The 55,611-nt window shown below is 60.4% G+C and carries 62 protein-coding genes (1 of these 62 only partly in view); 21 read left to right on the top strand and 41 right to left on the bottom strand.

Going from position 1 to position 55,611, the window contains the following annotated elements; translation table 11 throughout:
* Positions 1-473 carry the final stretch of a DUF1700 domain-containing protein gene (locus ACTHXA_RS04420; protein ID WP_441669757.1) on the top strand. 541 nt of this gene lie to the left of the window's left edge, so only the last 473 of its 1,014 coding nucleotides appear in the window; its start codon lies off the left edge, out of view; its stop codon occupies positions 471-473.
* Between the two features lie 59 nt (positions 474-532).
* Here the strand turns inward: ACTHXA_RS04420 and ACTHXA_RS04415 are convergent, their stop codons facing one another.
* From ACTHXA_RS04415 to ACTHXA_RS04385, 7 genes are all read right to left on the bottom strand, one after another.
* On the bottom strand, positions 533-1,360 hold the full coding sequence (locus tag ACTHXA_RS04415; protein WP_441669755.1) for an alpha/beta fold hydrolase: 828 nt from the start codon (positions 1,358-1,360) through the stop codon (positions 533-535).
* 86 nt (positions 1,361-1,446) lie between these two features.
* Positions 1,447-1,686 (bottom strand): hypothetical protein, encoded by a 240-nt coding sequence (locus tag ACTHXA_RS04410; RefSeq protein WP_441669753.1) that lies wholly within the window; start codon positions 1,684-1,686, stop codon positions 1,447-1,449.
* A gap of 42 nt (positions 1,687-1,728) precedes the next feature.
* Positions 1,729-2,190: a PIG-L deacetylase family protein gene (locus tag ACTHXA_RS04405; RefSeq protein ID WP_441669751.1), complete on the bottom strand. Its 462-nt coding sequence runs from the start codon at positions 2,188-2,190 to the stop codon at positions 1,729-1,731.
* 165 nt (positions 2,191-2,355) lie between these two features.
* A complete protein-coding gene (gene iolD / locus ACTHXA_RS04400) occupies positions 2,356-4,236 on the bottom strand; it encodes a 3D-(3,5/4)-trihydroxycyclohexane-1,2-dione acylhydrolase (decyclizing) (RefSeq protein ID WP_441669749.1) in 1,881 nt (626 codons plus the stop codon).
* A 34-nt stretch (positions 4,237-4,270) separates the two neighbouring features.
* On the bottom strand, positions 4,271-5,116 hold the full coding sequence (iolB, locus tag ACTHXA_RS04395) for a 5-deoxy-glucuronate isomerase (protein ID WP_441669747.1): 846 nt from the start codon (positions 5,114-5,116) through the stop codon (positions 4,271-4,273).
* Between the two features lie 70 nt (positions 5,117-5,186).
* On the bottom strand, positions 5,187-5,936 hold the full coding sequence (locus ACTHXA_RS04390; RefSeq protein WP_441669745.1) for an IclR family transcriptional regulator: 750 nt from the start codon (positions 5,934-5,936) through the stop codon (positions 5,187-5,189).
* Positions 5,933-6,742, bottom strand: coding sequence for an IclR family transcriptional regulator (locus ACTHXA_RS04385; RefSeq protein ID WP_441669743.1), 810 nt, complete (start codon positions 6,740-6,742; stop codon positions 5,933-5,935). The genes ACTHXA_RS04390 and ACTHXA_RS04385 overlap by 4 nt, the downstream gene beginning before the upstream one ends.
* A gap of 123 nt (positions 6,743-6,865) precedes the next feature.
* Here ACTHXA_RS04385 and ACTHXA_RS04380 point away from each other — a divergent pair, with 123 nt between their 5' ends.
* Complete coding sequence (locus tag ACTHXA_RS04380) at positions 6,866-7,885, top strand: 1-phosphofructokinase family hexose kinase (RefSeq protein WP_441669741.1); 1,020 nt, start codon at positions 6,866-6,868, stop codon at positions 7,883-7,885.
* Between the two features lie 92 nt (positions 7,886-7,977).
* A complete protein-coding gene (locus tag ACTHXA_RS04375) occupies positions 7,978-8,730 on the top strand; it encodes a sulfite exporter TauE/SafE family protein (protein ID WP_441669739.1) in 753 nt (250 codons plus the stop codon).
* A gap of 33 nt (positions 8,731-8,763) precedes the next feature.
* On the opposite strand, the gene ACTHXA_RS04370 is transcribed toward ACTHXA_RS04375, so the two are convergent.
* Entirely contained in the window at positions 8,764-9,507 is a 744-nt protein-coding gene (locus ACTHXA_RS04370) for an IclR family transcriptional regulator (protein WP_441669737.1), read from the bottom strand.
* Entirely contained in the window at positions 9,504-10,364 is an 861-nt protein-coding gene (locus tag ACTHXA_RS04365) for an IclR family transcriptional regulator (RefSeq protein WP_441669735.1), read from the bottom strand. Before ACTHXA_RS04365 ends, ACTHXA_RS04370 begins: the two co-directional genes overlap by 4 nt.
* A 126-nt stretch (positions 10,365-10,490) precedes the next feature.
* Between ACTHXA_RS04365 and ACTHXA_RS04360 the strand changes: the two genes are divergently transcribed.
* The 3 genes from ACTHXA_RS04360 to ACTHXA_RS04350 all read left to right on the top strand — a co-directional run bounded on the left by ACTHXA_RS04360 (position 10,491) and on the right by ACTHXA_RS04350 (position 13,880).
* Positions 10,491-11,363 (top strand): transketolase, encoded by an 873-nt coding sequence (locus ACTHXA_RS04360; RefSeq protein WP_441669733.1) that lies wholly within the window; start codon positions 10,491-10,493, stop codon positions 11,361-11,363.
* Complete coding sequence (locus ACTHXA_RS04355; RefSeq protein WP_441669731.1) at positions 11,363-12,289, top strand: transketolase family protein; 927 nt, start codon at positions 11,363-11,365, stop codon at positions 12,287-12,289. Before ACTHXA_RS04360 ends, ACTHXA_RS04355 begins: the two co-directional genes overlap by 1 nt.
* Positions 12,290-12,449: 160 nt before the next feature.
* On the top strand, positions 12,450-13,880 hold the full coding sequence (locus tag ACTHXA_RS04350) for a DHA2 family efflux MFS transporter permease subunit (RefSeq protein WP_441669729.1): 1,431 nt from the start codon (positions 12,450-12,452) through the stop codon (positions 13,878-13,880).
* A 7-nt stretch (positions 13,881-13,887) separates the two neighbouring features.
* On the opposite strand, the gene pcm is transcribed toward ACTHXA_RS04350, so the two are convergent.
* The gene (gene pcm, locus ACTHXA_RS04345) at positions 13,888-14,523 is read right to left on the bottom strand and encodes a protein-L-isoaspartate O-methyltransferase (protein WP_441669727.1); all 636 of its coding nucleotides are present in this window, start codon (positions 14,521-14,523) and stop codon (positions 13,888-13,890) included.
* 38 nt (positions 14,524-14,561) lie between these two features.
* Here pcm and ACTHXA_RS04340 point away from each other — a divergent pair, with 38 nt between their 5' ends.
* Positions 14,562-15,644 carry a hypothetical protein gene (locus tag ACTHXA_RS04340; protein ID WP_441669725.1) on the top strand — a complete coding sequence of 361 codons (1,083 nt, stop codon included), beginning with the start codon at positions 14,562-14,564 and terminating at the stop codon, positions 15,642-15,644.
* A 53-nt stretch (positions 15,645-15,697) separates the two neighbouring features.
* Here ACTHXA_RS04340 and ACTHXA_RS04335 read toward each other — a convergent pair whose 3' ends face one another.
* Positions 15,698-16,384 carry an SDR family oxidoreductase gene (locus ACTHXA_RS04335; RefSeq protein WP_441669723.1) on the bottom strand — a complete coding sequence of 229 codons (687 nt, stop codon included), beginning with the start codon at positions 16,382-16,384 and terminating at the stop codon, positions 15,698-15,700.
* 223 nt (positions 16,385-16,607) lie between these two features.
* Between ACTHXA_RS04335 and ACTHXA_RS04330 the strand changes: the two genes are divergently transcribed.
* A complete protein-coding gene (locus ACTHXA_RS04330; protein WP_441669721.1) occupies positions 16,608-17,693 on the top strand; it encodes a hypothetical protein in 1,086 nt (361 codons plus the stop codon).
* A gap of 144 nt (positions 17,694-17,837) precedes the next feature.
* Positions 17,838-18,788, top strand: a complete 951-nt coding sequence (locus tag ACTHXA_RS04325; RefSeq protein ID WP_441669719.1) for a hypothetical protein — start codon at positions 17,838-17,840, stop codon at positions 18,786-18,788.
* A gap of 53 nt (positions 18,789-18,841) precedes the next feature.
* On the opposite strand, the gene ACTHXA_RS04320 is transcribed toward ACTHXA_RS04325, so the two are convergent.
* Together ACTHXA_RS04320 and ACTHXA_RS04315 are read right to left on the bottom strand one after the other, a co-directional pair.
* On the bottom strand, positions 18,842-19,294 hold the full coding sequence (locus ACTHXA_RS04320; RefSeq protein ID WP_441669717.1) for a DUF6892 domain-containing protein: 453 nt from the start codon (positions 19,292-19,294) through the stop codon (positions 18,842-18,844).
* A gap of 89 nt (positions 19,295-19,383) precedes the next feature.
* Positions 19,384-20,262 (bottom strand): hypothetical protein, encoded by an 879-nt coding sequence (locus ACTHXA_RS04315; protein WP_441669715.1) that lies wholly within the window; start codon positions 20,260-20,262, stop codon positions 19,384-19,386.
* A gap of 155 nt (positions 20,263-20,417) precedes the next feature.
* On the opposite strand from ACTHXA_RS04315, the gene ACTHXA_RS04310 reads away from it, so the two are divergent.
* Positions 20,418-21,296 carry a hypothetical protein gene (locus tag ACTHXA_RS04310; protein WP_441669713.1) on the top strand — a complete coding sequence of 293 codons (879 nt, stop codon included), beginning with the start codon at positions 20,418-20,420 and terminating at the stop codon, positions 21,294-21,296.
* A 70-nt stretch (positions 21,297-21,366) separates the two neighbouring features.
* Here the strand turns inward: ACTHXA_RS04310 and ACTHXA_RS04305 are convergent, their stop codons facing one another.
* Entirely contained in the window at positions 21,367-22,761 is a 1,395-nt protein-coding gene (locus ACTHXA_RS04305) for a dihydrolipoyl dehydrogenase family protein (RefSeq protein ID WP_441669711.1), read from the bottom strand.
* Between the two features lie 79 nt (positions 22,762-22,840).
* Between ACTHXA_RS04305 and ACTHXA_RS04300 the strand changes: the two genes are divergently transcribed.
* On the top strand, positions 22,841-24,379 hold the full coding sequence (locus ACTHXA_RS04300; RefSeq protein WP_441669709.1) for an MFS transporter: 1,539 nt from the start codon (positions 22,841-22,843) through the stop codon (positions 24,377-24,379).
* The gene (locus ACTHXA_RS04295; protein WP_441669707.1) at positions 24,379-24,939 is read left to right on the top strand and encodes a TetR/AcrR family transcriptional regulator; all 561 of its coding nucleotides are present in this window, start codon (positions 24,379-24,381) and stop codon (positions 24,937-24,939) included. The genes ACTHXA_RS04300 and ACTHXA_RS04295 overlap by 1 nt, the downstream gene beginning before the upstream one ends.
* A gap of 9 nt (positions 24,940-24,948) precedes the next feature.
* Here ACTHXA_RS04295 and ACTHXA_RS04290 read toward each other — a convergent pair whose 3' ends face one another.
* The 4 genes from ACTHXA_RS04290 to ACTHXA_RS04275 all read right to left on the bottom strand — a co-directional run bounded on the left by ACTHXA_RS04290 (position 24,949) and on the right by ACTHXA_RS04275 (position 27,055).
* Positions 24,949-25,278 (bottom strand): DMT family transporter, encoded by a 330-nt coding sequence (locus tag ACTHXA_RS04290; protein WP_441669705.1) that lies wholly within the window; start codon positions 25,276-25,278, stop codon positions 24,949-24,951.
* On the bottom strand, positions 25,275-25,616 hold the full coding sequence (locus tag ACTHXA_RS04285; RefSeq protein ID WP_441669703.1) for a DMT family transporter: 342 nt from the start codon (positions 25,614-25,616) through the stop codon (positions 25,275-25,277). Before ACTHXA_RS04285 ends, ACTHXA_RS04290 begins: the two co-directional genes overlap by 4 nt.
* Positions 25,617-25,646: 30 nt before the next feature.
* Entirely contained in the window at positions 25,647-26,228 is a 582-nt protein-coding gene (locus ACTHXA_RS04280; protein ID WP_441669701.1) for a TetR/AcrR family transcriptional regulator, read from the bottom strand.
* Positions 26,229-26,386: 158 nt separating this feature from the next.
* Positions 26,387-27,055, bottom strand: coding sequence for a DUF1801 domain-containing protein (locus tag ACTHXA_RS04275; protein ID WP_441669699.1), 669 nt, complete (start codon positions 27,053-27,055; stop codon positions 26,387-26,389).
* Positions 27,056-27,094: 39 nt separating this feature from the next.
* Here ACTHXA_RS04275 and ACTHXA_RS04270 point away from each other — a divergent pair, with 39 nt between their 5' ends.
* Together ACTHXA_RS04270 and ACTHXA_RS04265 are read left to right on the top strand one after the other, a co-directional pair.
* Positions 27,095-27,271, top strand: coding sequence for a hypothetical protein (locus ACTHXA_RS04270; RefSeq protein WP_441669697.1), 177 nt, complete (start codon positions 27,095-27,097; stop codon positions 27,269-27,271).
* A 206-nt stretch (positions 27,272-27,477) separates the two neighbouring features.
* Positions 27,478-29,361 (top strand): HNH endonuclease signature motif containing protein, encoded by a 1,884-nt coding sequence (locus ACTHXA_RS04265; RefSeq protein ID WP_441669695.1) that lies wholly within the window; start codon positions 27,478-27,480, stop codon positions 29,359-29,361.
* Between the two features lie 89 nt (positions 29,362-29,450).
* Here the strand turns inward: ACTHXA_RS04265 and ACTHXA_RS04260 are convergent, their stop codons facing one another.
* The 4 genes from ACTHXA_RS04260 to ACTHXA_RS04245 all read right to left on the bottom strand — a co-directional run bounded on the left by ACTHXA_RS04260 (position 29,451) and on the right by ACTHXA_RS04245 (position 33,208).
* Complete coding sequence (locus ACTHXA_RS04260) at positions 29,451-30,326, bottom strand: DUF6578 domain-containing protein (protein ID WP_441669693.1); 876 nt, start codon at positions 30,324-30,326, stop codon at positions 29,451-29,453.
* A gap of 157 nt (positions 30,327-30,483) precedes the next feature.
* Positions 30,484-31,638 (bottom strand): hypothetical protein, encoded by a 1,155-nt coding sequence (locus ACTHXA_RS04255; protein ID WP_441669691.1) that lies wholly within the window; start codon positions 31,636-31,638, stop codon positions 30,484-30,486.
* A 116-nt stretch (positions 31,639-31,754) separates the two neighbouring features.
* Positions 31,755-32,741 carry an aldo/keto reductase gene (locus ACTHXA_RS04250; protein ID WP_441669689.1) on the bottom strand — a complete coding sequence of 329 codons (987 nt, stop codon included), beginning with the start codon at positions 32,739-32,741 and terminating at the stop codon, positions 31,755-31,757.
* 35 nt (positions 32,742-32,776) lie between these two features.
* On the bottom strand, positions 32,777-33,208 hold the full coding sequence (locus ACTHXA_RS04245) for a hypothetical protein (RefSeq protein ID WP_441669687.1): 432 nt from the start codon (positions 33,206-33,208) through the stop codon (positions 32,777-32,779).
* 314 nt (positions 33,209-33,522) lie between these two features.
* Between ACTHXA_RS04245 and ACTHXA_RS04240 the strand changes: the two genes are divergently transcribed.
* From ACTHXA_RS04240 to ACTHXA_RS04230, 3 genes are all read left to right on the top strand, one after another.
* The gene (locus ACTHXA_RS04240) at positions 33,523-34,737 is read left to right on the top strand and encodes an MFS transporter (RefSeq protein WP_441669686.1); all 1,215 of its coding nucleotides are present in this window, start codon (positions 33,523-33,525) and stop codon (positions 34,735-34,737) included.
* Between the two features lie 72 nt (positions 34,738-34,809).
* Complete coding sequence (locus tag ACTHXA_RS04235; protein WP_441669684.1) at positions 34,810-36,450, top strand: amidohydrolase; 1,641 nt, start codon at positions 34,810-34,812, stop codon at positions 36,448-36,450.
* Between the two features lie 182 nt (positions 36,451-36,632).
* Positions 36,633-38,633 carry a primary-amine oxidase gene (locus ACTHXA_RS04230; RefSeq protein ID WP_441669682.1) on the top strand — a complete coding sequence of 667 codons (2,001 nt, stop codon included), beginning with the start codon at positions 36,633-36,635 and terminating at the stop codon, positions 38,631-38,633.
* A gap of 48 nt (positions 38,634-38,681) precedes the next feature.
* Here ACTHXA_RS04230 and ACTHXA_RS04225 read toward each other — a convergent pair whose 3' ends face one another.
* The 5 genes from ACTHXA_RS04225 to ACTHXA_RS04205 all read right to left on the bottom strand — a co-directional run bounded on the left by ACTHXA_RS04225 (position 38,682) and on the right by ACTHXA_RS04205 (position 43,114).
* Positions 38,682-40,082, bottom strand: a complete 1,401-nt coding sequence (locus ACTHXA_RS04225; protein ID WP_441669680.1) for an MFS transporter — start codon at positions 40,080-40,082, stop codon at positions 38,682-38,684.
* A 161-nt stretch (positions 40,083-40,243) separates the two neighbouring features.
* Positions 40,244-40,645, bottom strand: coding sequence for a hypothetical protein (locus tag ACTHXA_RS04220; protein ID WP_441669678.1), 402 nt, complete (start codon positions 40,643-40,645; stop codon positions 40,244-40,246).
* Between the two features lie 22 nt (positions 40,646-40,667).
* On the bottom strand, positions 40,668-41,729 hold the full coding sequence (gene zapE, locus ACTHXA_RS04215) for a cell division protein ZapE (RefSeq protein ID WP_441669676.1): 1,062 nt from the start codon (positions 41,727-41,729) through the stop codon (positions 40,668-40,670).
* A 60-nt stretch (positions 41,730-41,789) separates the two neighbouring features.
* Positions 41,790-42,131 carry a hypothetical protein gene (locus tag ACTHXA_RS04210; protein ID WP_441669674.1) on the bottom strand — a complete coding sequence of 114 codons (342 nt, stop codon included), beginning with the start codon at positions 42,129-42,131 and terminating at the stop codon, positions 41,790-41,792.
* A 41-nt stretch (positions 42,132-42,172) separates the two neighbouring features.
* Positions 42,173-43,114 (bottom strand): LysR family transcriptional regulator, encoded by a 942-nt coding sequence (locus ACTHXA_RS04205; protein WP_441669672.1) that lies wholly within the window; start codon positions 43,112-43,114, stop codon positions 42,173-42,175.
* Positions 43,115-43,237: 123 nt separating this feature from the next.
* On the opposite strand from ACTHXA_RS04205, the gene ACTHXA_RS04200 reads away from it, so the two are divergent.
* Complete coding sequence (locus ACTHXA_RS04200) at positions 43,238-44,227, top strand: putative oxygenase MesX (RefSeq protein WP_441669670.1); 990 nt, start codon at positions 43,238-43,240, stop codon at positions 44,225-44,227.
* A 23-nt stretch (positions 44,228-44,250) separates the two neighbouring features.
* Positions 44,251-45,288, top strand: coding sequence for a methionine synthase (locus tag ACTHXA_RS04195; protein WP_441669668.1), 1,038 nt, complete (start codon positions 44,251-44,253; stop codon positions 45,286-45,288).
* A 19-nt stretch (positions 45,289-45,307) separates the two neighbouring features.
* On the opposite strand, the gene ACTHXA_RS04190 is transcribed toward ACTHXA_RS04195, so the two are convergent.
* The 4 genes from ACTHXA_RS04190 to ACTHXA_RS04175 form a co-directional block, all read right to left on the bottom strand.
* A complete protein-coding gene (locus ACTHXA_RS04190; protein ID WP_441669666.1) occupies positions 45,308-46,129 on the bottom strand; it encodes a MerR family transcriptional regulator in 822 nt (273 codons plus the stop codon).
* A gap of 74 nt (positions 46,130-46,203) precedes the next feature.
* Positions 46,204-46,947, bottom strand: a complete 744-nt coding sequence (locus tag ACTHXA_RS04185; RefSeq protein WP_441669664.1) for a dihydrofolate reductase family protein — start codon at positions 46,945-46,947, stop codon at positions 46,204-46,206.
* Between the two features lie 204 nt (positions 46,948-47,151).
* Complete coding sequence (locus ACTHXA_RS04180) at positions 47,152-47,514, bottom strand: cyclophilin-like fold protein (protein ID WP_441669662.1); 363 nt, start codon at positions 47,512-47,514, stop codon at positions 47,152-47,154.
* A gap of 64 nt (positions 47,515-47,578) precedes the next feature.
* Complete coding sequence (locus ACTHXA_RS04175; protein ID WP_441669660.1) at positions 47,579-48,484, bottom strand: helix-turn-helix domain-containing protein; 906 nt, start codon at positions 48,482-48,484, stop codon at positions 47,579-47,581.
* A 182-nt stretch (positions 48,485-48,666) separates the two neighbouring features.
* On the opposite strand from ACTHXA_RS04175, the gene ACTHXA_RS04170 reads away from it, so the two are divergent.
* The gene (locus ACTHXA_RS04170; protein WP_441669658.1) at positions 48,667-49,686 is read left to right on the top strand and encodes a zinc-dependent alcohol dehydrogenase family protein; all 1,020 of its coding nucleotides are present in this window, start codon (positions 48,667-48,669) and stop codon (positions 49,684-49,686) included.
* An 80-nt stretch (positions 49,687-49,766) separates the two neighbouring features.
* Here the strand turns inward: ACTHXA_RS04170 and ACTHXA_RS04165 are convergent, their stop codons facing one another.
* The 6 genes from ACTHXA_RS04165 to ACTHXA_RS04140 all read right to left on the bottom strand — a co-directional run bounded on the left by ACTHXA_RS04165 (position 49,767) and on the right by ACTHXA_RS04140 (position 52,360).
* Complete coding sequence (locus tag ACTHXA_RS04165; protein ID WP_441669656.1) at positions 49,767-50,216, bottom strand: SRPBCC family protein; 450 nt, start codon at positions 50,214-50,216, stop codon at positions 49,767-49,769.
* A gap of 64 nt (positions 50,217-50,280) precedes the next feature.
* Positions 50,281-50,721, bottom strand: coding sequence for a YtoQ family protein (locus tag ACTHXA_RS04160; RefSeq protein ID WP_441669654.1), 441 nt, complete (start codon positions 50,719-50,721; stop codon positions 50,281-50,283).
* A gap of 155 nt (positions 50,722-50,876) precedes the next feature.
* Positions 50,877-51,302 (bottom strand): type II toxin-antitoxin system VapC family toxin, encoded by a 426-nt coding sequence (locus tag ACTHXA_RS04155; RefSeq protein ID WP_441669652.1) that lies wholly within the window; start codon positions 51,300-51,302, stop codon positions 50,877-50,879.
* On the bottom strand, positions 51,299-51,532 hold the full coding sequence (locus tag ACTHXA_RS04150) for a FitA-like ribbon-helix-helix domain-containing protein (protein ID WP_441669650.1): 234 nt from the start codon (positions 51,530-51,532) through the stop codon (positions 51,299-51,301). The genes ACTHXA_RS04155 and ACTHXA_RS04150 overlap by 4 nt, the downstream gene beginning before the upstream one ends.
* A 252-nt stretch (positions 51,533-51,784) precedes the next feature.
* Entirely contained in the window at positions 51,785-51,976 is a 192-nt protein-coding gene (locus tag ACTHXA_RS04145; protein ID WP_441669996.1) for a HepT-like ribonuclease domain-containing protein, read from the bottom strand.
* 30 nt (positions 51,977-52,006) lie between these two features.
* Positions 52,007-52,360, bottom strand: a complete 354-nt coding sequence (locus ACTHXA_RS04140; protein WP_441669648.1) for a type II toxin-antitoxin system VapC family toxin — start codon at positions 52,358-52,360, stop codon at positions 52,007-52,009.
* 152 nt (positions 52,361-52,512) lie between these two features.
* On the opposite strand from ACTHXA_RS04140, the gene ACTHXA_RS04135 reads away from it, so the two are divergent.
* Positions 52,513-53,070 carry a hypothetical protein gene (locus tag ACTHXA_RS04135; RefSeq protein ID WP_441669646.1) on the top strand — a complete coding sequence of 186 codons (558 nt, stop codon included), beginning with the start codon at positions 52,513-52,515 and terminating at the stop codon, positions 53,068-53,070.
* A 101-nt stretch (positions 53,071-53,171) separates the two neighbouring features.
* Here ACTHXA_RS04135 and ACTHXA_RS04130 read toward each other — a convergent pair whose 3' ends face one another.
* From ACTHXA_RS04130 to vapB, 4 genes are all read right to left on the bottom strand, one after another.
* Positions 53,172-53,471 carry a HigA family addiction module antitoxin gene (locus tag ACTHXA_RS04130; protein WP_441669644.1) on the bottom strand — a complete coding sequence of 100 codons (300 nt, stop codon included), beginning with the start codon at positions 53,469-53,471 and terminating at the stop codon, positions 53,172-53,174.
* Between the two features lie 9 nt (positions 53,472-53,480).
* Positions 53,481-53,768, bottom strand: a complete 288-nt coding sequence (locus tag ACTHXA_RS04125) for a type II toxin-antitoxin system RelE/ParE family toxin (protein WP_441669642.1) — start codon at positions 53,766-53,768, stop codon at positions 53,481-53,483.
* A gap of 1,095 nt (positions 53,769-54,863) precedes the next feature.
* Entirely contained in the window at positions 54,864-55,283 is a 420-nt protein-coding gene (locus tag ACTHXA_RS04120) for a PIN domain nuclease (RefSeq protein ID WP_441669640.1), read from the bottom strand.
* Positions 55,274-55,495 (bottom strand): type II toxin-antitoxin system VapB family antitoxin, encoded by a 222-nt coding sequence (gene vapB / locus ACTHXA_RS04115; protein WP_441669638.1) that lies wholly within the window; start codon positions 55,493-55,495, stop codon positions 55,274-55,276. The genes ACTHXA_RS04120 and vapB overlap by 10 nt, the downstream gene beginning before the upstream one ends.
* Between the last annotated feature and the right edge of the window lie 116 nt (positions 55,496-55,611).

The following is a 55,611-nucleotide window of genomic DNA, read 5'->3' as shown; positions in this document are numbered from 1 at the left end:
GCTTCTCGATTGGCGGCTTTTACGTACCGCTCACCCTGCTCATGTGGGCCGCGGTACTGGTGCCACGGTGGATTCGACGCGGCAAATCAGCCGTGGCTGGCCGCAGTTGGCGGATCGTTGGCGGTGTACTCATCGTCTTGCCTCCGACACTTGCGATTATTGGTGCCATCACCGGCACCTTCATGGACCCGGCCTTGCCCTTCTGGATCCTCGCGACACTCGTTGTCCTACTTGGCATCCTCTTCGCGCTGCGTGTGAAATTCATCGATCTTCTCGTCGCCACCCTTGGCGTCGCGCTCATGGCACTCGCGATCTTTGACGCGGGGATCCTCGTGCTCGCCGTGTGGTGGGGCGGCGGACTGTGGCTTGTCACCGGTCTCAGTAGTTTCGTCGCCAATCGCGTGGCTCCCGGAAACGGTCGAGCGCAGCCGGACAAACCGCATCCGAGCCACCCACGACTACTCCCCTCGTAAATTGGACCGGCAAGACCACCTTCCAGCGGCCCTGCATCACCAAGTCAACGGCTTCGTCGCTACGCCGCCTCGGTATTCGCCAAGAAATACTGCAGCACCTCGAGGAAGATCTCCGGCTGTTCCGAGTGCACCCAGTGCCCCGCGCCCTTGATCATCACCTTATTCATCTGCGGGAAGAGTCGCTTCATGAGCGGCGCATCTTCCTCGCGAACATAGTCCGACTTGGCGCCACCCATCCACAGCATCGGGCCGCCAAACGAGCCATCGCCATATTCGGGTTCGCCACCGATGACCGGCAGCGACTCCAGCAGCAGGTCAAGATTCGGCTGCCATGTGAACCCGTCATCGCCACGCACAAGGTTTTGCAGCAGGAAGCCACGCACTACCCGACTCGGGATGGGCTCTGCCAGTATCTCGTACGCCTCGCCGCGGCTGCTCACCTGTGCGAGATCAAGCGCCTTCAAACTGCCGAGGAGGTGCGTGAAGTCCGTACCTTTGCTGCGGTCGGGTGCCTGACCTTTACTCGGCCCCATGTCCACGATCACAAGCCGCGAAATCAGTTCGGGATGCCGTACCGCGAGGGTCATCGCCAGCTTCCCGCCCATCGAGTGACCGACCAGGTTCACCGGACCTTCCGAGGCAAAGTTTCGCGAAAGCTCCGCTGCGACCAACTCTGCTTGCTCGACGTAATCGAAGCGCTCGGTCCAGTCCGATTCACCATGGTTCGGCAGGTCCACCATCAGGCTCGTGTGGGATTCCGCGAGCCCTTTTGCCGCGGTCGTAAAGTTCTTGCCTCGCCCCATAAGGCCGTGGAAGAAGACGACCCGATCACGTCCCGACCCAATCTGATGGGTGGCGATGTGGAACGAGGATTGCTGCTGAGACATTGCGAGTCGTGCCTTTCAGATCGGGTCACTTCAACGTATCCCAACCTGAGGCCGCGGGCGGTTATTCCGCGACCGGCTCGTCTGCCCTATTCAACCTGGTCAGCCTTAAGCGCCCCACCCAAATCGAATGCCCGGAACGAGACCGCACGCTCGACACCAGCTTCGATACCGGTGCCTTCCAGAATTTTCGGGATGAAGTCGACTGGCTTCGGGTGCCAGGGCAGGTCCGCGAGATACTCGCGATGGCACTCGAGCGACCGGACCGCGGCAGCCTCCGCAGCCGCATCCACTTCGACCGCGTGCGTTGCGTGTTCGGAACCGGCCACGAGTAGCAGCTTGATTTCCCAGGGCTCGAGGCCCGCGCCGATTTACTCACGAAAGATCCAGCGATTGGAGGCATCCCGCGCGCCGTCAATCGCGGCCAGCCCCGCGGCGCGGTGGTCAGCTTGGTTGAGCCCGCCGTAGGCTTCGAGGTCGTAGTTCGCGGTGATCACGACATCTGGACGGAACTCTCGCACCTTCTGCGCAATGTCGCGCCACAGGTCGAGCCCGTATACGAGATTGCCGTCCGGGTGATTCAGGATGCTGAGGTCGGCTACCCCAACCGTCTCACAGGCCTCACGCTGTTCCTGCGCGCGAATGGGGCCGACTTCTTCTGGCGGCCGCTGCATCCCTGCTTCGCCACTGGTGAGCAACAAATACGAGACCTCGACGCCGTTCCGCGTCCATTGGCTCACCGCCGCCGAGAGTCCGTATTCGGCGTCATCCGGGTGCGCGACCACCACGAGCACGCGCTGCCACTCGTTCCAGTCCAGTGTTTCAAGCGTCATTGCGATGTTCCTCTCGTCAATACGGAACCCTATCGAGGCCGCAAGAGAATCCGCACCAAAAGTCGACAGCGATCAGACCAACAAAACAAATCGGTCAGGGAATGCTGGGGTCCATACGGACTTCCAGCACGCCCTGACCGATCTTGTGAAGAAAGGAGGCGCTACCTAGAGGTAGAGGCGCTGGCCCTTCTTGTGCTCGTCGTAGGCCTTCCGAGCTTCGATGGTCGATTCGAGTTCCGAAACCTCCGGAACTGCCACCTCCCACCATGCGCCCGAGCCGCCGAAGCGCGCCTGCGAGTCAACCTCGACGTACACCACACTCGTACCCTCGTAAGCCTTGGCTTCTTCGAGTGCCGCGGCGAAGGTCTCAGCTGTGTTCGACTTCCAGACCTTCGCGCCATAGCTCTCCGCGTTCTGCGCGAAGTCAACCTCGAGTCGAGGACCGTCGTGGGTCACGCCACTATCGCCACGCTCATTGAAGCGGGTACCAAACGCCTGCGAACCAACGGTCTCCGAAAGCGCACCGATCGAACCGTAGCCGTAGTTGTTCACGATCACGATCGTCAGCTTCAGCTTCTCCTGCACCGCGGTGAGCAGCTCGCTCGAGAGCATCAGGAAGGTACCGTCACCGATCAGCCCGAAGACGTGACGCGAGGAGTCGCCCATCGCGTTACCGATCGCACCGGGAATCTCGTAGCCCATGCACGAGTTGCCGTATTCAATGTCGTAACCCTTGGTACTGCCGGGGCGCCACAGACGGTGCAGGTCACCGGGCATTGAACCGGCAGCGTTCACCACCACATCACGCTCGCCTGCGGCCGCGTTGAGAATGCCAAGCATCTGCGCCTGCGAGAGCGTCGGCGAGTCATCGAGCGCAATGATGCGGTCGTTCTCTTCGCGCCAGCCCGAAGCAAGCTCCACCGCCTTGTCACGTGCGCCCTGCTCAATCGACCAGTCGCCGAGTTCTTCGAGGAGCTCATCGATCGTGACCTGTGCGTCACCGATCAGCGCCGTCGCCGCTTCCTTGTACGCGTCGATCTCCGCAACGTTGATGTTGACGAACTTCACGTCCGGGTTCTGGAAGAGGGTGTTGGATGCGGTGGTGAAGTCCGTGTATCGCGTACCGATACCGATCACCACGTCGGCCTCCTGTGCCGCCGCGTTCGCGAACTTCGTGCCGCTGGCGCCGAGCGCGCCGAGTGCGAGTTCGTGCTCGTGTGGGAACGAGGCCTTGCCTGCCTGCGTGACGCCGACACCGATACCGGTCGATTCGGCAAAGCGCACGAGTTGTTCGGAAGCCTCCGAGTAAATCACGCCACCACCGGAGATGATGACCGCGCGCTTCGCGGCACGGATCACGTCCGCGGCGCGCTTGATCGCGGCACGGTCGGCGCGGTTTCGCGGAACATGCCACACGCGGTCACGGAAGAGGTCTTCGGGGAAGTCATAGGCCTCCGCCTGAACATCCTGCGGCAGCGCGATCGTCACCGCACCGGTGTCGGCCGGGCTGGTGAGCACCCGCATCGCTTCGAGGAGCGCCGAAGCAAGCTGCTCGGGACGCCAGATGCGGTCGAAGTAGCGCGAGACGGCACGGAAGGAGTCATTCGCGGTGACGTCCATGGCATAGGGCATCTCCTGCTGCTGCAGCACCGCACCGGTCGCACGGTTCGCAAAGACATCCGAGGGAAAGAGCAGCACGGGAAGGTGGTTGACCGAAGCAGTACCGGCACCGGTGACCATGTTGGTCGCGCCCGGGCCAATCGAGGTGCTCACCGCGAGCGCACCGAGACGGTTGCGCACCTTCGCGTAGCCAATACCGATGTGCACCATGCCCTGCTCGCTGCGGCCCTGGTAGTACGGGAAGTCCTCTTCGTACTCGAGCATTGCCTGGCCGAGGCCACCGACGTTGCCGTGTCCGAAGATCCCGAAACCGCCGCCGAAGAAGCGCTGGGTTTCGCCATCGCGCTCCACGTACTGAGCCTGGAGGAACTTGATAATTGCTTGGCCGACGGTCAGCCGCACAGTTGGATAAGACGTCGACGTCATACCGCAACCACCCTTTCGTGTTTCGCTGTGTTGATTAGTGTTCGGGGTATCGAGGCACGAACGGCACACGCTCGTCTGCCTGAGCGGTTGCCCAGTCGTGCTGTGTGTCGGCAAGTGCCGGGTCCTGAAGCGCCTGCAGAGTGCGCCCCTCGGCGCCACCCGCGAGGACATTGAGGTAGTACAGGTCGTGACCGTGCGCCGCGACCGTGGTGTGGTAAGCCCACGGCAGCAAGCAGACATCACCGTCACGCACGGTTTCGGTCAGGTCAAAGTCGCGCTCGGGCGAGTAGGCGCGCTGCAACGCCCAGCCGTTCTCCTGGTCACGCAGGCGGTAGTAGTAAATCTCTTCAAGCTGGGCCTCGCCTTCGCGGTCGACCTCGTGCTTGTGCGGCGGGTAGCTCGACCAGTTCCCACCGGGAGTCCACACCTCGACCACAAGCAACCGGTCAGCCGGGAAATCGGGCGGAATTGGCGTAGAGACCTGTCGGGATGCGTTGCCGCCACCGCGGCTTTCCACGCTGAGGTCGTCCGGGGTCACGAGACGGACGTCGTATTGTTTCTCGGCGAAGGATGAGGCGATCGCCACCTCAGCATCGTCGACCGACTGGATGCGCACCTCGGTATCGCGGGGGACGTAGAGCGTATAGCCGAGACCGTCGAATACGGATGCGCGGCCACCAATTTCGTAGGTCTCACCCGCAACCTCGACGGTCACCTTGCCGGAAAGTGGCACGATTGCACGCTCTTCGGTGTTCGCGGGGAACGAGAGTTCCTCGCCCGAGGTGAGCTTGGCAATTTCAAGCCCGGAGAACTGCCATCCGGCATCTTCGGGGGTGACTTTGGTCCAGTTCTCGGCGGCGATAATCTTTGGCTGCGTCATTGCGTCCTCTCCATAAAAACAAGTCTCGAGAAACGCACCACGGGATGGACTCATCGTCTATCAGGTGCGATTACTCTGCATCCGCTTCGCTGAGATTGCCGAGCCGTTCGGCGACGTCGAGGAGTGTTTCGAGGTACTCGTCCTGCTTTGCGTGGAAGTCGCCAATAATTCCCGAGAGCGAGAGCGCGCCGATGAGCTGGCCCCGGTCACCGCGAATTGGCACACCGATCGCTCCAATCCCGTCGGTCACATCCTCATCCGAAAAGACATAGCCCCGTTCACGAGTGGTTGCCACATCCGCGCGCAGCGCTTCGTCCGTGGTGAGTGTCGCGGAAGTGTAGGCGCGGCGCTCCGGAACTGCTTGCAAGTATTCGTCAATGTTCACGCCGAATGCGAGACAAGTGCGTCCTGCCGCGCCGGCGTAGAGTGGCAGACTGCGACCGGGCTTGAGCAGCAGCACGCCGATTGCGCGGCCGCGCTCCCAGTCAAGGCACACCGCCTCCTGCTCGCGGAGCACCGAGAGGTAGGCAGTCTGCGAGGTTTCGGCGACGAGTTCGGCAAGGAGTTCGCGCGCACCACGCCACTCGATCATGGAATCGCGCGCCTGATCGGCAAGGTGGAGCCAGCGCAGATTGAGCTTGGCGCGAGAACCGGGCATCGCCTCAGTCAGCCCGATCGACTCGAGGCCGTCAAGTAACCGATATACCGAGGGGCGAGGAATATCGAGGCGCTCGGAAATCTCGGCCGGCGACATGTCACCATCTGCGGCGAGCAGACGTACGACCTCGTCGGCGTTGGACAGTGCGCGAATCGGCTTCATTCTGCTCCCCCAGCGTTCACTGCGCGTGTATCTTCAGTCGCGCGACTGCCGAGCGCGCGGCTGATCTCGGCCGCTGCCGCTTTCACTTTCTCCGCCGTGTTCGCATCGGCGCCGAGCACCCGGTCGCGCAGGCCACTCACTGAGATCCCACCCTCAAGCTCGCCGCGGTGATTGTAAATCGGCGCGCCGAGCGCCGCGATCCCCGGTGTGACATCCTCATCCGAGACGGTGTAGCCCACCGCGCGTGCCTGTTCGATTTCGCGCCGGATCACCGCCTCACTCGGAATCGCCTCCCCCGCTTCTCGACGTGCCTCGAATCTTGCGAGCACCGCGCGCAATTCTTCATCGGGCAGGAAGGAAAGCAGGGCCCGCGGTGCGGCACCGCTATAGAGCGGGAGGCTGTCACCGAGCCGCATCGCGAGCGACTGCACGTCGCGCCCGCCAATTCGCTCCACACACACAGCACTGTCGCGTCGCAATAGGCACAGGAAGCTCGAATTTCGAGTCTCGTCTCGGAGGTTCGTGAGGATGGGGGCCGCCGCACCGCGTACATCCAACCGGTCTTCGAGCATCCCGCCGATACGCAGGATGTCGACACCGAGTCGGTAGCGGCCGCGCCGCGATCCGGGGTCAACCCAGCCGAGTGTCATCAGCGTGGAGAGCAGTCGATACGTGGAACTCACCGGTTCACCGACGCTCTCAGAAATCTGCGCGGCGCTGCGCTCACCATCGGACTCAAGCACGTTGACGATGGCGCCTGCTTTCTCAAGGATCGCCATTCCAGCAACATCAGTGTCTACCGCCATTGGGCAAGTATCTCACGTCGCGAAAACTTTGTCCGCTTCATGTCGAGAAGATTCAGCCCCGCATCCCTACTTAGATTCTTATTAACTGGACATGTTGTTTATTGAGTGATAACTTTGGGTCGCATGGAGACACCACAGCCCGCAATTGACACGTCAGCGGCCAACGTCGCACCCGACGCACCGCTCAGCAGCGTGGTCACCGTCACACCCGCGCCCGCGATCGACCGCGTCATCCGCCTCGACTCGGTAAGTCGCGGCTGCGTCAACCGCGCTCCCCGAGCCGAACACTTCCTTGGCGGCAACGGCGTGAACCTCGCAAGAGCGCTGAGCGCTTCCGGAAATGCCACGGTCGCCATCGCGCCATTGCATGTGGATGCGGCAGTTGCCTCCCAGCTCCGCACACCAGGTGTGCAACCCATTGCAATCCGCGAGCGCACGCGCATGAACACGGTGATCATCGAACCGGACGGTACGACCACGAATATCAACGAACCCGCGGCCACGCTGAGCGCAAGCGAATGGGCTTCACTCTGGCAGCAGGTTGAGGAATCAGTGCGTGACCTGAACGCTGATTGGCTGTCACTCGGCGGCGCGATCCCCAGCGGCTCCGATGGGCCGTGGATCGGCGACCGACTTAACACGATCGCGAGGCAGTCCGCGACGCGGCTCGTACTCGATATGCCCTCCGCCACGCTCCGCGAATGGCTCAATCGTGGCGTGCGCCCCAATCTCATTGCACCGAATCTCGATGAGCTGCGAGAGCTCACGGGTCGTCGGATTCCAACCCTCGGCGCGGCTGTGGATGCGGCGTTCTCCCTGGTGCGCCAGGGCGTCGAGTTTGTGCTCGTCACACTTGGTGCCCACGGACTCGTCCTCGTGTCACGCCGACACCAACTATGGGCGCGCACCGCGCCGGTTCGACCGGTCAACACCACCGGTGCCGGGGATGCGACTTTGGCAGGACTGCTGAGTGAATGGCGCGGCGAACACTCTCCCGCCCGGATGCGTCAGGCACTCACGAAGGCGGCTCGGTTCGGTCGTGCCGCGGTCCTCACGACTGGACCGACTATCAATCCCGAAGTGGTGCCGAGTGTTCCGGTGGATATTAGCGAACCCATCGCAACGGTGCGACTCGAGAGATAACCGCTGGCGCCGCGAACAGTACCTGTGCGAGACTGCAAAGCCCGGCAGAATGTCCTGTCAACTTCACATCATCCTGAACTGTAGGTGAATGCGTGGCGAGTCTCCTTCCATCGCTCCCGGCAACTGTGTGGGCGTTACTGCTGCTCGCCGCGTTCTTCGTCGGAGTCTCAAAAACCGCGCTGCCCGGCATCAATACGATCTCGATCGCGATCTTTGCCGCGGTGATGCCCGCGAAGGAATCCACCGGTGCGCTGTTGGTCTTGCTCATCGTCGGCGACATCTTTGCCCTGTGGTCCTACCGAAAACACGCTGACCTCAAAGCCCTCATCAAGCTCATCCCGGCAGTTGTTGCCGGACTCATCCTCGGCGCGCTCTTTTTGTGGCTCGCGGATGACGGCAGCGTCCAACGAGTGATCGGCGTGATTCTGCTGCTCGTGGTCGCGGTCACACTCTGGCAGCGCTATCGCAAATCTGGCGAACCGAGCGATAAGGCAGCGGCAGTGGCACGCGTGGGATACGGCTCCCTCGGAGGATTCACCACCATGGTCGCGAATGCTGGCGGCCCGGTCATGTCGCTCTATTTCCTCGCATCCAAGTTTTCGGTCAAGACCTTCCTCGGCACCGCAGCTTGGTTCTTCGCCATCATCAACCTCGCGAAGTTGCCATTTTCGATCGGGCTCGGACTCATCACACCCGAGAGCCTCGTGCTCGACTTGGTCCTCGTTCCGGGCCTCATTGTTGGCGCGTTCCTCGGTCGATGGGTCGCGCATCGCATTAAGCAAGAGGTATTTGAGATCGCGGTGCTCGTGCTCACGGTCGCGGGCGCGATCTATTTGCTGTTCTGATCGGGGACCGCATTGGAGGCCACCGGCCGCGATCTAAATACCCGACAGGTTCCCCAATCGCCCCGCGACGTCTTGCAATACCTCGCGGATCGCATCCTGCTCGCCAACAAAATTCTCCGCGAGCCCCGAGGCTGTCAACGACCCGATCACCTGACGTTTACTGTCGAGCACCGGTACCGCGAGCGCCATGATGCCTTCGGTAACATCGCCATCCGACACCACAAAGCCACGCTCGCGAGTGAGCCGAACATCCTCCCGTAGGGCCGCTTCGGCGAGCAGCGTGCGGTCGGTATACCGGCGTCGCGTCGGTGTGGCCGCGAAATAGTGGTCGAGGTCGGTGCTGTAGGCCAGGATGGCGCGGCCCGCTGCACCGGCGTGCATGGGCAAGCTGCGGCCGGGCTTCAGCTCAACCACGCCAATGCCGTGCCCCTGAGCCCACTCGATGCACACCGCTTCGTCATCGCGGGGCACCGCGAGGTACGCGGTCTGCCCGGTGCGTTCGACAACTTCGGCAAGCAGCACACTTGCATCCCGCCACTCCCGCATTGACGTGCGAGCACGATCGGCCATCCGCAACCAACGCAGGCTCAACCGGGCCTTCGAATCACGCACGGGCTCGGTGAAATCAACTGAGCTGAGCCCGTCGAGCAAGCGATAAACGGTCGGCCTGGGTAATTCGAGCTGCTCGGCAATTTGGGTCGGCGAAAGGTCCCCCTCACGAGCAAGCAACACGATGATTTCGTCAGAGTTTGCGAGCGTGCGGATGGGCTGCTTCATCGTGCGTTCCCTTCTCTTAGTTGCGCATCTGTTGCCCGTGCGTCTCGTGACCGCGTGGCTGATTTCAGCCTCGCGCCCGCCTGCTGGTTCGGCACGTAGCCGAGCAGCGCGTTCGACTCACGCGCTGCTTCCAAAACCTGCTCCGCGGTGTCTTCCTCGCGATCGCGGATGCGTTCACGCAACCCGCTGAGGGAGATCGCCCCCGCAAGCTCCCCGCGATGGTTATAAATCGGTGCGCCGATGGCCACGATTCCGGGAGTGACATCCGCATCCGAGACCGTGTAACCCTGCTCGCGAGCAACTGTGATCTGCTCACGAATCGTGGCGAGCGTCGGTGTCCGCTCTCCCCGCCGACGCCGTTTCGCGACGCGACCCAGGAACGCATCCCGCTCATCCTCGGGCAAAGAAGCCAGAATCGCGCGCGGTGCCGCCCCCTGAAACAGCGGATAGGAATCCCCCAACCGCATTTCGAGATCCTGCACGTCCCGACCACCTATGCGCTCGACACACACCGCGGTGTCACCGCGACGGAAACAGAGGAAGCTCGTATAGCGGGTGCGATCGCGAAGCTCTTCGAGCACCGGGAGAATCGCGCGGCGCACATCAAGTCGGTCTTCGAGCAGCGTGCCGATGCGCAGGATGTGCAGACCCAGCCGATAGCGGCCGCGAACGGTGGCTTGATCCACCCAGCCGAGGGCCGAGAGCGATCCGAGGAGTCGATAGGTCGAGCTAACGGGCTCGTGTACTGCGGCAGCGATCTCGGTGGCGCTCGCCTCTCCCATTTTCTCCAGCAGGGTCAACACAGACTCTGCCTTGCGGAGGATCGAAAGTCCGGCCGCATCACTTTCGACGGTCATTCAGGGATTCTCTCACGATCGAAGCACTTAAACCTCGAACTTAGTGTCTCACTTCATAGACATTGAGTCCATACATTGATATGTTAGGACGAGTATTCGCTATTCGATTCGCGAGGTTTCCCTTAAATGAACGACCAAACGTCAACAGCGGAGTTGGCTGGGATCGCCCGGCAAGCTCGCTGGCACATCATCAACACGGTAACGTCCAGCAAAGCGGGCCACATCGGCGGCCCACTTTCGGCAACCGACCTCATGGTGACGCTGTATTTCCGACAGCTCAACATTGACCCCGAGAACCCGCAGAGCCCTGACCGCGACCGGTTCATCCTCTCAAAGGGTCACTCCGCAATCGGCCTCTACTCGGTGCTCGCGCTGCGCGGTTACTTCCCCGAGGAAGAGCTCTCAACCTTCGACCACGGCGACTCGCGGCTGCAGGGCCACCCGGATATGAAGATCACGCCCGGCGTTGACGCCTCCACCGGTTCGCTTGGCCAGGGCCTCTCCGTCGGTGCCGGCATCGCCCTTGCTGCCAAGAAACAGGGTCGTGACTTCCACACCTGGGTACTCACCGGTGACGGTGAAATGGAAGAGGGAATGATCTGGGAGACCGTCCTTTCGGCACCCCGTTACGGCCTCGACAACCTCACGCTCATTGTTGACCTCAACGGTCTACAGCAGTTCGGTTGGGATGCGGCTGACACTGACCGCTTCGACCGCAGCGAGCCGCTCGGTCACGTCGATCTCGAGCGCGTCTTCACCGGTTTCGGCTGGAATGCAGTCACGATCGACGGCCACAACTACGACGAAATCATCGAGCAGTACGACGCCGCCGAAGCCGCTCGCGGCGTTGCCGGCAAACCGACCGTGATCATTGCCCGCACCACTAAGGGTCACGGCATCTCATTCACCGCAGGAACCTACAAGTGGCACAACGGTGTCGCCACCCCCGAGCAGCTCGACGCCGCTCGTTCCGAACTACTCACTGAGGAGGCCAAATAATGAAGGCTCAGCGCCAGGTATGGGGCGAAACCCTCGCCGAACTTTCCAAGACCGACTCGCGCATCGTCATCCTCGACGGTGACCTCGGGACATCCACCAAGGCTGACATCATGGCCAAAGACAACCCGGATGCTTTCGTCCAGGTTGGTATTGCCGAGCAGAACATGGTCGGCATGGCTGTGGGCATGTCCACGGTCGGCTACCGTCCGTGGCTCTCAACCTTCGGCGTGTTCCTCACGAACCGTGCGCTCGACCAGATCCGCATGCTCGTCTCGCAGACGAAGGCACCGGTTCGCCTCGCCGCTGCCTACTCGGGCCTTCTGAACGGTGCCGCCGGGAAGACGCACCAGGACATCGAAGACCTCGCGGTCATGCGCGCGATGCCGAATATGACCGTCCTGGCGCCGGCCGACGAGTACGAGCTCGAAGCAATGGTCCGCTGGGCCGCCGAATTCGACGGCCCGCTGTACATCCGCGTTGCTCGCGACCCCGTTGTTCCGGTCTTCACCGAGGCCTACGAGTTCGAGCTCGGCAAACCGCGTCTCGTGCGCGAAGGCTCCGACGTCACGCTCATCTCCACCGGTGTGCAGACCTCGCGCACCGTGGAAGCCGCTGATCTGCTTCAGGAGCAGGGTGTCTCGGCCCGCGTCATCCACCTCCCCTCGCTCAAGCCGCTCGACGAGCAGGAACTCCTCTCGCTCATCGGCAATGTTGACCGAGTATTCACCGTCGAAGAGCACACCAAGATCAACGGTCTCGGTTCGCTCGTCGCAGAGCTGCTTGTGGAGTCGGACAAGCCCACGCGCCTCACGCGCATCGGCCTCGAAGACGGCTGGTCGGAATCCGGCCCGAACGACTTCCTCCTCGACAAGTACGGCATCTCGCCCAAGCGCGTCGCCGAGCAGGTCCTCGCCGTTCGCGCGTAGCTGGCGCAACACCTTCTGCAACAACCTCGCCCGCAGAGTGGTCACTGCTTGTTGGTATTTCCGTTTGTTCCAACAAGCAGTGACCACTCTGCATTGGTGGAGGCGATTGATGGCTCGCCGCTAGCTCGCCAGCTCGCGAGCAGGGCCTATGGTGGATGCGATGAGCACCGGACCTTCTTCTTCAGCTGACGCAGCTTCGTCAGCCAACTCGGCACAAGGTCACATCCCAAAGCAGCAAGCTTGGCGAGCACTGACCGCCCTCTGCATCGGGCTGTTCACCACGATGGTCGACCAATCGCTCGTGGCGGTCGCGGTGCCACATATTCGCGAAGACCTGGGCGCGAGCGTCAACCAGGTGGTGTGGGTCTCGGCGATCTACCTCCTCATGTTCGCCGCTCCCCTGCTGGTTACGGGCCGACTTGGTGACCGTTTCGGGCAGCGCAATATCTATGCCATTGGACTGGGCCTCTTCACCATCTCGGCCCTCGCCTGTTTCTTCGCGCCGACCATTGAAGTGCTCATTGTCGTCCGAGCAGTGCAGGGACTCGGCGCATCCCTGATGAATCCGCAGCCGCTCAGCGTCATCAACCAGATCTTCCCCCGAGACAAGCGCGGAGCCGCAATGGGTGTCTGGAGCGCGGTCGCCGGCTCTTCGGGCCTGATCGGACCGGTCATCGGCGGATTCATCGTTGGCTCGGCAGGCTGGCGGTGGGTGTTCCTGCTCTACGTCCCGCTCGGGATCGTGGCACTGTTCATGGCGCTGCGCTGGGTGCCAAAGCTCCCGACCGCGGTGTCGAAAATCGATATCACCAGCGTCATCGTGTCGATCATCGCGGTCTTCGCCGTCGTGTTCACGCTCCAGCAGGGCCCGGACACCGACTGGCCAGCCTGGATTTGGGGCGTGCTGGCACTCGGCATCACCGCTGCGGTGGTCTTCGTCCTGCTACAGCGCCGCGCATCCAAACGCGGCGCCTCCGCGCTCATGCCAATCGAACTGTTCACCATTCGCAACTTCACCCTCGGCGCGATCTCGGTCACCACGCTGGGGTTCACGGTTTACTCAATCCAGCTGCCAATCATGCTGCACCTGCAATCCGGCGCTGGCCTGTCATCCGAACTCGCAGGGTTCATGATCATGCCGATGGCCATCATCTCGATCACCCTCGCGCCATTTGTCGGCCGCCTCGCCGACAGGCTACGTCCGGGAGTCGTCTCAATGATCGGCTTCTCGACCCTGATCAGCTCGATGGTTCTCTTCGCCGCCCTCATGCGCCCAGGTGTTCCGGCCGGGTGGATGCTCATCCCAATTGTCTTGCTCGGGGCCTCGAACGCACTGTGTTGGTCTTCGAACTCCACGATCGCGATGCGCGGGCTCCCCCGCCACCTCATTGGTGCGGGTTCGGGCTTCTACAACACCGCCCGACAGGTCGGCGCTGCAATCGGGTCTGCTTCACTCGGCGCAGTCATGCAGGTGGGAGTCGCAACGACCGACCTCTCTTCCGCGATGGGCAATGCGATGCTGCTGCCGATTGGAGTGCTGCTAATCGGCCTGATCGCGGTGTCCCGGTTCCGTTCTGACCTCCCGAAATAGCTCGCGATCAATCCTCGATCAGCGGCACAAACACGTAGGCGCCGTGCTCGGTCACGGTGACCTCACCATCCAGCCGCACCACCTTGAGCATCCGCTGCGCCACCGGAATCACCATCTTGCCGCCCTCCGCGAGCTGATCCACGAGCTGTCGTGGCAGTTCTTGCGCCTCCGCAGACACCAGGATGCGGTCAAACGGTCCGTCCTCCGGCGCACCAAGGATTCCAGTCTTCGCGCTTCGAATCTCTACCCAGCCGCGGCCGCGAGCCCCAATTACCTGTCGTGAACGTTCCACGAGTTCCGGGACCCGTTCAACGCCAATGACCGATCCGGCTTCGCCCACTAGCTCGCCGAGGATGGCGGATGACCAGCCCGAGCCCGAACCGACATCGAGCACTCGATGCCCGGGGCGCACATCCAGCAGCCGCATCATATTGGCGACCGTCCGCGGCTGCGAGTTCGTTTGCCCGAATCCGATGCGCAGCGGTGCGTCGATGTGTGCGCGTCTGCGCGCGGAGGGAGGCAAGAAGTCGACCCTCGATACCGCCGCCATCACCTGCGATACACGGTCATGCTTTGGGTTTACGTCGTTGTCAACCATCGTTCCCGCTTTTCCCTCCGAGGTTCTGCCGCCAATGGTAGCCACGCCAGTAGGGTAATTACGGATGCGAGGAGGAGAGCCAGTTGCCCAGCATGAGCAAGCGCCGATGGTTTCACATCAGCGTGATCACCAGCCTGACACTCGCATTGGTCGTTGGCTGCGCGCCACCCACATCGACCTGGGATGAGTTGGCAGCGGACACTCCAATCGTCACCTTTGATCATTACCAGGCTGGATTCGAACGGACGAAACCTCCTGCCGGAGACGACTACCTCGTGGAGACAAATAGTGACTTCATCCGGGTGAGCACACTCTCGCAGTCGGATACTCTGCCGGAAGAAATTGCAGCGGAGGCAGCAGAGCTATTGGGGTATTCGGATGCGAATATTGCTGAAAGCGGCCTCCAAGCAAACGAGGGTGAGCTGTTTTACGCCGTCTCCTTTAGTTTTCGAGCCAATTACTGGCCAACGCTCGATTCCGAAGATTACTTCATGGATAGCTATCGTTTCGTGCTCGGCGACAAGCCACCGATCATCCTCGAAGAAGCAAATCAACACCAGTGGCACCTCTTTGCTGCCCCGGAGGATGCGGCACCCGAGGACTATGTCTTCGAGGTTGAGACGGATGGAATCGTGCAGTCACTGAGCCTGATCGATGGCTCTCGAGTGCATTCTGACGTGGAGCGTATCTATGGTCGTTACGAGGTGGTTTCGATGGACAACGTCCACGATCACGAGCTCTACGCAATCACAACCAACGACCATGGCGAAACCGACCGCGTATGGGTCAGAGGCTTCGGGAACGTCATTGCTCCAATGATCCCCGGACTTGGTTGGGCCGAGGCGGGGCACATCTACCTCGGCTTTCAATTCGTGCCGGTCCAATCAATGTCCCGCCCCAACGCCGCGGATAGCGAATACGAGTTCGAGGATGGTACGACATATGAGGTCCATCTCGGCGATGGCTCGGTGATTCCGGCCGAACAAATTACGTCGGACATCAGCCCCTATTCCGAGTCCGTATCCATTGCTTGGTTTCAAATACCGGTCGACACGCAACGCGTGACGGTGGTAATCAATGTTGAGCCGTACCCGCGGCGTGACGGGCTGGCCGAAGATCTTGGTGATCTCGTATTTACCCAGCCCGTCGACTTTTCAATGGAGTAGCGCGGCCTCGGCGTTCGAGGCCCCATACCCTCGCGGCCTCGAAGCTCGCGAAACTAGCGGATTGCCTCGGCAAGCGGCACTTCGCCATCGTAGAAATTGACGGTTTCCCGAATCGCGGCTTTATTAGCGATCACGTGGGTAATGACATCGGCCACGAGCTCCCGTGCGGTGACGGCCACCTCGTCACTTGGCTGTTCTCCGTCGACCTTCGCCTCAGCATCCGCAAGCAACACCTTGCCAGCTGAAGGTTCAAGCGTGAGCAGGCCCGGGCCAAGGATCGTGTAGTCCAGGGCACTTTCGCGCAGGTGCGCGTCGGCGCCGTGCTTGGCCTTCACGTACGGGTAGAAGGAGTCCTCCGGGTCAACCCGCTCAGGATCCACGCCCGCGGAGGCATAGGAGACGATGACGTAACGCTTGACGCCTGCCTGCTCCGCAGCATCCATCGAACGCACCGCGGCTTCGAAGTCGACCGCGTTCGTGCGAGCTGGATTGCCACCACCGGCACCGGCCGAGAACACCACGGCTTCCGCCCCGGCAAAAGCGCCCGCGAGCGCCGTCTGATCTGCCGATTCGATATCAAGCACGACGGGGTTCGCACCTGCTGCCTCAATGTCATCGACCTGGTCGGCATTGCGGATGACCGAGTAGACGTCGTAGCCCGCCTCCTGGAGCTTGGGTGCGGCCAACAGGGCAATCTTGCCGTGACCTCCGAGGATTACTACGCGCTTTGTGTCTGGCATGAAACTCTCCATTCTGTCGGCTGACTTGCAGTGACTACAACAGTCCACCCTGACAGCTATTCCGGACTCGACCTGATTATTGGCTCAGTGTCATTGGCTGGGCATGACCGGCTCAGCATGAAGGGTAACATTTCTCGAACCGATTAGCCCCAGCGGCGTATTTCACGCGCAAATGGGCGCTGTTAGGTTGTTGGGTGTGCATCCTGGAATAACGTCCCTCGAGGTGAGGGGTCGACGTCGCTTCGCGTCGCTCACGCTCGGACTCGTAGCCGCAGTTCTAGTCCTCACCGGTTGTTCTCTCGTCGAGCCAAGCTCACCGTGGGAAGTTGTTGCCGAGGATCAGCCATTCTTCGAGCTCAATGAGCTTCCCAATGGCTTCGAAGGCACCACAATCGAACGAACGGATGATAATCGCGTCGATATCCCCGGCAGTACAATTCGCGTGACCAAGATCACGGAGTCCGATTCTCTGTCTCGGGATGCGGCAATTAAGGTAAACACCCGCATTCCGGCTTCGGAAGAGCGACTTCCAAATGAAGAAATTGCCGCACCCAATGGCGAGGTGTTTCACGCAGTCCGGCTTGATGTGCAATCGAATTATTGGCTGGGTGCGGACAGCAGCCAGCTTGCCCGGCCCCAATTCAGCGTGTTGTTTAGCGATCGCGAACAAGAATCTTTTTTGATTGAGTGGATGCAGGGTGAGTCAATATTGCTCTTTTCCGCTTCTGCAGACGCTCACCCCACTGACGCGGTGCTGCAGATCGAAGCGAGCGGCAGCACGCAGCAGCTCAGTCTTATTGATGGATCGCGCGTGGACTCAGATATTGAGCACTTCTATGCGGCAGCAAACGAGGTCGCGATAAACGAACAAGACTCGCTTTCCGAGCGAGCAACCGATGAAACCGGAGATACCGACGCCATCTATATCGGGATCGATGATGCCCACCTCACCCCTATGACCGCCGAATACGGCTGGGCTGACGAAGGCAATATGTACCTCGCCGTCAATTTCAACTACAACCAGCATTTCACCAGTTCCCGCGTCTCCACAGGCATGGACGCACTACCGTTCGGAAGTGGCACCACCTTCCAACTTCGGTTACCCGATGGGACAGTTCTGGACGCGATAGACACGGTTAGCACCTATGGCGTTGGGCAGTTGGCATGGTTCGAGATTCCTTCGACAACCACCGCCGCTGAATTCATTACGACAATCGATCCCTATCCCCGGCGCGAAGGTTTCGCGGAAGACTTTGCCAACCTTGAGTTCGTATCGCCATTGACGCTCACTCATGACAACACTCGATAGCGCAGCCGAGAAAGGGCCGATGTAATGAGCCGTCTGAAGCTCTCTTCACGTGCGTCTATTTTGGCGGCGTGCACACTCCTATTGCTGAGCGGCTGCGCGTTTGGGAGCGCCGAACGGCAAATCGAATCACTGCGAGGAACGTATTTGGATTCTTCGTCGGACTTTTCTCAACTCGACCTCGTATTGGAACCCGTTGAAGGAACCGAACCCCTCGAGTTGCCGGATTTGGCCGTACAACTCACTGCTTCGCAGATGACCGACACGCTGCCGTCCCAAGCGGGAGAAATGCTCGATCCATCGGGCTCTTCGGAGACTGAAGAAGACAGCTCGAAAGACATTCGAGCCGCTGCCGGGGAAACCTTTTTGGTGGCTGAACTCAGCTGGCAAGCCCCCACGATGATGCCGATGGACTACTCCACGACGAATCTCTTTGAGTTCAGCGCCGTGGTTGATGACGAAGAGGTTGGACTGGTCACCGACATCACGGTCGGGCAGGGCGTCACCGGGGTCGGGTACCCCGCCACGGGCTGGGTCGTCCTGTCCGTTCCTGAGAACAGCGCACCGGAAGACGTCGTGCTTGACGTCACGTTTAGCGACCGTAACCAGCAGCTGAGTCTTATCGATGGATCGCGCGTGCATTCGGATCTTGAAGAGCACTATCACTCGAGCATCGAACCGGTCGTGGAAGATTACTGGTGGGAAATCCGTGATGAGGCGAGTTACGGTGAAGAAATCATCGCCGCAGGATTTATCGAAAGCACCCAAACTGCGCAAATTCTAAGTAGCGGCCTCTATCCTTGGGCAGATCCGGGTCATGTCTTTGTGGGAATCACCACCAACTCGATAACGAGTATTCCTCAGGCACTGCCCACGGCAGCTATTTCACTCACGCTCGCGGACGGCAGCACAATAGAAACCTTCCTCGCTGAGCAGAATGACGTGGTGCTGCCCTCCGAAAATACGGTGTGGTTTATGGTTCCTCTCGAAACCGAGAGTGCCGTAATCAACATCCATTTTTCGGCTAGGGATGATGCCGGCGACACGGTCGAGCTCGGAACCGAGGAAATCCCAATCCACTTCCTCGCTGAGGAATAGTTACAGTGCGTGCCGACCGTCGACCCCGCAAGTTCGGTGCGATTAGCCTTCCGCTACCAGACTTCGATTATCACGCCGGCCGATTCCAAGCCTTCCCGCGCCGCATCCGCCATGGTGTCAATGGGACCCACTACGGTGAGTTTCTCGAGCTGCGGGAATCGTTCCTTCGTCACATCCGCCCAGGTCCGCACCCGGTAAAGGTCGTCTTCACCGTCCCACGAAGGTGATAAGAGCATGAATGCGCTGAGACCGCCGTCATAGAGCAGCGTGTCGACCTGCTCCAGCTGCTCGTCGGTAATTTCCAGTTCACGAGCCCACTGTTCAATTTCCGGAATTCGCTTCGCAAAATATTCGCCGTGGATCAGTGCGTCTGCAGCGGAGATATCAATACCCCGTTCCGCCATGAGCCATTGATGCGCGTTCTCATACGGTGTAACGATGACCTTCTTGTACGTGAGTCGATCGATCACCATGAGCTTTATGACAAAGTCTTCGAAATGGGCCATATTGAAATCCCTTGTTGTTCTATGGTTGATTGAAATTTCACGAGAGGTGCTTATTGGCTAACAAGCGCCTATGAACTAACCGGCGCCTGTCAACCAATATGGTGAAACTCACCGCTCTGCAGGTCTATTGCAAGAATGCCGTTCTTCGAACTCATCGTGCGCAGGTCAAACCCGGCAAGATTGTTCAACTGCAGAAAGTATGGGCTGAGCGAAGGGACCCAGTCAATTTGCATATAGGTACCGCCGAGGTGGTTTGCATACTCGAATCCGGGTGCTGCGGCCCAGCGCTTGAGTTCCCAAGTATTCGGATCATGCGCATCCTGATAGCCGGTACCGTCGGCGTTCGGTGACGGTGTCATCGGTTTGCCGACATTGGGATCCTTTCGGGGAATGAGCCATACCTTGCGCTGAGGATGCGGGTGATCCCATGCATTCACGCCGTGTTCTCCCGATGCCTCGGCCGCCGCTTCGGCCGGCACTGTTCCGCGAGTGTCCGCTGGCGGTGGCACCGGGCCGGGAGCGAGTTCCTCTGCAGTGAGCCAAATCAACGCAAACCGCTTCTTCGCGAACGGAGCTTGTGCCGTCACCAGTTGCGGATGCGGTTTGTAGGGTCCCAGGCCGCAGGTATCGGGAACGACTTCCGGTGGCGCGGTACCCGCGAGGACGGCGGCGTGTTCGGTCTCGCTCAGTCGCTCTCGCTCGGTATCCCCCTGAAAGATCGCGATGCCGGGAAACTCTGGGCCGCGACACAGGTACTCACCCGGCAGGTACAGGGTGAGTGCGTGCCGCATCGGAAGGCCGCTTTCAGGGCTTCGCGGCCAGGATTGCGGCGCAATGGCGGGACCGTCGTTACCCGACCAACCCGCGGGCGGGATTGCGGGCAGATCAATGTGCTCCACCGTGGAGAATTGGCCTCGCTCCCCCGCTTCGTACACGAGATTCCAGGCAGTCGTCGGTAACGAATTCATACCCACGACAATAGAATGCCTCCTTGCGCCGGCGGCACCATATTGGCTGAGGATGGTCGCAAAGTATTACAGCGGAGTCGATCCGCAGGGGTAACCAATCAGGAACTGCCGAGAATCCTGGACAATCGGTCAACCGCGATCGTTACCGTGTCGCCATGACTACATTCCGGGTCCACGCAGTGTCTCCTACCCTTCCCAAAGACGATCTTCAGCACGGCGAGCCTGGCGGCGCTGCCGATGCCCTGGCGATGGCTGAGGATCTCTTTGATCCTGGGACACCCGTGATCGTGTTTTCGAATGACGCCAAAGCACCCCGCATTGGTAATCCCAGTAGCGACGTTACGGTTGCACAATACGGCGATACCAAGCTCGTATTGGGCGGCGAACGCTTCCTCAAACAACCAGAAGAGCAGAATTTCTTCCATTTCGAATACAACGACACGGGTGAATCGATCGACCTTCGCGTCAGCGGCCCCATCGGTGAAAGGGAAATCACGGGTACCGATGAGTCGCCCGAAGAACTGTGCCCACCAACCTGGCGGGCGGCGGACATCGGCGGGGAATGGGGCGCGAACGGGGATCCGTTGAGTTTCGAACAGGCGGTGCTCGATCGCGCCAAACAGGATCTCGAGGCCGAAGCGGCACAGGCGGATGCGGCACAGGCGGATGCAGAGGACCTCGAGGAGGAAGAAGACGAAATGCCACCGGTTTCGGCACTGATGTGGTTTGACGAGTTCTGTGCGTGGGCAGTGGGCTTCAACTGGCACGGTTTCAACTTCATCAACGAGACGCCCCTCGATCTGCGCGACATCGAATCCTGGCAGCTTCGCGAGGTTCCCGCCGACACTCCAGGCGCACACCGGGTTGGTGACCCAATCAGTGACCAGACTACGGCGCCTTACGCAACGGCGGAAACGCAGACGCCGCCTGCTCAAGCAGCCACGCGCGCATCCGAGCCTGACTCAGCATCCGAATCAGCCCCGAAGAAGAAGAAGCCCTCGTTCTGGAGCCGCCTCTTCGGGCGTGATCGCTAGTCGCCCTGCTCGACCGCGATCACGAAAAGTCACCGATATCGCGGCACCCGCGAGCCGGATCGCTTGTGGCTCAGAGCGCCCCGAGCACCTCATTGAGCGCCTCAGTCATCGATGGATGCGTATAAATCGAGTCTCGAAGTTCCGTCGCGGTGATGCCGTGGCGAATCGCCATCGCCACCAAATTGATCACTTCCTCAGCATGCACGTGCATGAGTGCCGCGCCAAGGACAAGATCGGTCTTCGCATCCACGACGACTTTAACCAGGCCCCGCGGATCGCCATCGATTTTGGCACGCGGGGCAGCGGCGATGTCCGCGACCTGCTTTGCCGCGACTGCGACCTGGTAGCCCTGCCCGCGCGCATCCGCTTCGTTGAGCCCCACTCGGGCCAGCGGCGGCGTGAGGAACATCACATACGGCGTCGCAACACGGTCGCTCGTGGATCGCTCACCTTCGCCGAAGAGTTGGTCGGCGACAACCCGGTTATCGTCGAGAGAAACATAGGTGAATTGCGGTCCGCCGTTCACATCGCCGAGCGCAAACACGCCTTCGGCCGAGGTCTGCAGTCGATCATTGACCACCACGTAGCCACGATCATCGGTGTCTATGCCAGCGCGCGCGAGCTCGAGATCACTCGTGACCGGTGTTCGCCCCAGGGCAAGGAGCACCGCGTCGGCTTCAATACTGTGTTCATTGCCCGAGACTTCATAGGCGACTCGCGCGGATAGGTCGTCTTCAGAAATCTCGGTAACCGAGGCCCCGGAAATCAGCTCAACTCCCCGATCGACAAGGATGTTCACCGCAGTTTCCGCGACATCCGCATCCTCGTGCTTCAGCGCGCGTTGGCCGCGGTCCAGCACCGTGACCTTCGTTTCGAAGTGCGCGAAGATCGACGCGAACTCGAGCCCGACATAGCCACCGCCAACCACCACCAGCGAGCTCGGTACCGGGTCGATGTGCTGGATCGTCTCGGAATTGTGGATCCTCCCGCCAACCACTGCGCCCGAAATCGGCGGCACGGACGGCTCTGTGCCGGTATTGATGAGCCCCTTGTCGGCGGTGATCCTCAGCAGGTCCTCGCCGCCGGTGACAGCCACTTCACGTTCACCGACAAATGCGGCAGTGCCGCTCACGAGCAGCACCGAATCAAGTTCGCTCAGCACCGAGAAGTTTTTCTTTCGCATCGCGCCGGTGAGCGTATCGCGGCGCTCGACCGCGTTGGCGAAGGATGCTCCCGGGTCATCTCCCGCTCGACGGGTCTCGGCCTCGTGCACGAGAATCTTCGTCGGCACGCAGGCAACATTGATGCACGTGCCACCCACTCGGCCTGAATCTCGCTCAACCATCGCCACGCGCAGCCCCTTCCGAGCGGCCGTAGCGGCGAGGGTCTTTCCGCCCTTACCCCAGCCAATGACGAGCAGATCAACGTGCTCAGTGTGATCCGGCGTTCGATTGTGTTGTGTCATGCTCCGGTAGCGTACGCTTCACACCCGAATTAACCACCCAGTCACCACAACCGACCAGATGGTCTGTACTATGGACTTCATGTTCGAGTTGACACCACCTTCGCCGCGCGCCGGCGCCCGCGAATGGGCTTCCCTGGCCGTACTCGTGCTCGCAGTAACGCTGCTTGCGATTGACGGCACGGTGCTTGCCCTCGCGGTGCCATCCCTGAGCGCAACACTTGACCCGACGGCAAATCAGCTGTTGTGGATCGGCGACATTTATTCATTTGCACTCGCAGGGCTGCTCATCACCATGGGTAACCTCGCCGACCGAATCGGCCGTAAAAAACTGCTCATGATCGGTGCACTTGGCTTCGGCCTTGCCTCGGCAATCGCCGCATTCGCGCCCACCGCAGAAATTCTCATTGCCGCTCGCGCACTACTCGGTGTCAGTGGCGCAACGCTGATGCCCTCAACCCTCTCGATCATTCGGCACATGTTCGCCGTTCCCAAGGAGCGAACTCGTGCGATCGCAATCTGGTCGGCGGGTGCAGCCGGTGGAGCCGCACTCGGGCCACTCGTGGGCGGCGTCCTGCTCGAGCACTTCTGGTGGGGTGCAGTGTTCCTCATCAATATCCCGGTGATGCTCATCCTGGTGGTCACCGGGCTCTTCCTGCTTCCCGAGTCAAAGAATCCCAAACCACAATCCGTCGACTGGCTCTCCTCCATCCTGTCAATCGCTGCCATCGTGCCGCTCGTCTTCGCAATTAAGCGAGTGTTTGGCGGCGGGTTCGACTGGGTCTTGCTCTTGGCCATCGTGGTCGGTGTGCTCGCGGGGTGGCTGTTCATCCGTCGACAGAAACGGCTTACGGTACCGATGGTCGATCTCGAGCTCTTTGCCGTTCCGGCATTTCGCGGCTCGGTAATTGCGATCGGTCTCGCGATTTTCGCACTGAGTGGTCTGCTGTTCTTCTTTTCGCAATACCTCCAGCTCGTGCGCGGACTTTCGCCACTGCAGGCTGGGTTGATGGAGTTGCCCGCCACCGTCGCCATGATGATCGTGATTTTGGCCGTCTCGGTCACCGTTGCTCGACTCGGGATGGGTGGTGCCACCGGTCTCGGGCTCATTGTGGCTTCAGCTGGCCTCGGCCTGCTGGCGTTTAGCGAGGGCCTAGACGGTATTAGCTGGATCGTTGTGTCCTTGCTCATCACCGGATTCGGTATCGGCTTGGCGACGACAGTGGGGATGGATGCCGTGGTCGGCTCAGTCCCTCGGTCGCGAGCGGGTGCCGCCTCGGCAATCTCGGAAACCTCGTACGAACTCGGCGTTGCCCTCGGCATCGCGGTGCTCGGGTCACTGCTCACCTCCCTGTACCGAGTGCAGTTGCCCGATCTGGCTACGGTTCCGGAAGGGATGCGTGGTGCAGTTCACGAATCGCTCGCTGCGGGTCTCGAGGCCATCGACGGAAGCGATCCCGCACTGATCGAGATGATTCAACACAGCTTCACCGGCGCCATGCAAATTACCGCGGTGGTGGCAGCCGTTATCCTGCTCATCGCCGGAATATTCGCATGGCGGACGATTCCTCGTGAGATCTCGGTGAATGAAGACACCGGAACCATTGAGGTGGTCAAGTAATGACGGCGACAGACAGTTCACGAAATACCGAGCGCACGCGTCAGGAAATCCTGGTGGCTGCCCGAAAAGTGCTCGTTGAGCGAGGAACCGCAACGACGGTGCAACAGATCGCTTCTGAAGCCGGCGTTTCGAAGAGTGGCCTGCTTCATCACTTCTCAAGCAAGGATGAACTGCTCCTGTCGGTGCTTGAGGAGTATTTTGAGGGGTTACAAGCCGCAATTCGCGCGCAGGTTGACCTTTCGGAAAACCATCCGGGCAAAGGTCTGCGCGCCTATGTCCGTGCGCTGTGCGACCCGGACTCCCCCATTCGCGTCGAGTTCGCGGGGTTCGCGGATTTCGGGACGTACTTAATGGGGATTCCCGGCATTGATGAATTGAGCGAGCGCGATAACGAGTATTGGCGTGAATTCTTTGCCGAAGACGGGCTTGACCCCGACCGCATCCTCACCGTTCGCTATGCCGCCGAAGGACTTGCTTCAGCTTCCGCTTACGATGAAAAAGTGCTCACCGAGGACTTACCTCGGGCGCTACCACTCCTGCTTGCGATGACCGAGGAGTAGTTGGCGGCGCTAGTGTGCGCCGCCCGTTTCAATAAGCAGCACTCCGCCCACAATGAGGATGATGCCGAGGCTCATCACCCATGTCAGCGGCTCCTTGAAGATCAGTCGGTCAAGAATTGCGATGAGGGCTACACCGGTCGCGGCCCAGATTCCATAGGCAACGCCAAGCGGGACTCCAAGTTGCAGCGTTACGGCCAAGAGGGTGAAGGCCACTGCGTAACACAGAACAACACCGATCCACCATCGACGTGGTCCATCGGTTGCCTTTCGCAGTGACAGGGTGCCGCTGACCTCCATAACGATCGCGCCGAGGAGCGCCAAGAGTGCGAGCCCGCTCAAGCTTCTGCTCGCTTCTTCGAGGCCGCCTGTGATCCAAGCTCAACCAGCAGGACACCGACCATCACGATGACGATTCCGATTCCCATAACAAGCGTGATCGGTTCGTTGAAGATGACCCAAGACATGATCGCTGTGAGTGCGACCCCGCACGCACCCCAAATCCCATACCCCACGCCCAGCGGCATACCGCGTCGGAGTGAGAGGAACAGTGCTCCGAATGAGGCCGTGTACCCGACCGCAACCACCGCGTAGAGCCAGGGTGCGTCGAGCGCACCCCGTAGCGAGAGTGAAGCGGTCACCTCAAGAATGATTGCCGCGACTAAGAAGACCCACCGCATCCATACTCCTCTCGTGTAGCAGCGAATTGGTTAGGGAGCGCCAACGAGCGTATTGAGTTGCAGCTGCAGTTGCGCTTTGAGTTGTTCAACGCTCCCGGTGGCTCCGGGGAGCAGCGCCGCAGTAATCTGCGTCCCAAGCGCGAAGCTGAGTAGTGCATCCACCTCAGCTTCCCAAGACCGCGAACGGTCTATTTCGGCGCACCAATCGAGCAACCAATTTCGCCATTCGCCGATGGAATCTTCGAAGAGTTCCTGTGCCGGCGGGTCGTTGGTGGCTTCGCTCCAGAACGCAATGACTACGCGAGCCTCATCGAGCAATTCGGAATTGAGCGGAAGGATTTCATTGAAGAATGCCGTCAATGCAGCCAAACCGGTGAGGCCGTTTACTTGTGCGACTACCCGTTCGTTTGTCCTCGCAAATACGTGGGCGTATGTCGCCTGCATCAAATCGGCTTTGGTGGGAAAGTACGGCTTCAAGGCACCGTTCGCGTACCCGGCTTCCTGCGCAATTTGCCGCATCGTGGCGCCAGCCATTCCCTGTCGCGCGATGATTCGCCACGTGGTGCCCACAATTTCTGCGCGACGCTGGTCATGGTCCACGGTTTTTTGCACTGTACTTACCTCGTTTAGTCCCGCCACATCGCCAGCGAGTTCCCGCGTCTGCGCTGAGCCGTCTGCGCTGAGCTGACGCCTACCGATCTATTCTCGCTCAACCGAGATTGGCGCGCGAATTCGGGCCTTGTGAGGGCCGCTCCGTGTCCCGCGCACCGTCAGCACTGTGTCGACGGCGCTTGCCAAGCCTTTTCGATCAGGCGGGACAACACATCCAGGTCGATGTCTTCTGGCTTGTTGATGTAGAGACAAGAGGCACCCACGGTGTACTTGCCAAGCTGTTCGAGGTCCGTAGCCGCGTCGGGACCGTCCGTGAGTCCGTACAGAGACAGTTTTGCTTTGCGCGGGCTGAATCCGACCTTGAAGGTGTCCCCTTCGCGTCCGGTGGCGTACTTGTAGTGCACCTGCCCGTAGCCGATCATGGACGGACCCCACATCACGGGTTCCGCCCCGGTAATCCGATTGAACAATTCGAGCAGCATTCGACCGTGTGCGATACGACGCTCCGTGTCGAGCGACTCGATGAAGTCTTCAGGACGCTGCGCGGTCTGCGCGGTTTTGATGTCTTTCGCGTTCTGGCCGGTGTGACCCTCGATGTACACCGTACCGCTCGGTTCCGGGGCTGGGATACTACCGGCGAGGCTCATGCCCTTCCGCTCGAGCGCACTTTGAATCCGCTCGAGACTGCGAACGCCCACGCCGTTGAGGGATGCTAGCTCTTGATAGTTGGCGGAGTTGAGTGACTCGAGGTCGACGTACCCCTTCGTTGCAAGTGCCTTTCGCGCCGCTGCTGCGACACCGGGGACGGTCTCAATCGGAGTTGCCATGCGCGAATTCTACGCGGGTGAGACCAATAGAATCCGCGCATGGCAACATTCTTGATCAACAAAACCCTGGGAAAGTCCGGCAGCTACGAGCGAACCGTGGCGGCGTCAAAGTATCGGCAAGAGGGCGACTATTTCGTGTTCTACGCGGATGCATCGATGACGAAGAAAGTGCTGACGGTGAAGGCCGAGTTGGTGTCGACTATCGATACGGAATAGTCCGCCCGTCGGGTCGGATGCGGCGTCGGGGCGGATGCGATGTCGGGGCGGATGCGATGTCGGGGCGGATGCGGCGGATGCCCTGGCGCCTTCGGTTCTAGATTCGAATAATTGTTTTCCCATTTATCGTTGCTTTGTTCGATTTATTGTGGTTGAATGGTGGTATCACGCACGGCCGATACTCCCGTTTTGGAGGTGACCCAATCATGACTGCAGCCACCGACAACCCGAACCACAGCGACAGTGCTGGCGACGATGCCGGTGCGGATACTGCCGACGTGTTGCGGGCCTCGCGGCGGGCGTTTGCCTCCGCGGAGCGCTCGAAGCGTGCCGCGGACGCCGCCCTGGTGCACGTCCTCGCGACCTCCTATGACTTGGCGACCGCAAAAGCGGACATCGCTCCCCGTACTGCCGCTGGCGAGGAGTACGAACAGGTCCGCGCCCAATACCTCCGCGCAATTGTCGGCGAGTTCGCGGTCGAAGCCCGCATGTCCGATGCCTCCCTGGCCCACCGCGCGAACCACGCCCACACGCTCATGGCGAGCTACCCCTCCTGGGTCGATGCCCTGGCAGCCGGGCGAATCGAGTACGCACACACCGTCGCGCTGCTGCGGCACGACCACCTGCTCAACGAGTCGCAACGCGCCGAGTACAGCGACGCCGTACTGGCGTACGCCGAAACGCACACCAGTGGGCAAACCCGGTCGTTCGCGGAACGGCAAGCCGCGAAGTTCGCCCGCGATGACTTCGAACAGGCCTTCGAGGCTGCTTTTGCCGACCGGAATATTGGGATCAGTCACGATCCGGCGGGGATGTCCACGATCTACGCGACCATCCCCACCCAGCTTGCGGTCCCGATCGATGACCTCCTCACTCGTCAAGCACGGTTATTGCGCGCCGAACACCAACGCGACGCAGCTCACCACGCACAGATGGCGCGCTCGATCGACCCAGACCTGCGGGCGCAGGGCACCGCATTCGTGCCCGATACGCGCACGATCGCGCAGATCCGCGCCGACCTGTTCACGGACACTCTCTTGACGGCGACCCCGCAAAGCATCCTCAACGGCCCCAATCAGGGACTCGCGCGGGTAAAAGCAACGGTCGGAATCACCATCCCGGTACTGTCGCTGCTGCCGACTGCGGGGGCGTCCACCGCTAGCAACACGACCACTGGCAACACCACCACTGGCGCCTCTAACACGTCGCCGGTCACGGTCGACGCTCACACCACCGGAGTGCCCGAGGCTGCCCTGGTCAATGGCCTGCACCCTATGAGTACCGCGCAAGCCCGTCAGCTCGCGGCCGAAGCACCCACGTTGCGGCGAGTATTGACGCATCCGATCACGGGACACGTGATCAGCGTCGATACCTACGAGCCACCCGCCAGCCTGCGCACCTTCCTGCGCATCCGGGACCGCACTTGCCGGTTCGCTGGCTGTACCAAAGCAGCCAGCGCCAGCGATTTGGATCACACGATCACGCATCAAGACGGCGGGCCTACCTCGCAACAAAATCTGGCTCACCTCTGTCGAGTCCACCACATCCAAAAACATCACCGTGGTTGGAGCGTGCAGCAACATCCTGGCGGAGTGCTGGTGTGGACCAGCCCGTCCGGGCAGCTTGTGAGTGTGCAACCGGAGCCACCCGGCCCGATATTCCGGCCAGTCCCGGAACCTCCAAAATCACCGGACCCGCCGGAACCCTCGGAAGACGGGCGTGGGCCTGCCAACCCGGCCGACACCGGGACAACCCCCGACGCCGCGGGTGCAGACTCTGCTGCCCGCGGGTCAGACTCCGCCAACCGCGGTGCAGGTTCCGGGTCCACGACTGCAGCCGGCTCGGTATCGGTATTCGTCGAGCCCGATGAAATCGACGCCGAAGAACCCGTGTTGTCGCCCGAGGTACTCGCTGCCCGCTGGCGCCGGTTCAACGAAGCCACCAAACACCTGCGCACCAGCGACTACTTCAACGTCACCCACCACACCTGGGGCATCTCAGTATCGCTGCGAACGCCGGGAGTCTGGCCACCTGACAGTGGCATCAAAATTCCGCTCACCGACCCGGCCGAGGAACCACCGCCCTTCTAATTACCTAGGACGTGGCACCGGCTGTGTCGGTCGACTCAGCCGGTGCGAAGGGATCCGCAGCTCCGGAGAACTCATCCGACCTGGAAGAATCAGCCGCTCCATGGCGCATAGACAATGTCTCCGGCCTCGATCCTCGGCCGCAAATACCGATCAGCATCGTGGCCAAGCTCATCAAGCTTGAGTTGAAACTCACACAGCCAAGTTTGATGGCTATGTCCGGTGATCTCTATCCGGAAGATCGGGGCCCGTGAGTCCTCCAGTAGAACTCGACTCGAAATATTGCCGGCTGCCACTGCCACGAGCATCGCCTCGATCTCCAGCAGCGATTGCGGCTCCGGAACGAGTCGGAAGAATCCATCTCCGGCACTCACTTCGATCCCATCCTCGTCACCCGAACTACGGCTCATACGAAACTCGGCAGCACCTGAGGCTCGAGGTGTCATCTGAATCGAAGATTGTTCCGGATTGCGAACAACGGCCGCAATTTCCAAGTACTCCTCAGCAAGCCTCCCAGTCAGTTCATTGAGCATTTCCCCGAGTTCGTCGCGACTTCGAATCCTCCACACGGGTTCGTCGGGCTCCGCCTGATACGGCGGCAACTCGCTCCCATCCGGAATCTCCAAGCGAACCAGCACCCGCCTACCGGCTACAAAATCATCCAGACTCAGCGACTGCAGCTGCTCGCGTCCGCCAGCAGATAACGCATTTCCAACAACGCCGAGCGCCTCGTCTCCCCCGCGAAGAACCGACTCTCGATAGATTTCGAGAACCCGGCCGGAAATTCTCGACGTCGGAAAACCGACATCCTCCATCTCGTGGTGATCTTCATAGAATTGCGCCGGTTCGCCTGACGGTACAAGCTCCGGGTCGCACGCGAACACGCACCAGTGCACTTCTTCGCCGAGAGTGGGGAGGACGCCACAGCAATGAAACTGCCAGCCGTCGAGCTTGACGTCAATGATCATCCCAAAATCCCAACCATTCACTTGACATCGCGCGAGCTTCGTATTTCCCTGCGCTTTCAAGCCACGCTACCTGAGCCTGCCTGCCGCAATCCATGACGGCCAAACGACCCGAGGCCCGCATCCGGACATCCCGCGGGGAGCGCGGGAGCCTCTTCCGCTAGTCTCCGCGCCCAAAGATCGACAGCGTGCTGCCAACAACCCTGAGCAGTTGACCGATGATCAGCAGCACCTGCAGCACCGTCATGACGCCCTCGAGGGTTGATCCGAGCGCGCGCAAATTCTGCGGCGTGACACTCGAGGTGCCGAGCCTTTCGAATTCGTCTTCCCACTTATTTTCCAAGCGGAACAACACGGCATATGGCAGCAGCCGTTCCGTGAGTAAGAACCGATCGAGACTGGACTGTGCCACCGGATCCCCCGCAGTTGGTTGCGCAGGAAGGCCAAGCGCCACTCCGCCGGGAGTCAGCCCACCAGCCGGGGTGCGCAACGCGCCTTGCGGCGATTGCAGCATCCGCAATCGGTCTTGCTCGCCCAGCCGGATATAGTCCCGCACACCTGATAAATACTGGCGAAGTGCCCGCCCGTGTTCCGTGAACCACAGCATTGGCGGCGGTGACAGCGTAAGCACCCAAAACAGTGCGAGCGACGTGACACTGGCGACCACCGCGCCGACCCACTCACCCTCCAAAAAGGCATAGAGGATCAGGATCGCACTCACGACCAACACCGCAAGAAAGAGCAACGACAGCACATACAGGTGCACGCTGAATGTCACTTTGCGGGCAATGCCGTCCTGCTTAACGCGTTCGCGAGCGTGATCAAAATACTCCGCCAAAGCACGCCGCTGATGGCCGCGAAATGCACCACGACCCTTGAGAAAATAGACATCCGGAGCTTCCTCTACCGAGCGAACTTGGATGCCGATCTCGGCAAGGGCGCGCAGGTACCGTTGACTGCGCTTCTGCCCTCGTAGCGGTGGCCGCAGTGCCTGCAGCAGGAATCGCTCCTCCGGCGAAATTGCCTTGCCCAGGCGAGCCTCGATCGCAACGGGACCCTTCGCCTCGCGCGGTGCGAGCACGCGGATCTTGTCTTGCACTGCCAGGTTGATGATTGCCGCGGCAAGCACTCGCCGATCTGCCCGGACTGCCAATCCATGCTCAATGATGTCGCCCTCCGGCGGCACATACTGGGCCACAATCGAGGCCGGAAGGTGCTTCGCAAAAGGCGTCATCAGCAGAACAATGACGAGCCCAATTCCCACCAGTACAAGCCCAAATGCGATAAACCCAATAAGCGCGCTTTCCTCCCCCACGCGTGCAGCCTATAGTCAGTGTGTTTTGGCTCGGATGTTCCACGGCGTGAAGCACCCGATTCACATGTGATCGTCCAGTGCGCACGAGGAACAGTGCGGTTGCCGGCACGAGCGAACTACCAGCGATCGCCGATCTGCGGGGCGATCAGCTCTTGATAAACGGCTTCGATCGCGGCAGCCTGATCCGCGGTAATCGCTGCCAGCTGTGCCGCTGCCACATTACCCTGGACCTGGCTCACGTTCCGGGCGCCGGGAATGACGGTACTCACTCCGGGCTGATCGATGATCCACCGCAGCGCGAATTGCGCGAGTGTCGCACCCTCGGGAACCACCGGCGCGAGGCGCTTCACTGCTTCGAGACCAAGATCGAAGTCCACGCCAGCAAAGGTTTCACCCACGTCGAAGGCCTCACCGTGGCGGTTGAAATTCCGATGGTCGTTCGCCGCGAACTGGGTGTTCTCGTCATATTTTCCGGCGAGCAGCCCGCTCGCGAGTGGCACGCGCGCGATAATCCCCACGCCAGCCGCGGCTGCGGCGGGGAGCACTTCGGCGAGCGCACCCTGGCGAAGCATATTGAAGACAATTTGGATGCTTGCCACATTCGGGCGCGCAATCGCAGCCAGCGCTTCGGCTCGCGTCTCGACGCTGAAACCGTATGCTGCAATTCGCTTTTCGGCCACGAGCGTGTCCAACGCGTCGTAGACCGCATCATCGCCGTAGACCGAGGTCGGTGGGCAATGCAGTTGGACCAAGTCGAGTGTGTCCACGCCCAAGTTTTCTCTGGATCGATCGGTCCACGCACGGAACTGGTCAAGGTTGAACAGCTCCGCGCGAGGCGGCATGACTCGCCGGCCCATCTTGGTGGCGACCACGACGTCTGAAACACCCGCAGTCCGCAGGTATTTTCCGATCAACTGTTCGCTGCGACCGTCGCCGTAGCCATCCGCAGTATCGAAGAATCGCACCCCGCTGTCGTAGGCCGCGCTCAGGACCGCGAGCGCAGCATCCTTGGCGACATTGCCCCAGTCCGCGCCGAGCTGCCAGGTTCCGAGACCAATAACCGAGACATCTCGCCCTGTCCGACCGAGTGTGCGCTGTTCCATGTTGTACTCCGCTCTGAGTTGGCTGAATACGAATCCTACTCGTCAGTTTCTGCGTCACGTGGTCGCATCATCCCCAGGATCGTGCTGATGAGCAGCGCGATCCCGCCGAGGCCAAAGAGGAGCGTCCCGAGACCGGAGGCGATCATCATGGTCGTGTGCGAGCGAGTGCTGGAACTGAGGTCCTCCCCGGCCAGTCCCGTCAAGAAGATGTACGTGGATGCCGCACCGAGACCGAGCGCGCCGATCGACATCAAGATCCCGAAAATTCGAGACTGAGATCCGGCCAGTTCGGCGACACCGACGATGACACCGCCGCCGAAGAACAGCATCGCAATCAGACCGGTTCCGGTGTCGCCGTCGAGCCAAATGAAGGCCCCAAGAATCACGAACACAAGCGAGATCAGGATGATGAGCAGCCATTTCCGGCGATGCTTTCGCTTGGCGTGGGCTTCGGTGTGTCTCCGCATCGGACCCAGTGTGCCATGTCGGAAGGGTGTGCCATGTCGATTCGCGCACTTTCTCCCCGCGCAGAAAGCACCCAATGACTTGTCACACCCTGCAAGCCAATTGACACCCCGTGCAGCAACGGGTGCTTCTACACCTGTAGGCATTGCGCATCATGCGGGTTCGATGTGACTCTTACCTCGTCCGATTCCGATTTCCTTAATCACTCGCTATCGGCTTCACGAGCCCTCCGCGGTGCGTCCGCTGTCTCAAAGACTGATCCAGCATTGCGCGATCGCTGCGGGGCTCATTGGTCATGCAACAAAGGAGTGCAGTCATGCCACCAACCCTGTCCCCAGCAGCATCCACAAAAGCGAATGTGTTTATCGGCGCCTTCTCAGCAGTGCTGTATTCGGTGCTCCTTGTGGCGCCCGTTATCGCATCAATGCTCGCCGTCGAGTACAACCTCAGCCCCGGCAGCGTCGGCTTGATCGCCTCCGTCGAGCTCGGCTGCTTCAGTCTCGCGACCATTCCGGCCTATCTCTGGCTTCGTCGCGCCAACATTCGCTGGGTTTCGGTCGGATGCATTGCCGTCGTGATTGCGGGCAACGTCCTCTCCGCAATGGCACCCTCCTTCGAATCGCTCCTTGGCCTGCGGGCGATCACGGCCCTCGCGGCAGGTTCCATCACCGTTGTGATTCTGTCGATCAGCGCCAAGACCACGAACCCCTCGCGCTCCTACGGCGTCTTCCTGGTGGCACAGCTCGGAATGGGTGCCGCGATTCTGCTGCTCTTCCCCGTCCTATTCGCGGGCCGAAGCGTGAGCGCCGTCTACCTGACCCTCGCCGTACTTGCCCTCCTGTGCCTGCCCGCATCCTTCTGCCTCAAGGGACACGAACTCAAGAAATCGACCGAGGATGCGATCACTGCCGCCACGCCGAAACCCGCACGTCGCACCAATATCTTCGCGCTTGTGTGCGCACTCGTCGCCGTCTTCGGCTTCTACTTCTCACTCGGCGGTGCATGGACGTTCATGGTTGAAATTGGCGCGTCCGGCGGCACAGAGATCGGTCTTGCGGCCTCGATGATCGGTATTGCAACCGCAGCGGGCGCTCTGATTGCGCTGATCGCCACGATCGTCGGTGAATCCCGCTACGGCAATCTCTTCATCATGGTGGGATACGTCGCGATGGGTGGCTCCATGTTGCTGCTATTCGGTGGACCAGGGCTCGTACGTTTCATCATCGCCGTCTTTGTGTTCAAGCTCGCGTGGTCGTGGCTGCTGCCCTTCCTGCTCTCAACCGTTTCGCGTGTCGGCGGCACCCACGTCATGAACTCCACCAACCTCATGATCGGCGGCGGCCTCGCCGTCGGGCCGCTCGTTGCGGGGCAGCTCATCGAGGCCACCGGAGGCTTCAACATGATGCTCACCGTCGCGATCATCGTGCTTGCGATCGCCGCCGCAGCCTCGGCCCTTGTCATGACACGCGGCAAGCAGGATGTCCCAGTATCGTCCGAAACCACAACCGCCGAATCACCCGCAATCGCGTAACCTCCCCCGCAGCATCCGGACCAAGCACCCGAACAAAGCACCCCAACAGAGCATCCGAACAAGGAAGTACGAATGACGAACACCACCATCTACACCGGCAAGATTTGGACCGCGATTGCTGACGATCACTGGGTCGAGGCCTTTGCCGTCGCTGATGGCATCGTGACGGCAACCGGCACCCTCGAGGATGTGAGACAGGCCGCTGGTGAGGTGGCCGATGTCGTCGAGATCACTGATGGCATTGTGATGCCCGGACTCATCGACGGCCACCTCCACCTGAGCCTTGGTGGCACGCAACTCGCGCACGAACTCCCGCTCGACCCAACCGACGATGCCGACGCCATTCTTGCGAAGGTAACCGACTGGACCAGTCGCCTCGAGCCCGGCGAATGGGTCATTGGTGGCATCATCGGCAGCGGCGTGCTGCCCACGCTCAACAACGTCGAGTTTCTGGCGAAGCTCGACGAGGCAGCTGGCGGCCATCCGGTGCTGCTGCGCGATGACACCATGCACAATCGCCAGGTGAACTCCGCGGCGCTCGAGGCGATGGGAGTGACTGCCCAGACCGAAGACCCCGAAGACGGAACGTACGTTCGTGACGACCAGGGCCGACTCACCGGCGCGCTCTGGGAGCTGACCGGCGCCGTCGCCGAAGGGGTCGCGGCAAAGTCGCACAAGGATGCGCAGGCCCGGCAAGCAACCGCGCTTCGCACCGCGCTCGATCGGCTCTCCGCCCTCGGCATCACGACGGTCCAGGACGCCGCGACGATGCTGCCGCACTTCGAAGGACTCGCCGCGCTCGAAGAAGCCGGGGAGCTGGAAATGCGCATCATCGCTTCGATGCCGATTCGCCCGTTCATCGAGGCCGGCACCGTTGGTGAAGAGCTCTTCGAGCGGGGTGCCGCTTTCGAAAGCGAACACGTCAAGCCGCGATTCGCGAAGTTCGTCCTCGACGGCGTACCGACGACACTCACCACCGCGCTACTGCAACCGTACAAGTGCGTGCACGGGAACCACGACCCAGAGTTCCGCGGTGAACTGTACTGGAGTCTGGACGATCTCGTCGCCTCGCTGCGACGCTGCGCAGAACTCGGCCTCGGCGCGAAGCTGCACGCCACCGGCGACGCCTCGGTACGGCAGGCACTGGACGCGGCGGCAATCGTGCGACAGGATGCGAACGGTGGCCCCGCAATGCAGATCGCGCACATGTCGTTCATTTCGGAGGCCGACCTCGGGCGCTTCGCCGAGTTGAACGTCGCGGCCGATGCGTGTCCATTCATGTGGTTCCCGAGCCCGCTCACCGATGGCGTGGGCGAATTTGTCGCCGACGAAACCATGGCAAATATCTGGCCGTTCAAGGATCTCCTCGCAACCGGTGCGGTCGTCGCGGGCGGCTCCGACTGGCCGGTCGGCCTGCCCGTGCTGAACCCGTGGCTCGGCATCGAGGGGATGGTCACCCGGCAGGGCGCCGTTGAAGACGGCGACGACCGGACGGTGAACATCGGTCAGGCGATCACGCTCCACCAGGCGCTCGCCGCGTTCACGCGCGAGTCCGCGAAGGCTCTCGGCATCGCCGAAACCACCGGCACGATCGAACCCGGCAAGTCTGCTGACTTCATCGCCATCGACCGCAATGTCTTCGAGGTGCCGACGCGGGATGTGCACCACACCCGGGTCATTCGCCGCTGGCTCGGCGGCGTGGCTGGCGAGTGACCACACCCGGCAAAACTCTGATGGAACTAACAGCGCACAGCGGCCGCGATTCAACTAGGGTTCTACGCACGTAGAGCACAGGTGCCCGGCGCCGATGAAGTTGCCGAGTCAAGGATGACGAGCAGCTTCTCAACACCGGCGGCGGGCACCACAACACCATCGATCGACGGGATTCCTACTTCATGTCTTCAATCACCACCAACACGACGTCCACTGCGGCCTACGAACTCCAAACCCCTGCCGAGATCGACACCGCCCGCACGCTCCTTGAGAAGGCGGGCCTATTCCCGGAGACCGTCCGCATGGCGTATTTCGGCCTCCTTGACCCGCCTCGGCCCGAGCTGAACAGCCCCAACACGACCACAAACACCACCTCCGACAGCGCTGACGCGACTGCCACCCTCGACCGTCACTTCCGCATCCACTTGCTTGACGTCGAGAACGGCGATGCGAAGGATGTCGTGCTCTCAACCACCCGAGGCGAGATTGACTCCGTCATCGACCTCGATACGCAGGAAACCGGCGAATTGCCGGTCCTCGAGGAAGAGTTCGAGGTCGTGGAAGAGGTACTTTCGACCGATCCTCGCTGGCTCGCCGCGCTCGAGCGACGCGGTCTCGAGGTCGAGAAAGTACGCGTCGCCCCGCTTTCGGCGGGCGTCTTCGAGTATCCAGAGGAGCGCGGCCGCCGGATGCTCCGCGGCCTCGCGTTCCTGCAGCACCACGAGACCGACTCGGCCTGGGCGCATCCGATCGACGGCCTCGTCGCGTATGTCGATGTCACAAACCGCACCGTTGACCAGGTACTCGACATTGAGAACGTCCCGATTCCCGAGGAGCATGGCAACTACACCGATCCCGAGCTCACCGGACCGCTGCGCACGACACAGAAGCCAATCTCGATCACGCAGCCGGAAGGCCCCTCGTTCACGGTAACTAACGGTAACCACCTCGAGTGGGAGAAGTGGAGCCTCGACGTCGGCTTCGACATGCGCGAGGGACTCGTGCTCTACAACATTGAATTCCAAGATGGCGAGCGCAAGCGCCGCATCCTCGACCGCGCTGCCATCGCTGAAATGGTCGTGCCCTACGGTGACCCCTCGCCGGTCCGGTCGTGGCAGAACTACTTCGACACGGGAGAGTATCTCGTCGGTCAGTGGGCGAACTCGCTCGAGTTGGGCTGTGACTGCCTCGGCGATATCACCTACCTCTCACCGCACGTCGTCAACGGTCGCGGCGAACCACGCCAGATCAGGAACGGCATCTGCATGCACGAGGAAGACTGGTCAATTCTCTCGAAGCACACCGATCTCTGGAGCGGTGTCGAGTACGTGCGCCGCAACCGCCGCCTCGTGATCTCGTTCTTCACCACCGTGGGCAATTACGACTACGGCTTCTACTGGTACCTCTACCTCGACGGTAATATCGAGTTCGAGGCGAAGGCTACCGGTATCGTCTTCACCTCGGCACTGCCGAACGGAGAAACCGACTACGCGTCGGAGATCGCACCGGGGCTCGGTGCGCCCTTCCACCAGCACATGTTTTCGGCCAGACTCGACTTCGCCCTCGACGCCGGCCCGTGCCAAGTCGAGGAAGAGGATGCGGTGCGCCTGCCTCGCTCTGAATCCAACCCGCGGGGCAACGCATTCTCACGCAAGCGCACACTGTTCACGAACGAACAGGATGCGGTGCGGGACATCGATGCCTCGGTAGGCCGGGCGTGGATAGTCTCAAACCCGGAGTCAAAGAACCGTCTCGGTAAGCCCGTCGGGTACAAGCTGCATCCGGCATCCGCGCCCGCACTGCTCGCTGACGAAGACTCGTCGATCCACCGACGCGCTCAATTCGCCTCGAAGGCACTGTGGGTCACACAGTATGAGCAGAGCGAGAAGTACCCAACCGGCGACTTCCCGAACCAGCACGCCGGTGGCGCGGGACTCCCCGAATGGATTGCGCAGAACCGCAAAATCGACGGCGAGCGGATTGTCCTGTGGCACACCTTCGGCCTGACGCACTTCCCCCGCCTCGAGGACTGGCCGATCATGCCCGTGGACAGCGTCAGCTTCAAGCTCCGCCCAGAGGGATTCTTCGATCGCTCACCCGTGCTCGATGTGCCGGCACCCACGCCCGGCCACTGTGCGGCGTCAGCCGAAGGTGATGCGCACCACAGCTGCAGCTGCAGCTAAAGACTTACGAGCGGGCTCAGCTCCCCAGCTGAGCCCGCTCGTAGTCAGTTACTTGGCAGCGGTGCCGGTACCGCTTGCCGCAACCGTCGGGTCTGGATCGCCCTTACGCCAGTTGGCCCAGTGCCCGCCCTTCTCGAAGTCGATGGAAAGGGGAATCTGGGTGCGGTCGCGCAGCAGCAGCGAACCGATGACAGAAATCACAATGGTCAGCAGCAGATAACCGACGATCGCCCAGGTTGTACCGGTGGCTTGCAGCAGTGCCTGTGCAATCGTGGGCGCGAACGCCCCACCGATAACCGCACCGATTGCGTAGGCAATCGACACACCCGAGTATCGGACGGATGCGGGGAAGGATTCCGCATACCAGGCGGCCTGCGCGCCGTAAGTGAGACCGAGCCCGACGCCCAAGATAGTCACACCGATTGCCACACCGGCAACGTTCTGCGCGGAAAGTACGAACAGCGGGATCACACCGGCAGCGAGAAGCACCCAGCCAATCATGTAGAGCGGTTTGCGGCCGATCCGGTCTGACAGCCAGCCTGCGATGAAGGTGAAGACGAGCCAGGACAGTGCGCCGCCAAGATTGGCGAGTTGCACGCCCACGGGGTCGAAACCGTATCCGCCTTCTGCAATCGGTCGCGAGGCAAGGCCCTGGATGTAGCCACCCGTGGTCATGTATCCGACAGCGTTATTGCCCATGAACACGAGGGCACACAGCAGGACGATGAGCCCGTACTTACGGAAGACGACCACGATCGGCGCCGACGACTGCTGCGCCGTTTCCTTAATCTCCTCAAACACCGGCGACTCTTCCACTGCGCGTCGGACGATGTAGCCAACGATCACGAGGATGATCGAGAGGAAGAACGGGATGCGCCAGCCCCATTCAAGGAATGACTCGTCGGGGAAGATGGCTCGGACGCCGGCAAGGACTCCGGTGGCAAGCAGCATGCCGAGGGGCACACCCGACTGCACGAAGGATCCGTAGAGCCCGCGCCGGTGGTCGGGCGAGTGCTCAATCGCCATCAAGACGGCGCCGCCCCACTCACCGCCAGCGGACAGACCCTGCAGGATGCGCAGGAGCAGCAGCATGATCGGTGCCATTACTCCGATGGCTTCATAGGTCGGCAGCGCACCGACGAGTGTCGTGGCTGCACCCATGAGGAACAGTGTGATCACGAGCATCGGGCGACGACCGATGCGGTCACCAAAGTGGCCGGCAAGGAAGGCGCCCAGCGGCCGGAAGAGGAACGAGATACCAATCGAAACGAGCGCGATAATCTGTGCCAAACCTGCGCCCGCGGGTTCGAAAAAGAGCTGTGCGAACACGAGGTTCGCCATAAATGCGTAAATGAAGAAGTCGTACCACTCGATTGTGGTTCCGACGACGACCGCCGCGAGCACCTTATTCCGCTCGCGCGCGCTTGTATGTACCGGATTTTGAACCACGCTGACTCCTTTGTCAGTCACGAATCACCCCGGGAATCCGGGGAGAACCATGACCTTAACGGTAACACTCGGCACAGATTGTGGGACTTGATCGCCGTAGAATCAACATCACTTTAGTGTTTCACTGCGCTGGGTGTGATCCCTCGAATCGGAACTGCTGGTCAACGTCGTCGACGCCGTCGTATGAGCTGAACAATGTAGATGACCAATCCACCGCCAAATAACAACAGCATCACCACACCGACCGGGAGCGCAACAGCCTGCCTACTGCCGAGAAACGGTATGTCGAGGAAATGCCCGGCAATAATGAACACACCCGCGATGACAAACCCGAGACTGCTGATGATGACGGCCACCGGTGACGTCTCTTCGCCCGGACGTACCGCTTGCGAGATCGCCATTACCGTGCCCCCACCGAATAATGCGAGCCCGGGTGCACCCAACCACGACCCTCCCGTGAGGATAACCACGAGACAAAGCCCAGCGAGCAGCCCGCTTAGGATTGCCATGCCGATGCCCGTTCGACGCTCTTTGCGTCGATGTTTCTCCTCGTCAAAATTCATCGGACGAAAGACTAGCTGTCGGTTATTCACTCAGCAGCGCGAGCCGGCTAATGCACCGGAAGAGATCCGCTGGCGGGTCCTTGATATCGACGAATGCATCCCGCGATACGTCTGCGAAGACCGTGAGCTTGCAGTCCTGATCGACCAACACGTCGATCAGCGAAACGAACCGCTGTCGGGATGCTCGGTCTGTTTTCGAGAGCGCGGGCACGTCGGTGAGTACCCATGAGTCATAGCGTTCTGCGATGTTGAGGAAGTCTTCGGTGTAGGAGTGCGCAGCAACGAGTGATGCGAAATCGAACCAGATCTCGCGCCCGCGAATAGCGCTCACCTGCAGTGCCCGATGCCTTTCCAGCACTTCGGTGGCCTCTTCGGGTGCTGGTGGATTCCCCGCCGCCAGCGACTCTTCGGGTTTGCCGACGACCCAGTTCCCTGACGCAAATCCGCCGTGCTTTGCGAGTTCCGTCAGCCGATAGTCGGTGCCAGCATCAAGCTCACGCACCGCAAAGTGCGTGCGAACGGTCGCGATCCCAGGCTCGATGATGTGGTGGTAGATGCGATTCGGCAGTAGCCCTTCCGGCTCATAGTTCGAGGTAATGAGTGTCGGGATGCGCCGGGTCGCGAGCTCGTCGAGTATGCGGTTAAGGAGTGCGCCGCTTCCGGGCTCGTGCACGTGGAGTTCATCGAAGTAGAACAGTCGCGCGCCGTCCAGCAGTTCGTCGAGGGTGTGCTCGATCGCGTCTCGCGTACTCGCTTGCGTTGCAGTCTGTCGCTGGAAACTGCGGAAAAACTCGTGAAAATGAAGGCGACGCTTTGCGTCTTCCGGCACATCCGCCCAGGCAACCAGCCCCGACATGAGCCAGGACTTGCCGCGTCCTGCGGGACCGTGTACGAAAAACCCGGTCGGTTGCGCATCCTGCGCCGCGTCTTGCTTCGCCAACGCTTGAGACAAGAACACCGCAATCTCACTGACGAGAACCCGCTGGGCATCATCGAGCCGAACGCTTCTCGACGAGACCGATTGCTCAATGCTCGCAATCGCGTCGGCTGCAGCAGGGTGTTCATTTGCGGTTACGTTGTGCACAACCCCTCACTTTAGCGGTGCGATGGTGCTGAGCACGGCGAATCCGATTGTGGGACACCGTCATTGATTCAACAGCATTGGATAAAGCGACACGAAAAGCAGCACTCCTGCCGCAATCAAGATGACGGCCAACACGATCGTCACAATTCGCGCCGCAATCCGACCCGGCCCTCCGACGAAAAGCCCGATCAGCAGGAGGATGAAGGCAAAAACGGTAATAAATGCGGCTGCGGCCACAAGGAGTCCCGCGGCATTCGATACGTCTGCGTTCGCGCCCTGAGTGGTGGCATCGTCAGTGCCCCACTGAAACCCGCCCACCCCAGCAGCGGCGCCGAGGATAAGTGCCAGCAGAACCAGCCAGCCACGAGCTTTAGTAGCGGACTTTGAACCGGTAGTTGTCATGAGTGTGCCGATCGATAGAGGATGCCGTCGAAGTAGCGAAGCTACCCGAGTAACTCGATACCATATCCGTCGATCACTGCCCGCACTTCTGCCAGATAGCGCTGCGCCTGTTCGGTAAGCGGAATCGCGGACTGATCGATCCAACCGATCTCGATGCGTTCGTCCACTTTCAGCGGGATGGCGACAATTTCGGGATCCAGATCATCGCTGATGATACCGGTGGAGATCGTGTACCCGTCGAGTCCGATCATCAGATTGAAGATGGTCGCGCGGTCGGAGACGCGAATCTCCTGCTTGCTCGACAGGGTCGAGAGGATTTCCTCGGCGAAATAAAAGGAGTTATTTGCGCCCTGGTCGAAAGTCAGTCGCGGCAGTTCGGCGAGATCGTCGAGCGTGACACGATCTCGCGAAGCGAGCGAGTTCTTTCGGGAGATGAAGATGTGCGGTACTGCATGGAAGAGTGGATGGAATGCGAGCCCGGAATCTCGCAGGAGCTTATCGATCACTTTGCGGTTGAAGTCGTTTCGATAGAGAATGCCGACCTCACTGCGGAAGGTTCGGACATCCTCGATGATGTCCCAAGTGCGTGTTTCCCGCAGCGAGAACTCATACTCGGGAGCACCCGCCGATTTCACCATCCGGACGAATGCCTCGACCACGAACGAGTAGTGCTGCGCTGACACCCCGAGCAGGCGTCGCGAGGGTGGCCGACCAAGATAGCGCTGCTCGAGAAGCGCCATTTGCTCGACGACCTGTCTCGCGTATCCGAGGAATTCCGCACCGTCTTCGGTGAGCGTCACGCCACGTGCGGATCGCAATAGCAGCCCGCGCCCAACCCGGGCTTCGAGGTCCTTCATTGCTGCCGACAACGTTGGCTGGGCGACATAGAGCAGGTCGGCCGCGGCCGTAATCGATCCCTCGGCCGCGACCTCGATGAAGTATTGGAGCTGCTGCAGCGTAATGCCTCGCGATTCTCTGGACATAGACAAAGACTATAGGACCCCATAGCTAGCGGTAGTTACCCGATGCCCCGACTTCGCCCGCAAGATGGATGCACAGACTTCCGCAGGCCGAGCCCGGCCGATCAGAAATTGAATTGGACGGACATGACGAACGAGTACACGTTCAGCCTCACCACCACCCGCTTTGACGAGGACTACTCGCCCTCGAATAACTCCCGGATCACCACGAACTTCGCAAACCTGGCTCGAGGCGAGCACCGTCAGCAGAACCTTCGCAATGCCCTGACGATGATCAATCGCCGTTTTAACGACCTCGCACGCTGGGACAACCCGGGCCAGGACCGCTACCGGGTCGAACTCGAGATCGTCTCGGCAGACCTGCAGTTTCGTTCTGCCGACGAGAATCAGCAGTTCCCGTTTCTCGAGATCCTCGATGTCCACATCGTCGACCGCCTCACCGGAGTTCGCCACCCCGGGATCGTAGGAAACAACTTCTCCTCCTACATCCGCGACTACGACTTCAGCGTGCGACTTCCGGCGGCCAATGCATCCGCGACCGAGTTCACCGTCCCCAAGGACTTCGGTGACGTGCACGGCAAGCTCTTCCAACGCTTCCTCGATTCCGCCGTCTACCGGGAACGTTTCCTCACCTCACCCGTGATCTGCATCAGCGTTTCGACGAGTCGGACGTATCAGCGGACCGAGAATGAGCATCCCATTCTCGGCGTTGAGTATCAGCAGAACGACTACTCGCTCACCGATGAGTACTTCGGCAAAATGGGCCTACAGGTGCGGTACTTTATGCCGCGCGGCAGCGTCGCACCGCTCGCGTTCTATTTCCGCGGTGACCTGCTGAATGACTACACCAGCCTGCAGCTCATTGGCACGATCAGCACAATGGAGACTTTCCAGAAGATCTACCGGCCGGAGATTTACAACGCGAATTCTGCCGCTGCGGGGGTCTACCGACCATCACTCGACGAGCAGAACTTCTCAAAGACGCTGATTGACTACGATCGCGTCGAACGTAGCGAGCTCGCGACCAAGCAGGGGAAGTACACCGAGGAATTCCTCATGAAGCCCCACGGATCGACCCTCGAACGATTCGCCGCCAACGACCCCGTTCTCGTTTGAACACCATCGGAGACACCTCGACTATGCACGCACTTTTGCCCACCTCGACCGTCGGCAGCCTCCCGAAGCCCTCTTGGCTTTCCGAGCCGGAAACCCTCTGGTCGCCTTGGCGATTGGCTGGGGATGCGTTGGTCGAGGGCAAGCAGGATGCGTTGCGGATCGCGGTCCACGAGCAGGTCAATCGGGGAATTGACATCGTCAGCGATGGCGAGCAGACCCGTCAGCACTTCGTGACGACGTTTATCGAGCATCTCGGTGGCGTTGACTTCGAGCGGCGCGAGACCGTTCGCATCCGCAATCGCTACGACGCAAGTGTCCCGACCGTGGTCGGCGAGGTGAGCCGCGAGAATCCGGTGTTTGTCGAGGACGCGAAGTTTCTCCGCCGGCAGACCGACCGGCCTATTAAATGGGCTCTTCCCGGCCCAATGACGATGATCGATACGCTTTCGGACCGTCACTATCAGAGCCGCGAGAAGCTGGCTTGGGAGTTCGCGAAGATCCTCAATCAGGAAGCAAAGGATCTTGAGGCGGCCGGGGTCGACATCATCCAGTTCGACGAACCCGCGTTCAACGTGTATTTCGACGAGATGCGGGATTGGGGCGTTGCGGCGCTTGAGCAAGCAGCCGAAGGTTTGCGAGCGGAGACCGTCGTGCACATTTGCTACGGCTACGGGATCAAGGCGAACAACGATTGGAAGGCGACCCTCGGGTCTGAGTGGCGGCAGTATGAGGAGTCATTCCCGCTCCTGCAGCAGTCCACGCTCGACATCGTGTCGTTGGAATCCCATAACTCCAATGTCCCGGTGGACCTCATCGAGCTGCTCCGAGGCAAAAAGGTCATGCTCGGCGCCATCGACGTCGCGAACAGCGCGATTGAGACTCCAGAAGAAGTAGCTGGAACGCTCCGCAAGGCGCTCCAGTTCGTCGACGCGGACAAGCTCATCCCGAGCACGAACTGCGGGATGGCACCGTTTGCGCGGGATGTTGCGTTCAAGAAGCTGAGCGCACTCAGTGCGGGTGCGAGCATCCTTCGTGAGGAACTTACTCGCGTGAAGGTCTGACCGGCGAAGCGGCTCGCGGCTATCCGATGCTCGTCGTGACGGACACTTCGACGGAGTAGTCCCCCGCACCGTGCGCGATCATTTCCTGTCGTACTTCCATCCCGTCAAGGTGCAGCTCGATCCCCCGTTCCTCGAGCGCATCGAAGATTGCGACTTCGGCTGGATGCGTTGCATCCGCGGGCAATTCCTCGCTGTCCGATGATGGCCAGGTGGCGACCAGCTCCGTTCGCGCGGGTAAGACTCCAATGAGGTCTTCCTCGTAGGGCCAGCTTTCGACGACGGTGTCGGAAGCTGCCCAGCAGCCGATGACTTCAACCTGTCCGTTGTCACCGGAACGAAGCGTGGTCCAAAACCGCCCGCTACGCGTCAGACCCGCATGGTTCGCTCGCTCATCGAGCTGAGCGAAGGCAGCAGTTGCTTCCTCGTTAATGAGTGCTGCATCGTTATCAGCGCTGAATGCCAAGACGCGACCGACAAATGGCAGACGCGGCATCCGACGTTCTTCTACGCGCACTGGCGCCGAGAGGAGGCTCAGTTCGTTCTCGACGTCTCGAAACGCGCGGTCTTCTTCTTCGCGTTCGCGGAGCACCCGTTGTCGATGTGCCGACAACACATCTTGCGCCGAACTCGCATCGCTGGCGGCATCGATTTCTTCGAGCGGAACACCCGCCGCTCTCAGGGCTCGAACGAGTACTCCGGCTCTGACCTGACCCTCCGCGTACAGTCGGTATCCGGTCTGTTCATCGACAGTGTTCGGGACCAGTACCGCTTTCTCGTCATAGTGGCGTAGCGCCTTGACCGTCAGCCCAGTAATTCCCGCAAAATCTCCGATTTTCAACATGAACCCAGTTTGCGGCCTCCCCTTGCGGGAGGGTCAATTCTCGATTGATAACGGCGATTTCTCATCCTCGGTCGTCATGCCTTTTCCCTCCTCTTATCGGTCACGGTGGTGTAGCGCAGCCACACCACTCCGTCACCGAGGTTCTCCAGGTGCGTCAGATCAAACTGAGTGTCCTTTATCGGGCTATAGGGTTCCTTCGCGGTGAAGAAGCGCGGAGCATCCGGATCACCGTTCGCAACCGGGGCGAGAATCATGCTCACCTCGTCGACAAGCCCCTGCTGGACGAAGGACCAATTGATGGTGCCTCCTCCCCCAACCATGAGCCGCTCGATGCCGAATTCGCCGAGCTTGGCCAGCATCCTTTCGTAGTCGACTTGTTCCTCACCAGCGATGATGTAGGAGACGCCTTGCCGGCGGAGGAAATCCTTATAAGCGTTACTTGCGGCGTCGGTGAGAACTTCGATCACGTGCGCGGGCACGCCACCGTAGCCGAAGCTGTTGAACTCCCACGCCAACTCTCCTCGAGGATCGATCGACACGTAGTACATTTCCGCATCCGGGTCCGCATTGAAGTCCCCTTCCGGTACTGGGGCGGCGTTCTCGTCGATGTCGGGCGATCGGTAGTGGGTGATGTTGTCCTCGGTCGAAGTCTTTCCGTTGAGATAGGCGTCGATGTCCAGCTGCTGCTTGCCAGGAGTCAGCGCGATGTCTTGATAGTGCTGGCTTCCAAGGTGGAATCCAGGTTGGTCGATGGCGTTGATATTGCCGTCGATAGCGGTGTGAGTGTGGATGATGATGTAGGGGCGTGTTTTTGCCATGTTTTCTCGCGTAGTTTGCTTGTGCTCTGCGGAGCAGTCTTGGTTATGTTGATTCACCAGGCGTAGGACTGCGGCGCTTCTCCCGGGCCGGGCCAGATGCGGTTGAGCTCCGTCAAAAGGAGTGGGCTTCGTTGGGCGTCCCTCTGAGCGCCTCTACCGCTGGGTCCTGTAATTGATCTCGTGACTCTCACCTCAACGAGCCGATCAGTCGGCGAGTTCAATTCTGACTGGCTTGGAGCTACTCCAGCCCTTGAAAATTGTTACGTCTTCGTCAAAGTGGCCGAGAATCGCAGTGCCAGGCCAGTAGCCGATCTTTGAATAGTGGAGCACTGCAACACCGTCCCGATGGTTGTAGCCAATATCCCCAATTTCGGGGTCACTTCCTACGGGCATTCCCGACATGGCGAGCTTCTCGGGGAGGACAGCAAGCACCTCTTGTCGAGCGTAGTCGCGGAAGTCTAGGGCCAGCGGCAATTGCTTCCGCAGCGAGTTCGCGGCGGGGTTGTCGTGGAGTACCGCCGAAATGACTCGGTTTTCCAGGTGGATGCGGATAGGCGTGTCTGTCACAGTGTCTCCTTAGGTGTTCGCCGATAGTGGTCGCTATGAGGCGGTATCTGAGGCCCCAGACGAATCATTTCTGGGATGCCTGCTCATCCGACGACGGAGTGCTCGCTTCGAGGTTCTGTCCGTATTCGCTCGCGGCCCATGATGCGAGCAGGTGCAGCCGTTCTGCGGATGCTGATTCCGGCTCCGCAGCATAAATCGTGATGGTGAGGCCCGGTTCTGCTTCCATCGCCATGCCCTCGTAAGCCAGTGTGAGTTCTCCGACGACAGAGTGGTTGAAAGTCTTGAATCCGGCTCCGTGATGGCGCACGTTGTGAGCACCCCAGAGCTGGCGAAATTCTTTACTGCGGGTAGAGAGTTCGCCGATCAGGTCGTGGAGTTCTTTGTTGTGCGGATCACGTCCCGCCTCCGTGCGCAGGATTGCCACCGTTACTTCGGCGAACATGTCCCAGTCCGGATAGAACTCATCGGCGCGTTCATCGAGGAATGTGTACCTGGCGATATTCGGCGGCTGCCCCGGCATCTCAAATGTGTCCTTGTAGAACGCTCGAGCGAGGAGGTTCGTCGCAAGGATATCCATCCGCCCGTTTCGAACGAACGCCGGACCCTCCGTAACTGCTTCGAGCACCCATTGCAGGCTGTGATGAGGAGTCCACGATTTCGCTGACCGTGTTTTTCTTGGACGCCCCACCGGACTGGCTGCATGTGCGAGGGCAAATAGGTGCGCCCGTTCCGCGTCGTCGAGCAGTAGCGCTTTCGCAATCGAATCGAGAACCACCGCCGAGGCTCCACTGATCGCACCACGCTCAAGTTTTGTGTAATACTCGACGCTCACCCCGGCAAGGACCGCGACCTCGGTTCGGCGCAGCCCCTTCACTCGCCGGTTCTCACCCTCCGGAAGTCCGACTTGGTCCGGGGTCACATGAGCGCGCCTACTGGTGAGGAATTCCCGCACTTCGTCCCGATTATCCATGCCTCCACGGTACGCTCTCGCACAGGTTGCGTGAGAGACCCTCCGAGTACCACCATCGACGGACACTCCCTCTCACCGGTGCCGCAAAGGAGCATTGATACCTGGCTGCTGCAGGATTTTGCGGCCTACGATCTATAACCTGTATCGGGCACTTTTGCCGATCGACGAATGAAGGAGACCACATGCGTGGTGTCGTTATGCACGCCCCCGGAGACGTCCGTGTCGAAGACCGCCCCGATCCGATCATTGAGGAGCCCACCGACGCGATTATCCGTGTCACGGCGGCCTGCGTTTGCGGTTCGGACTTGTGGCCCTACCGCGGTGCCGGGGAAGTTGACCGCGCACCAATGGGCCATGAATACATCGGCATCGTCGAGCAGATCGGCAGTGCCGTGCAGAACGTTGCCATCGGTGACTTTGTGGTCGGGTCATTCGTGGCCTCAGACAACACCTGCGAAATCTGCCAGGCCGGTTTCCAATCCCGCTGCGCTCACCAGGTCATGATGGGATCCATCGGCACCCAGGCCGAGAAAGCGCGCATCCCGCTCGCCGACGGCACACTGGTAAAGGTGCCTGGCAAGCCTACCGAGGAGCAGACTCGCAGTCTGCTCGCAGCCTCGGATGTGCTCGGCACCGGCTGGTTTGCCGCGGTCGCAGCCGAGGCGGGGCCGGGTAAGACTGTTGCTGTCGTTGGCGACGGCGCCGTCGGCCTCCTCGGCATCCTCGCCGCAAACCGCCTCGGTGCGGAGCGGATCATCGCGATGTCGCGACATGCTGACCGCCAGTCGCTGGCCAAGCAGTTTGGTGCGACCGACATTGTCGAGGAACGCGGAGACGCCGGTATCGCGCGAGTCAAGGAACTGACGAACGGCTACGGCGCACACTCCACTATTGAAGCCGTCGGCACCCAGGAGTCGATGCTCCAGGCTATCGGTGCCACCCGACCGGGCGGCCATGTCGGATTCGTCGGTGTCTCTCACGATGTCGAGCTCGATGGGGCCGACCTCTTCACCGCGACCGTGAGCCTCCTCGGTGGGCCCGCGCCGGTACGCCGTTTCCTGCCAGAGCTGATTGAGCTCATCATGACCGACCAGATCAATCCCGGCGTCGTCTTCGACCTCACCCTTCCCCTCGAGCAGGCAGCCGAGGGGTACAAGGCGATGGATGAACGCCGCGCCACCAAAGTCATGCTCACTATTTGATCCGCTCATGACAACAAAGCGGAATGGGATATATGTATTCAATCCGTTGATATTCAAGCAAGCGCCGTCAATCAGGAGTGTCAGGCTTCGAGCTCCTGCTTCAGCCACTCGTTCCTCACGCGGATGAGATTTTCCATATATCGCCGCAGGATTAGCCACTCCACGAACCGACCCAGAACCCCGAACGGTGCTTTGAGCTCAATTCGATCAACCATCACGGTCGCCTCACCGTCTGCAAGAAACTCGTGCTCGTGCCACCAGTGTTGAAACGGACCGGCAATCTGCTGATCCACGAAACGAACGGGACGTTCGTATTCGCTGATCTTCGATGTCATTCGGAATGGGATTCCGAAGTGTCGTGCTCGCCAGGTCACAGTCTCTCCGAGGCCAATCTCGCCACTCGTCACGCCAGCCACCGCGCGTTCCGTGGATTGCTTCATCGATTCGGTATGTGCATCAATAGACAGACTCAGCGAAAAACACCGCTCTATTGGGGCGGCAATACGTGTGGTGGTGACAAAGGAATGCACCGGATGAGCCTACGCAAGTCCACCGTCGCCCGACATCCCGTCCTTCAAGACAGGGCCGAAAGACTCAGGCGGTGAGCACGTAGCGGAGTATCTCGACGACCTGATCGGTGGTTGTGCACCAAGCTTGTGCGGCGGCATCAACTTCCTTGAGCGCGTGAACGGTGTCCTCATCGTGCAGGGTCACGTAGGGCTTTCGCAGCGCAGCGCAGTAGCCGGCGTCGAAGGCGGCGTTCCATTGCTTGTATTGATCGCCGAAACGGACCACAGCAAAGTCACTCTGTTCGATCAGGGTGCGGGTTCGGATGGCGTTGACCTTCGCGGACTGGTGATCGCGCCAGAATTGGTTTTCGTTCGCACGAAGATGGCCGCCGGCTGCGTCGCTGGCGGGATGGTCGGTAACCGGCGACGTAAAGGCCACGTCGAGCCCGGCGGCCTCGGCGCCGCGGCTGATCTCATCGCGCCACTCGGTGTGGATCTCGCCCGAAAGATAGACAGTGAAACTCATGGCTCCTCCTTTGGTTGTTAGTTTCTGGTCAGAGTCAGAGAGCCTTTTTGACCACCGACGACTTCAACCGCATCGCGCACAACTCCTTCATCGGTGGCCTTCGTCTCATCCTCGACCTCCGCCTTCGTAGGCAACGACCTCGATAGACAGCCGCGTCATCCCGCATGGCTCCACGGGTTGACTAGTTCGACACCGGTGTCCGCAAAATCTTTCACATTGCGCGTTGCACAGATCGCCCTATGGGTGAGGCAGATCGAGGCAATCTGGGCGTCAGCAGTGCTGATTGGTGCCCCGACTGCCTGACGCGCCAAGAGAACGTCAGGGTATCGATCTGCTGCCGCCTCATCGAACGCCAGCACCGATTGGCTTTCTCGATACGGCGCGATCGCCTCGTCGACCCACTGCGCAAGAACATCCCGACGACGGCCCGCCGGCAGCCCTCGTACGCCCGCGAGCAGTTCCGCGAGAGTGATCGTCGTGATCGCGACATCCCCTGTCAGGGATGTGACCCATTCGATAACGCGTGTCTCCGGCGCAGGTCGAAACAACTCCGAGATGACGCTCGTATCAAGGATGATCACTCGAAATACACCGACTGTGCAACGTCATCCCGCCGCGGAATCGGTAGATCCTCCACTCCGCCCACATCCCGCGCGGCAGAAAGCAGCGCCATTGCGATATTCGGTCGTCGAGCTGCTTTAGTCAGGATATCTCGCACCTCTGCTTCCATGGAGTGACCGTGCGCCTTCGCCTGTTTGGCGAGCTGCTGTTTCACCTGGTCATCGAGGCCACGAACAACGATGGACGCCACCAGCACCACCTCCTTTTGATATCAATTATGATATCAGGCCGAGTTAGCCCTCCGTAAGTGGTCCACCCACGCTGCCTGTATCAATAAGATGCGTCGCGACACCGAGGAACTCGCAACCGTGTAGTCGCCTTCGAGAATGTAAAAGGCCTCAGCCATCTCGTCGTATACGTGAGACGGAGTCGCATCACCAAGCGAAGCGGTGCTCTCAATCGCAGTAACTCGGCCGCCCATCTGCGAATTGCCAGCAAATAGCTACCCACCCGCGTTTGGCAAGGCCTCACCGGTTCCGGGGCCAGTCATGAACCCTGTGAGCACAGAGTCGCGCTCAATGTGATTGCGTAGCGCCTCAGCGAGCGGCGGCAGATGCGTCTCAACAACATCGCGGACGGCATCAATGTCGAAACCAATGTATTGATGGTCGGGGATATTGCGGAATCCCCTGATCTTCGGCCACCCATTCCGAGATCCGGTTTCTCAGGATGCGTGCTCCGCACCGGGCGAGATCACGTCGATTCCTGCCGAGCGCGCCGCCTCACCGCGCCGATGGTCGTACGTAAGTATGGCATCAACATCAAGTCGCATCGCCGCCTCTAAATGCAAGGCGTCGAGGGTGCGCAGATACGGCATCGGCAAGAACCCAGCAGACCGATAAGTGGCTCGGTCGAGCGCCGCAAGCGACACACCATCAATGATCGCGCTGACCTTTGCCTGGTCCCGCCCCTCCCGCACAGCCATGCGACGCAGTTCGGTCTCGAGAAGGTCACTCGAGACGAGCCTGCTATCGGTCTGATCAAGCCAGCTCAGCAGTGCCCGTGTCTCAGGCCACAAATCGTAGCACTCGTGCTACATAACGAACCGGAGCATCCCGTTTGAACAAAATGTCGGCTGATAGGCTAACGCGAAGACCCATCCACGGCATACGGCGACTTCCTAGGGTTCATCGAAGTGGAAGCCCACGCACAGACGAGCGGACAAAGCCTTTGATCACCGACTTCATTCGAGATCAAGCATTCACTATTGCGCTGTTCGGGGTAATGGTGGCTGTGTGGTTTGGCATGGCGCAGGAAGACCCAGCGCCTAAGTCGCGGCTTCCCTTATGGGTCGGATCGGCGATTGGATTGATCATCGCCGCTGCCTTTGGGGTAGTCGTCGGGCGCAATTGGAACACGCCGAGTGCATTGGATGATGGCGTCTGGTGGGCCTTTGGCGCCACGTTCATCGTGATGAGCTTGTTCATCGGTGGCGGCGCAATCTTCTTGAAGCTCCGTGACCGTTATCGATGGTTTGGCTGGTGGATTGCGCTGTGCGTTGCCGTACATTTTGCGCCGCTGGTGTGGGTATTTAAAGACTGGTCTTACCTGGCCTTTTCTGCTGTCCAGGTTGCGGGTCTCGTGCTCATGTTCCCGCGGCTCAAGCGGGCCGAATATGAAACGAGTCGGTTGGCCTGTTCCTGGCTCGGTATTACATTTTTGGCGTACTCCGTTGTGACTGCGATCGTGTTCTTAGTTCGGTACGGCGAACTGTATTGGAGTCCGTGAGCCCCGTTGCCGCAGCGATGCTGCATGCAGCCTTCGCACGGACTTTTCAAGGAGCCAGGACGTCACCACCATGCACCGTCCATGACGTCCGGATCCCCTCCCTACGAGACTTTCAGCGGCGTGATCGCAGCGACCTGATCGGCCATGTTTTCATGTGCGACTTCTAGGTCGTATCGCGTCTGTAAGTTGAGCCAGAACTGTGGCTCGATCCCGAAGTAGCGCCCAAGGCGCAGTGCAGTGTCCGCCGTAATCCCGCGCTTGCCGTGCACGATCTCACTGATACGTCGGGGCGGCACTCCGATCGACACCGCAAGTTTGTTCTGCGTGATACCAAAGCCCTCGATGAAGTCCGCCATGAGAACTTCACCGGGATGGACTGGCGGGTAAAGTTTTTCGGTCATCTCTCCTCCTCAGTGATAGTCCACGATCTCAACGTCCAAGACACCAGCATCCGCCCAGCGGAAGCAGATACGCCATTGATCGTTGACACGGATGCCGTGCTGCCCAGCTCGGTCACCCTTGAGTACTTCCAGGCGATTGCCGGGCGGTACGCGCAACGCGTCCAGCGTCGTCGCAGTGTCCAGCAGGTGCAGCTTCCTGTTCGCGGTCTTGTGTATTCGCGGATCAAGTCGACCGACTGTCCGGAGAGTGATATGAGCAAATGGATTCCAATTCTGGTTCGCTCGGACTATGTTCAAGACGTTATGGCGTTAGTCATCAAATTGGAGTCAGCCTTTTCTGAGGACACCGAAGGCGACGAACACGCATTGCCAACGGCCATGCCACGGGATGCGCGCCCCAGTCCGGTAACTATCAACGAGGTGCTCCAGCCCCACCAAACCTGGTCCCTCGAAGATCTAAAGCAACTTGCGCTTGGCTCGACCGAAACAACGCGGAGGTGGACCCTCGCTATGGATGCATGCGCAGCCCATCCAGGAGAGTTCTTCCCAACCTCAGAAATTGCAGCCAGGACCGGGATGAGCATCGCCGAGTGGCGTGATGCACCACGGAAGATCAGCCGTCACCTGAAGGCGCACTACCCATCAGTCCCGCTATCCCCGGAGGGCTTTCACATCTGGCCTTTAGTTGCTCAGACGCGCCCGGAGTACCCAAACGAGGTCTCCTGGTCCATGACGCCGGAAATGTCCGAATTGTGGAAGCAGGCGCGCAGCTGAGCACCCACACGCCCAAACGCCCTGATCCCCACACATCACCTATCCCAGCAACACCATTGACAGGCCACAGGCATGAGCACCGAGCAGCCCGATGACTCCAAGACGCAGAACTCTTTCGACTCGTTAACTCAAGCTCTAACCAATCAAGGAATTCCAATTGAGAATTGGCACCTAATTCAACGTGTGGTCACAAGAGTTGGAATCAGCAGCTATGAGTCCACTACGGGGTACCTCAAGGCGACACGCGACGACGGAGGTCCTGACCTACACATCTACTACGGCTACACGGGAGGCTTCATATCGGAGGATGAGATTCTCGAAGCCGTGGGCGATGTCGACCGATGGCTGTATGAAAAGAGAAATCTATGGTCCGTCGGACACCCTTTAAACAGATCTCGTGGCGGAGGCACCAGCCAGCTTGGCGAAGATTCCAAGCCAAGGCCCGTATGCCCAGACTGCTTTCTGACGGTACCTGCCACCGGCAAATGCGATGGCTGCGGCTGGGTAGAGTCTTTCGAGAATTAGTAGCCCTTGAACTCGACCATAAAGTCTACTCCCAACTAAACGTTAATCCTGAACTCCACCACATTTCAGCATGCAAGGCAGTCTGGCACGCGGTCACCGCAACACGAGCATTTCCACTGACTGTCCCGTGACCTCGGCGATCAGATCGAAATCCTTGTCCACGGCCAGCACCGTCAGCCCGGCCTTCTCCGCAGTTGCGGCGATCAGGAGATCCGGGATGGAGGGCGCGCGGTGCTGACCGCGATCAGCCAACAACATCTGCACCTCCTCGGCCCTGTCCTCGATGGCTGGAGTAATCCGCTCGACAGGCATCAGTGAGAGTGGCGGTTGACGAAACCCCTCGCGCCCTTCAGCACCTGTTCGAGCGGAGTACCCGAGTTCCAGGCGGGTGATCGTCGAGATTCGAACGAGTCCACGATCTATCCTGACCTTCCAGTTCTCGGCGCCAGAAAGGTGATCGTGTTGGAGCCTGACGAGAGCCGACTTGTCGATGAGCCAATTCGTCACCGCCATGCGCCGGCCATGACGTCAGGATCGGCGAGATCCGCGAAGATCTCACCGGATCGCTTCCAGTCCTCCTCAGTCGTTTTCGTCGTCGTCCGAGGAGTGTCACCCTCGAGCCGACGACGCAGATACTCGTTACGCGAGAGACCCAGCTCTTCGGCGCTCCGGTCGATTCGGGCGACAGTCTCGTCGCTGAGCCCACGAATCAGCACGTTTGTCACGGCAACCACCTCCGCTGGTAAGTGACATCATGATATCAACTTTCGCCGTGGCACGACAGAGGGCGCGTTGACTCATAAGAAACCTCCGCGTAGCTCGATACGTTGCCTCATTTGAA

The organism is Gulosibacter sp., assembly GCF_052090685.1.
Classification (GTDB): domain Bacteria; phylum Actinomycetota; class Actinomycetes; order Actinomycetales; family Microbacteriaceae; genus Gulosibacter.
The sequence above is the reverse complement of the archived record's forward strand: the minus strand, read 5'-3'. Positions and strand labels throughout refer to the sequence as shown.

Excerpts from the sequence above, each read along its gene's own strand:
- ACTHXA_RS04415 (WP_441669755.1), bottom strand. The coding sequence starts at position 1,360 with ATGTCTCAGCAGCAATCCTCGTTCCACATCGCCACCCATCAGATTGGG.
- ACTHXA_RS04405 (WP_441669751.1), bottom strand. The coding sequence starts at position 2,190 with ATGACGCTTGAAACACTGGACTGGAACGAGTGGCAGCGCGTGCTCGTG.
- iolD (WP_441669749.1), bottom strand. The coding sequence starts at position 4,236 with ATGACGTCGACGTCTTATCCAACTGTGCGGCTGACCGTCGGCCAAGCA.
- iolB (WP_441669747.1), bottom strand. The coding sequence starts at position 5,116 with ATGACGCAGCCAAAGATTATCGCCGCCGAGAACTGGACCAAAGTCACC.
- ACTHXA_RS04390 (WP_441669745.1), bottom strand. The coding sequence starts at position 5,936 with ATGAAGCCGATTCGCGCACTGTCCAACGCCGACGAGGTCGTACGTCTG.
- ACTHXA_RS04385 (WP_441669743.1), bottom strand. The coding sequence starts at position 6,742 with ATGGCGGTAGACACTGATGTTGCTGGAATGGCGATCCTTGAGAAAGCA.
- ACTHXA_RS04380 (WP_441669741.1), top strand. The coding sequence starts at position 6,866 with ATGGAGACACCACAGCCCGCAATTGACACGTCAGCGGCCAACGTCGCA.
- ACTHXA_RS04370 (WP_441669737.1), bottom strand. The coding sequence starts at position 9,507 with ATGAAGCAGCCCATCCGCACGCTCGCAAACTCTGACGAAATCATCGTG.
- ACTHXA_RS04365 (WP_441669735.1), bottom strand. The coding sequence starts at position 10,364 with ATGACCGTCGAAAGTGATGCGGCCGGACTTTCGATCCTCCGCAAGGCA.
- ACTHXA_RS04360 (WP_441669733.1), top strand. The coding sequence starts at position 10,491 with ATGAACGACCAAACGTCAACAGCGGAGTTGGCTGGGATCGCCCGGCAA.
- ACTHXA_RS04355 (WP_441669731.1), top strand. The coding sequence starts at position 11,363 with ATGAAGGCTCAGCGCCAGGTATGGGGCGAAACCCTCGCCGAACTTTCC.
- ACTHXA_RS04350 (WP_441669729.1), top strand. The coding sequence starts at position 12,450 with ATGAGCACCGGACCTTCTTCTTCAGCTGACGCAGCTTCGTCAGCCAAC.
- ACTHXA_RS04335 (WP_441669723.1), bottom strand. The coding sequence starts at position 16,384 with ATGCCAGACACAAAGCGCGTAGTAATCCTCGGAGGTCACGGCAAGATT.
- ACTHXA_RS04320 (WP_441669717.1), bottom strand. The coding sequence starts at position 19,294 with ATGGCCCATTTCGAAGACTTTGTCATAAAGCTCATGGTGATCGATCGA.
- ACTHXA_RS04315 (WP_441669715.1), bottom strand. The coding sequence starts at position 20,262 with ATGAATTCGTTACCGACGACTGCCTGGAATCTCGTGTACGAAGCGGGG.
- ACTHXA_RS04310 (WP_441669713.1), top strand. The coding sequence starts at position 20,418 with ATGACTACATTCCGGGTCCACGCAGTGTCTCCTACCCTTCCCAAAGAC.
- ACTHXA_RS04305 (WP_441669711.1), bottom strand. The coding sequence starts at position 22,761 with ATGACACAACACAATCGAACGCCGGATCACACTGAGCACGTTGATCTG.
- ACTHXA_RS04300 (WP_441669709.1), top strand. The coding sequence starts at position 22,841 with ATGTTCGAGTTGACACCACCTTCGCCGCGCGCCGGCGCCCGCGAATGG.
- ACTHXA_RS04295 (WP_441669707.1), top strand. The coding sequence starts at position 24,379 with ATGACGGCGACAGACAGTTCACGAAATACCGAGCGCACGCGTCAGGAA.
- ACTHXA_RS04285 (WP_441669703.1), bottom strand. The coding sequence starts at position 25,616 with ATGCGGTGGGTCTTCTTAGTCGCGGCAATCATTCTTGAGGTGACCGCT.
- ACTHXA_RS04275 (WP_441669699.1), bottom strand. The coding sequence starts at position 27,055 with ATGGCAACTCCGATTGAGACCGTCCCCGGTGTCGCAGCAGCGGCGCGA.
- ACTHXA_RS04270 (WP_441669697.1), top strand. The coding sequence starts at position 27,095 with ATGGCAACATTCTTGATCAACAAAACCCTGGGAAAGTCCGGCAGCTAC.
- ACTHXA_RS04265 (WP_441669695.1), top strand. The coding sequence starts at position 27,478 with ATGACTGCAGCCACCGACAACCCGAACCACAGCGACAGTGCTGGCGAC.
- ACTHXA_RS04260 (WP_441669693.1), bottom strand. The coding sequence starts at position 30,326 with ATGATCATTGACGTCAAGCTCGACGGCTGGCAGTTTCATTGCTGTGGC.
- ACTHXA_RS04250 (WP_441669689.1), bottom strand. The coding sequence starts at position 32,741 with ATGGAACAGCGCACACTCGGTCGGACAGGGCGAGATGTCTCGGTTATT.
- ACTHXA_RS04245 (WP_441669687.1), bottom strand. The coding sequence starts at position 33,208 with ATGCGGAGACACACCGAAGCCCACGCCAAGCGAAAGCATCGCCGGAAA.
- ACTHXA_RS04240 (WP_441669686.1), top strand. The coding sequence starts at position 33,523 with ATGCCACCAACCCTGTCCCCAGCAGCATCCACAAAAGCGAATGTGTTT.
- ACTHXA_RS04235 (WP_441669684.1), top strand. The coding sequence starts at position 34,810 with ATGACGAACACCACCATCTACACCGGCAAGATTTGGACCGCGATTGCT.
- ACTHXA_RS04230 (WP_441669682.1), top strand. The coding sequence starts at position 36,633 with ATGTCTTCAATCACCACCAACACGACGTCCACTGCGGCCTACGAACTC.
- ACTHXA_RS04220 (WP_441669678.1), bottom strand. The coding sequence starts at position 40,645 with ATGAATTTTGACGAGGAGAAACATCGACGCAAAGAGCGTCGAACGGGC.
- ACTHXA_RS04210 (WP_441669674.1), bottom strand. The coding sequence starts at position 42,131 with ATGACAACTACCGGTTCAAAGTCCGCTACTAAAGCTCGTGGCTGGCTG.
- ACTHXA_RS04205 (WP_441669672.1), bottom strand. The coding sequence starts at position 43,114 with ATGTCCAGAGAATCGCGAGGCATTACGCTGCAGCAGCTCCAATACTTC.
- ACTHXA_RS04200 (WP_441669670.1), top strand. The coding sequence starts at position 43,238 with ATGACGAACGAGTACACGTTCAGCCTCACCACCACCCGCTTTGACGAG.
- ACTHXA_RS04195 (WP_441669668.1), top strand. The coding sequence starts at position 44,251 with ATGCACGCACTTTTGCCCACCTCGACCGTCGGCAGCCTCCCGAAGCCC.
- ACTHXA_RS04190 (WP_441669666.1), bottom strand. The coding sequence starts at position 46,129 with ATGTTGAAAATCGGAGATTTTGCGGGAATTACTGGGCTGACGGTCAAG.
- ACTHXA_RS04185 (WP_441669664.1), bottom strand. The coding sequence starts at position 46,947 with ATGGCAAAAACACGCCCCTACATCATCATCCACACTCACACCGCTATC.
- ACTHXA_RS04175 (WP_441669660.1), bottom strand. The coding sequence starts at position 48,484 with ATGGATAATCGGGACGAAGTGCGGGAATTCCTCACCAGTAGGCGCGCT.
- ACTHXA_RS04170 (WP_441669658.1), top strand. The coding sequence starts at position 48,667 with ATGCGTGGTGTCGTTATGCACGCCCCCGGAGACGTCCGTGTCGAAGAC.
- ACTHXA_RS04160 (WP_441669654.1), bottom strand. The coding sequence starts at position 50,721 with ATGAGTTTCACTGTCTATCTTTCGGGCGAGATCCACACCGAGTGGCGC.
- ACTHXA_RS04130 (WP_441669644.1), bottom strand. The coding sequence starts at position 53,471 with ATGACCGAAAAACTTTACCCGCCAGTCCATCCCGGTGAAGTTCTCATG.
- ACTHXA_RS04120 (WP_441669640.1), bottom strand. The coding sequence starts at position 55,283 with ATGGCGGTGACGAATTGGCTCATCGACAAGTCGGCTCTCGTCAGGCTC.